General features: G+C 60.5%; 35 protein-coding genes and 3 pseudogenes (2 of these 38 cut by a window edge). 18 read left to right on the forward strand and 20 right to left on the reverse strand.

Features of this window, described 5'->3' with window-relative positions; all coding sequences use genetic code 11:
* From AO388_RS00405 to gloB, 4 genes are all read right to left on the reverse strand, one after another.
* Positions 1-518, reverse strand: partial view of an extracellular solute-binding protein gene (locus AO388_RS00405; RefSeq protein ID WP_003368572.1) — the 5' end (the start) only. The gene continues 1339 nt to the left of window position 1, outside the view; the window shows 518 of its 1857 coding nt (coding positions 1-518); the start codon lies at positions 516-518; the stop codon falls past the left edge of the window.
* The gene (locus tag AO388_RS00410; protein WP_004414028.1) at positions 515-2344 is read right to left on the reverse strand and encodes an extracellular solute-binding protein; all 1830 of its coding nucleotides are present in this window, start codon (positions 2342-2344) and stop codon (positions 515-517) included. The genes AO388_RS00405 and AO388_RS00410 overlap by 4 nt, the downstream gene beginning before the upstream one ends.
* Positions 2345-2480: 136 nt before the next feature.
* Positions 2481-4085, reverse strand: coding sequence for a lytic transglycosylase domain-containing protein (locus tag AO388_RS00415; RefSeq protein WP_003368575.1), 1605 nt, complete (start codon positions 4083-4085; stop codon positions 2481-2483).
* 99 nt (positions 4086-4184) lie between these two features.
* Positions 4185-4964 carry a hydroxyacylglutathione hydrolase gene (gene gloB / locus AO388_RS00420; protein ID WP_058415896.1) on the reverse strand — a complete coding sequence of 260 codons (780 nt, stop codon included), beginning with the start codon at positions 4962-4964 and terminating at the stop codon, positions 4185-4187.
* A gap of 81 nt (positions 4965-5045) precedes the next feature.
* Here gloB and AO388_RS00425 point away from each other — a divergent pair, with 81 nt between their 5' ends.
* The 4 genes from AO388_RS00425 (at position 5046) to AO388_RS00440 (ending at position 7726) form a co-directional block, all read left to right on the forward strand.
* Positions 5046-5807, forward strand: a complete 762-nt coding sequence (locus tag AO388_RS00425) for a methyltransferase domain-containing protein (RefSeq protein WP_004414023.1) — start codon at positions 5046-5048, stop codon at positions 5805-5807.
* A 46-nt stretch (positions 5808-5853) separates the two neighbouring features.
* Positions 5854-6306, forward strand: a complete 453-nt coding sequence (gene rnhA / locus AO388_RS00430; RefSeq protein WP_003368579.1) for a ribonuclease HI — start codon at positions 5854-5856, stop codon at positions 6304-6306.
* A 65-nt stretch (positions 6307-6371) separates the two neighbouring features.
* Positions 6372-7151, forward strand: a complete 780-nt coding sequence (gene dnaQ, locus AO388_RS00435) for a DNA polymerase III subunit epsilon (protein ID WP_003368580.1) — start codon at positions 6372-6374, stop codon at positions 7149-7151.
* 20 nt (positions 7152-7171) lie between these two features.
* Positions 7172-7726, forward strand: a complete 555-nt coding sequence (locus tag AO388_RS00440) for a GNAT family N-acetyltransferase (RefSeq protein ID WP_003368581.1) — start codon at positions 7172-7174, stop codon at positions 7724-7726.
* Between the two features lie 45 nt (positions 7727-7771).
* Here the strand turns inward: AO388_RS00440 and AO388_RS00445 are convergent, their stop codons facing one another.
* Positions 7772-7987: a hypothetical protein gene (locus tag AO388_RS00445; protein ID WP_004414020.1), complete on the reverse strand. Its 216-nt coding sequence runs from the start codon at positions 7985-7987 to the stop codon at positions 7772-7774.
* Positions 7988-8197: 210 nt separating this feature from the next.
* Here AO388_RS00445 and AO388_RS00450 point away from each other — a divergent pair, with 210 nt between their 5' ends.
* Both AO388_RS00450 and AO388_RS00455 read left to right on the forward strand, forming a co-directional pair.
* Positions 8198-8767, forward strand: coding sequence for an NADPH-dependent FMN reductase (locus tag AO388_RS00450; RefSeq protein ID WP_058415959.1), 570 nt, complete (start codon positions 8198-8200; stop codon positions 8765-8767).
* Between the two features lie 138 nt (positions 8768-8905).
* Positions 8906-14119 (forward strand): annotated as a pseudogene (locus AO388_RS00455) (dermonecrotic toxin domain-containing protein).
* Positions 14120-14163: 44 nt separating this feature from the next.
* On the opposite strand, the gene AO388_RS00460 reads toward AO388_RS00455, so the two are convergent.
* Complete coding sequence (locus AO388_RS00460; protein ID WP_044308625.1) at positions 14164-15315, reverse strand: acyl-CoA dehydrogenase family protein; 1152 nt, start codon at positions 15313-15315, stop codon at positions 14164-14166.
* A 3-nt stretch (positions 15316-15318) separates the two neighbouring features.
* Entirely contained in the window at positions 15319-16416 is a 1098-nt protein-coding gene (locus tag AO388_RS00465) for an enoyl-CoA hydratase/isomerase family protein (protein WP_058415897.1), read from the reverse strand.
* 276 nt (positions 16417-16692) lie between these two features.
* Between AO388_RS00465 and AO388_RS00470 the strand changes: the two genes are divergently transcribed.
* Together AO388_RS00470 and AO388_RS00475 are read left to right on the forward strand one after the other, a co-directional pair.
* Positions 16693-18372, forward strand: a complete 1680-nt coding sequence (locus AO388_RS00470) for an MFS transporter (RefSeq protein WP_058415898.1) — start codon at positions 16693-16695, stop codon at positions 18370-18372.
* Entirely contained in the window at positions 18369-19526 is a 1158-nt protein-coding gene (locus AO388_RS00475; RefSeq protein ID WP_058415899.1) for an HlyD family secretion protein, read from the forward strand. Before AO388_RS00470 ends, AO388_RS00475 begins: the two co-directional genes overlap by 4 nt.
* 274 nt (positions 19527-19800) lie before the next feature.
* Here AO388_RS00475 and AO388_RS00480 read toward each other — a convergent pair whose 3' ends face one another.
* The 6 genes from AO388_RS00480 to AO388_RS00505 all read right to left on the reverse strand — a co-directional run bounded on the left by AO388_RS00480 (position 19801) and on the right by AO388_RS00505 (position 29217).
* Positions 19801-21417 (reverse strand): inorganic phosphate transporter, encoded by a 1617-nt coding sequence (locus AO388_RS00480; protein WP_024662568.1) that lies wholly within the window; start codon positions 21415-21417, stop codon positions 19801-19803.
* A 116-nt stretch (positions 21418-21533) separates the two neighbouring features.
* Complete coding sequence (locus tag AO388_RS00485; protein WP_003368594.1) at positions 21534-22553, reverse strand: transporter; 1020 nt, start codon at positions 22551-22553, stop codon at positions 21534-21536.
* Between the two features lie 171 nt (positions 22554-22724).
* Positions 22725-23546 (reverse strand): aldo/keto reductase, encoded by an 822-nt coding sequence (locus tag AO388_RS00490; protein ID WP_003315245.1) that lies wholly within the window; start codon positions 23544-23546, stop codon positions 22725-22727.
* A 106-nt stretch (positions 23547-23652) separates the two neighbouring features.
* Positions 23653-25284, reverse strand: coding sequence for a methyl-accepting chemotaxis protein (locus tag AO388_RS00495; RefSeq protein ID WP_054081193.1), 1632 nt, complete (start codon positions 25282-25284; stop codon positions 23653-23655).
* Between the two features lie 363 nt (positions 25285-25647).
* Positions 25648-26256 (reverse strand): TetR/AcrR family transcriptional regulator, encoded by a 609-nt coding sequence (locus tag AO388_RS00500; RefSeq protein WP_003368596.1) that lies wholly within the window; start codon positions 26254-26256, stop codon positions 25648-25650.
* Positions 26257-26361: 105 nt separating this feature from the next.
* Positions 26362-29217: a PAS domain-containing hybrid sensor histidine kinase/response regulator gene (locus AO388_RS00505; protein ID WP_004414005.1), complete on the reverse strand. Its 2856-nt coding sequence runs from the start codon at positions 29215-29217 to the stop codon at positions 26362-26364.
* Positions 29218-29812: 595 nt separating this feature from the next.
* On the opposite strand from AO388_RS00505, the gene AO388_RS00510 reads away from it, so the two are divergent.
* Complete coding sequence (locus AO388_RS00510) at positions 29813-30466, forward strand: TetR/AcrR family transcriptional regulator (protein WP_058415900.1); 654 nt, start codon at positions 29813-29815, stop codon at positions 30464-30466.
* Positions 30467-30553: 87 nt separating this feature from the next.
* On the opposite strand, the gene AO388_RS00515 is transcribed toward AO388_RS00510, so the two are convergent.
* Positions 30554-33244, reverse strand: coding sequence for a beta-glucosidase (locus AO388_RS00515; protein WP_044308619.1), 2691 nt, complete (start codon positions 33242-33244; stop codon positions 30554-30556).
* Between the two features lie 59 nt (positions 33245-33303).
* A complete protein-coding gene (locus AO388_RS00520) occupies positions 33304-33552 on the reverse strand; it encodes a hypothetical protein (RefSeq protein ID WP_002552767.1) in 249 nt (82 codons plus the stop codon).
* Positions 33553-33981: 429 nt separating this feature from the next.
* Between AO388_RS00520 and AO388_RS00525 the strand changes: the two are divergent.
* Positions 33982-34152: pseudogene (locus AO388_RS00525) on the forward strand (ArsR family transcriptional regulator); the annotation flags it as partial.
* A gap of 50 nt (positions 34153-34202) precedes the next feature.
* On the opposite strand, the gene AO388_RS00530 reads toward AO388_RS00525, so the two are convergent.
* The gene (locus AO388_RS00530) at positions 34203-36356 is read right to left on the reverse strand and encodes a TonB-dependent siderophore receptor (protein WP_003368604.1); all 2154 of its coding nucleotides are present in this window, start codon (positions 36354-36356) and stop codon (positions 34203-34205) included.
* Between the two features lie 234 nt (positions 36357-36590).
* Here AO388_RS00530 and AO388_RS00540 point away from each other — a divergent pair, with 234 nt between their 5' ends.
* From AO388_RS00540 to AO388_RS00555, 5 genes are all read left to right on the forward strand, one after another.
* Positions 36591-38150 carry a cryptochrome/photolyase family protein gene (locus AO388_RS00540; RefSeq protein ID WP_080266360.1) on the forward strand — a complete coding sequence of 520 codons (1560 nt, stop codon included), beginning with the start codon at positions 36591-36593 and terminating at the stop codon, positions 38148-38150.
* Positions 38147-38290, forward strand: coding sequence for a DUF2256 domain-containing protein (locus AO388_RS26850; RefSeq protein WP_003368606.1), 144 nt, complete (start codon positions 38147-38149; stop codon positions 38288-38290). The genes AO388_RS00540 and AO388_RS26850 overlap by 4 nt, the downstream gene beginning before the upstream one ends.
* Before the next feature lie 146 nt (positions 38291-38436).
* Complete coding sequence (locus tag AO388_RS00545) at positions 38437-38865, forward strand: DUF2231 domain-containing protein (protein ID WP_003368607.1); 429 nt, start codon at positions 38437-38439, stop codon at positions 38863-38865.
* Entirely contained in the window at positions 38862-40154 is a 1293-nt protein-coding gene (locus AO388_RS00550; protein WP_058415903.1) for a PQQ-dependent sugar dehydrogenase, read from the forward strand. The genes AO388_RS00545 and AO388_RS00550 overlap by 4 nt, the downstream gene beginning before the upstream one ends.
* 260 nt (positions 40155-40414) lie before the next feature.
* On the forward strand, positions 40415-41614 hold the full coding sequence (locus AO388_RS00555) for an MFS transporter (RefSeq protein ID WP_058415904.1): 1200 nt from the start codon (positions 40415-40417) through the stop codon (positions 41612-41614).
* 62 nt (positions 41615-41676) lie between these two features.
* Here AO388_RS00555 and AO388_RS30140 read toward each other — a convergent pair whose 3' ends face one another.
* From AO388_RS30140 to AO388_RS00565, 3 genes and pseudogenes are all read right to left on the reverse strand, one after another.
* Positions 41677-42735, reverse strand: coding sequence for a methyl-accepting chemotaxis protein (locus AO388_RS30140; protein WP_442963817.1), 1059 nt, complete (start codon positions 42733-42735; stop codon positions 41677-41679).
* Between the two features lie 72 nt (positions 42736-42807).
* Positions 42808-43317: pseudogene (locus AO388_RS30145) on the reverse strand (MCP four helix bundle domain-containing protein); the annotation flags it as partial.
* Positions 43318-43582: 265 nt separating this feature from the next.
* Positions 43583-44578 (reverse strand): aldo/keto reductase, encoded by a 996-nt coding sequence (locus AO388_RS00565; protein WP_004413987.1) that lies wholly within the window; start codon positions 44576-44578, stop codon positions 43583-43585.
* A gap of 156 nt (positions 44579-44734) precedes the next feature.
* Here AO388_RS00565 and AO388_RS00570 point away from each other — a divergent pair, with 156 nt between their 5' ends.
* Positions 44735-45457 (forward strand): haloacid dehalogenase type II, encoded by a 723-nt coding sequence (locus AO388_RS00570; RefSeq protein ID WP_058415906.1) that lies wholly within the window; start codon positions 44735-44737, stop codon positions 45455-45457.
* A 25-nt stretch (positions 45458-45482) separates the two neighbouring features.
* On the opposite strand, the gene AO388_RS00575 is transcribed toward AO388_RS00570, so the two are convergent.
* A complete protein-coding gene (locus tag AO388_RS00575) occupies positions 45483-46001 on the reverse strand; it encodes a GNAT family N-acetyltransferase (RefSeq protein WP_058415907.1) in 519 nt (172 codons plus the stop codon).
* A 624-nt stretch (positions 46002-46625) separates the two neighbouring features.
* Here AO388_RS00575 and AO388_RS00580 point away from each other — a divergent pair.
* Together AO388_RS00580 and AO388_RS00585 are read left to right on the forward strand one after the other, a co-directional pair.
* A complete protein-coding gene (locus AO388_RS00580) occupies positions 46626-55691 on the forward strand; it encodes a non-ribosomal peptide synthetase (RefSeq protein ID WP_058415908.1) in 9066 nt (3021 codons plus the stop codon).
* Positions 55688-57671 carry the start of a non-ribosomal peptide synthetase gene (locus AO388_RS00585; protein ID WP_058415909.1) on the forward strand. It continues 2129 nt past the right edge of the window, so 1984 of the gene's 4113 nt are visible here — the first part of the coding sequence; its start codon is at positions 55688-55690; its stop codon lies beyond the right edge, outside the window. The genes AO388_RS00580 and AO388_RS00585 overlap by 4 nt, the downstream gene beginning before the upstream one ends.

Genomic DNA, 57671 nt, shown 5'->3' on the forward strand with positions numbered 1-57671 from the left:
ACGCGCAGCGGATCTTCGACGATGACCTGATCGACGTCGGCGTAGTAGCCCTTGTACATGGGCGAACCGTGCTCCATCAGGGTCTTGAAGCTGAATTCGACGTCGTCGGCGCGGATCGGGTGGCCGTCATGAAAGCGCGCCTCGGGGCGCAGATAGAAACGCACCCAGCTGTTGTCCGGGGACTTCTCGATCTTGCCCGCGATCAGTCCGTATTCAGTGAATGGCTCATCCAGGCTCGAGCGGGCAAGGGTGTCGTAGATCAGACCGATATCGTCTGCCGGTACGCCTTTGTTGATGAACGGGTTGAAGCTGTCAAAGCCGCCGAAGCCTGCCTGACGCAGCGTGCCGCCCTTGGGGGCATCCGGGTTCACGTAGTCGAAGTGCTTGAAATCAGCCGGGTACTTCGGCGCTTCGTCATACAGCGTCACGCCATGCTGAGGCGCAGCCTGTACTGTGCAGGCGAGGCTGGCCAGCAGCAGGCCTGCTGCCTGCGAGCGCAGGGAGTGCAGAGGGTTCATCGGGGCTTCTCCAGAGTCTTGAGCCACCACGCACGCAGCCCCAGAGTGTAGGGCGGTGTAGTGACCATGGCGAATCGGTTGCGATAGGCAAGCCGATGATTATTCAGATACCAGTTGGGGATGCTGTAGTGCTGAGACAGCAATACGCGGTCCAGCGCCCGCGCCGCGGCGACCTGTTCGTCCCGGGTTTGCGCGGCCAGCAGTTTGTTCAGCAGGGCATCGACCACGGGGTTGGCGATACCCGCGTAGTTCTTGCTGCCGTTGATCGCAGCCTGACTGGAATGGAAATACTGCCACTGCTCCAGACCGGGGCTCAGAGTCTGTTGCAGGGTCATCAGAATCATGTCGAAATCGAAACGGTCCAGACGTTGCTTGTACTGGGCGCGGTCGACGGTGCGCAGCCCTGCATTGATCCCCAGGCGGCGCAGGTCTTCGATGTAGGGTTGCAGAATGCGTTCGAGGTTGGGGTTGACCAGCAGGATCTCGAAGCGCAACGGTTGCTTGTCGGCATTGAGCAAACCCTTGTCCGACAGCGTCCAGCCAGCCTCGGCAAGCAGCTTCAGGGCCTTGCGCAAGGTCTCGCGCGGGATTGCGCCACCATCGGTTTTCGACGGGGCGAACGGCTGGGTGAACAGGCTGGCGGGCAACTGATCGCGGTAGGGCGCCAGGAGCAGCCATTCGGCCCCGGTCGGCAGGCCCGTCGCGGAAAACTCGCTGTTGGGGTAGTAGCTGATCGAGCGGTCATAGGCGTCGCTGAACAGCGTGCGGTTGGTCCATTCGAAATTGAACAGCAGACCCAGGGCTTCGCGCACGCGGATGTCGGCGAAGGCGGCGCGCCGGGTGTTCATGAACAGTCCCTGGGTCTGTGTCGGTATGCGGTGGGGGATCTGCGCCTTGATCACCTGACCATTGGCCACCGCGGGGAAGTCGTAGCCACTGGCCCAGTTCTTGGCCTGATGCTCGATGTAGATGTCGAATTCACCCGCTTTGAACGCTTCGAACGCCACGTCGCTGTCGCGATAGAACTCGACCTCGACCCGGTCGAAATTGTATTTGCCGCGGTTGACCGGCAAGTCCTTGCCCCAGTAATCCTTGACCCGCTCGAACACCAGTTGCCGACCCGGCTGCACGCGAGTGATGCGGTAAGGGCCACTGCCCAGCGGCGGCTCGAAGGTAGTCGCCTTGAAATCCCTGTCCTTCCAGTAATGTTGCGGCAACACCGGCAGTTCGCCCAGGCGCAGGATCAGCAGCGGGTTGCCCGAGCGCTTGAAGACAAACCGGATGCGATGACGGTTGAGAATGTCCACGCGCTGCACTTCCTGCAAGGCGGTGCGGTATTGGGGGTGACCGTCCTTGAGCAGTGTCCGGTAGGAAAACGCCACGTCGTAGGCGGTGATGGGCTTTCCGTCATGGAAGCGCGCCTGCGGGCGCAGGTTGAACACCACCCAGCTGCGGTCCTCGCTGTATTCCACCGACTGGGCGATCAGCCCGTAACTGGAGGTCGGTTCATCGCCGGATGGGTCGTATTGGCCTGTGCCGACCATCAGCGGTTCATTCAGCTCGTTGACACCATACTGCAGGAAGTTGCCAGTCGAGACCGGGCTGCTGCCCTTGAATGTGTAGGGGTTTAACGTGTCGAACGTGCCGAAGGCCATCATTCTCAGGGTGCCACCTTTCGGCGCCTCGGGATTGACCCAGTCGAAATGAGTGAAGCTGGCCGGGTACTTGAGAACACCAAACTGCGCGTAACCATGACTTTCGGTGATGGCTGCGTTGGCGCAGAAGCTCAAGGCCAGGCTGAGGGTCAGCAGGAAGGGACGTATCACGATCCAGACGGCCTGGGCTTTCGGGTCGCTAACAGTAACAGCTTGTTCCAGCTGGAAAAAGACTGCAGGTGATGGCGCTGCCGGGCTGCATCGGACACCCGCCCCAAGGTTATCGAAGGGCAAGTGGCCGTGCGCATCAGTGTGGCAGGTAAACGGTCAGGGTCTGGCCGGGTTTGAGAGCCTGCCCGCTACGTGGATTCCAGCGCTTGAGATGTTGCATCTCGACGTTGAAGCGCTTGGCGACCAGGTACATCGAGTCGCCTTTCTGGATCTTGTACTGCATGGATTTCTTTTCGCTGTCCTTGCCACCGGTGCTGGCGACCGACTTGCTGGCGGCTTTGCCGGCAGGTTTGCTGGTGTCCTGCATGACCAGCGTCTGGCCGACCTTGAGCTTCTTGCCGGTCAGCTTGTTCCAGCGTTGCAGGTCTTCGACATCCACCTTGTTGGCTTGCGCGATGGTGGTCAGGTTGTCACCGCTGCGCACCTTGTAGCTTCGGGTACGTGACGGCTTGTCGTTGCTGGCCAGCGCTTCGAACACGGGTTGTGAATTCTGCATGCCCGGCTTGACCGGTATGCTCAGTGATTGACCGACCTTCAGGCGGTTGCCGGACAGCTTGTTATTGCCCTTGAGCGAGCTGACCGTGACCTGATAACGACTGGCCAGGCTTTCTAGGGTATCGCCCTTGCGCACCCGATAAGGCTGCCAGGCGACCAGTTCTTCCTGTTTCATGGTCAGCAGGCTGGCCGTCAGCAGTTGCGCCTTGGAAGTGGGCACCAGCAGGTGCTGGGGGCCATCGACGGTCAGGCGCTTCTTGTAGGCGGGGTTGAGCTGGATAAGCTCGTCTTCGTCGATATCGGCGGCGCTGGCCACTTTGGACAGGTCGACACGCTTGTTGAGCTCGACGACTTCGAAGTAGGGCTGGTTGGCGATCGGGTTCAGATTGACGCCGTAAGCTTCCGGCGACAACACCACCTGGGACAGGGCCAGCAGCTTGGGCACGTAATCGCGGGTTTCCTGCGGCAGCGGCAGGTTCCAGTAATCGGTCGGCAGGTTGAGTTTGTCATTGCGCTCGATGGCGCGGCTCACCGTGCCTTCGCCGGCGTTGTAGGCTGCCAGGGCCAGCAGCCAGTCGCCGTTGAACATGTCATGCAGGCGGGTCAGGTAATCCAGTGCCGCAACGGTCGAGGCCTGGATGTCGCGACGTCCGTCATAAAAGCTGGTCTGGCGCAGGTTGAAGTAACGCCCGGTCGACGGGATGAACTGCCAGAGGCCGACCGCCTGGCTGCGCGAAACGGCCATCGGGTTGTAGGCGCTTTCGATGACCGGAAGCAGCGCCAGTTCCAGCGGCATGTTGCGTTCTTCAAGGCGCTCGACGATGTAGTGCATGTACAGGCTGCCGCGCTCGCCAGCGTTTTCCAGAAAGGAAGGGTTGTTGGCGAACCACAGGCGCTGTTGATCGATGCGGGGGTTCTGATCATTGCCTTGTTGCAGTTGAAAGCCCTGACGCATGCGCTCCCAGACATCCTGTGGAGGTGCGAGAGGGGTGGCAGGCTTATGCGACAGGAAAATCGGTTTTTGCTTGATGCCGGCGGCCAGGTTAGGCGCGCGATGGCTATTGACCGGGTCGACGCTGGCGGTGCTCTGGCAACCGGCCAGAAGGGCACTCGCGGTGACGGCCATGGCCTGAGCCAACCGAGTCAATGCGTCCGAATGTGAAGGCTTGCTGGTAGATGACGACATTGTTCGGGGGGTACATCCAGACGAAAATGTCGGGCGATTCTAGGAAGCAGCCTGCCGTCGGTCAACCTTTCAGAATTTTATTGCGGTTTTAAGGTCGGGTCAGAACTTATCTTTCCAGGCCCTCAAGCTGGCAAAGACCGCACTCTGCGAGGTGTTTTGCCCGCCGTTCCGTTCGTCCGCTTTTTCTTTAACGGATGTTTCCCCGGTACGCAGGAACGGATTGGTACGTTTTTCCAGGGCCAGATTCGACGGAAGACTGATGCGATTTTCGCTGCGCCAGCGCGTCACTTCGGCCAGGCGTTCGGCGATATCGACATTGTCGGGCTCGACGGCCTGCGCAAAGCGCAGATTGCTCAGCGTGTATTCGTGAGCGCAGTAGATCAGTGTGCTGTCCGGCAGATCGGCCAGGCGGCTGAGAGAAACGTGCATCTGTTGCGGCGTACCCTCGAACAACCGTCCGCAGCCAGCAGCAAACAGCGTGTCGCCGCTGAACAGCAGGGGGGTCGTGGCGTCCTCGTGATAGAACGCGATATGCCCCAGCGTATGACCAGGGACCGCATGCACTACAAATTCAAGGCCCAGCACGGTCAGTCGGTCATTGTCGACCAGCGCGACATCGCGTGCCGGTATGGGTTCGGCTGCAGGGCCCAGCACGCGCGCCGCGGTCGACTGCTTGAGTTCCGCAACGCCGCCCACATGATCATTGTGGTGGTGGGTGATCAGGATATCGGTCAGCCGGTAGTCGGGATTCTGCGCCAGCCAGCCCAGCACCGGCTTCGCGTCGCCCGGATCGACGACAGCGCACTGCTGGCTCGAAAGGTCTTGTAACAACCATATGTAGTTGTCATTGAAAGCAGGAAGGGCGTGGATCTGTATCATGGCGCAGTTCGCATAGCGGCAGACAATGGTGCATCTTAGAGTCTGTTGCCGCTGTATGCGAGCACCTCTGGAGGAGAACTCATGACCGATGAAGCGTTCGCTCAGGCTGATCCTGAGTGGCTTGCATTGATCCGCGCTGCCCGTGAATGGCTTTCCGGGCCGCTCGGGCAGCTTCTGCTCGAAGAGGAACGGCGCATTCTCGACGAAGAGCTGGGGCGGTACTTCGGCGGCTATCTGGTGCATTACGGCCCGTCGGCGGAAAGCCCGCCAGTGGCTCCCCAGGTGCAGCGCAATGTACGCCTTGGTGCGCCGTTGCCGGGTGTCGAGATCGTCTGTGAGGAACAGGCGTGGCCATTGAGTGAGCACGCGGCCGATGTCGTGGTGTTGCAGCACGGCCTGGATTTCTGCCTGTCGCCCCACGGCCTGCTGCGCGAAGCGGCCAGCAGCGTGCGGCCGGGCGGGCACTTGCTGATTATCGGCATCAACCCCTGGAGCACCTGGGGCATACGTCACGTATTCGCGCGGGATGCGTTGCGCAAGGCGCGCTGCATTTCATCCTCGCGGGTCGCTGACTGGCTGAATCTGCTGGGCTTCGCGCTGGAGAAACGGCGCTTCGGATGCTATCGTCCGCCCCTTGCTTCAGCAGCATGGCAGTCGCGTCTTGCAGGGCTCGAACGCCTTGGCGAGGGGCGTCAGAGCCCCGGTGGCGGCTTCTATGTACTGGTGGCGCGCAAACTGGTGGTCGGCCTCAGGCCCTTGCGTCAGGTGCGCCGCGACCCCATCGGCAAGCTGATCCCAATGCCGATGGCCAAGGTCAGCCGCAACACTCAGGACCAGGCTTGAATAACGCCTTGCTGCACATGAAGCCCATCATTCTGGAAAGGTCGTAATGAGCGATAGCGTTGAACTCTTCACCGACGGTGCCTGCAAGGGTAATCCTGGCCCGGGCGGTTGGGGGGCCCTGCTGGTGTGCAAGGGCGTCGAAAAAGAGTTGTGGGGTGGCGAAGCCAATACCACCAACAACCGGATGGAATTGACCGGTGCGATTCGCGGGCTTGAAGAACTCAAGCGCCCTTGCGAAGTGACGCTGGTGACCGACTCTCAGTACGTGATGAAAGGCATTACCGAGTGGATGGTCAACTGGAAGAAGCGCGGCTGGAAAACCGCTGCCAAGGAGCCGGTCAAAAACGCCGATCTGTGGCAGCTTCTGGATGAACAGGTCAGTCGCCACACGGTGAAATGGCAATGGGTGCGCGGGCACATCGGCCACCCTGGCAACGAGCGTGCCGACCAGCTCGCCAACCGTGGCGTCGACGAAGTGCGCGGCATCCGGCACGGCTAGACGCGCACGGGCTTGCAACGGCCGCTGCGTGCTAGAATCGCGGCCTGTACATGAGGCAACAGTCAATGGCATTGCAAAACCTGGATAACAGATCCATCGTCCTCGATACCGAAACCACCGGTATGCCGGTGACGGATGGTCACCGCATCATCGAGATCGGTTGTGTCGAGTTGATCGGTCGCCGCCTGACCGGTCGGCATTTTCACGTTTACCTGCAACCTGATCGCGAAAGTGACGAAGGCGCGATCGGTGTTCACGGTATCACCAATGAATTTCTGGTCGGCAAGCCGCGGTTTGCCGAAGTCGCCGATGAATTCTTCGAGTTCATCAAAGGCGCGCAGCTGATCATTCACAACGCAGCGTTCGACGTTGGCTTCATCAACAACGAATTTGCCTTGATGGGTTCGCAGGACAGGGCTGATATCACCCAGCACTGTTCGATTCTCGACACCCTGATGATGGCGCGAGAGCGTCACCCGGGTCAGCGCAACAGTCTAGATGCACTCTGCAAGCGCTACGGCGTCGATAACTCGGGCCGTGAGCTGCACGGCGCATTGCTCGACTCCGAGATTCTGGCCGACGTCTATCTGGCGATGACCGGCGGTCAGACCAGCCTGTCGCTGGCTGGCAATGCCTCCGATGGCAACGGTTCGGGCGAAGGCTCTGGCAATCGTGGCAGCGAAATTCGCCGCCTGCCTGCCGATCGCAAGCCATGCCGCATCATTCGCGCCTCTGAAAGTGAGCTGGCCGAGCACGAAGTGCGTATGAGCACCATCGCCAAGGCTTGCGGTGCTCCTCCGCTCTGGGTACAGATGCTGGAAGCCGGAGCGCAGGCATCTTCCTGACAGCAAGCGGCAAAGGTGAAATGAGCGTGGCACATCCTGCTTTGAGCATTCGGGTTGCAGACGAATGCTTCGAGGACTACATCCTCAACAGCGAATTCACGTTTACAGTGCTTGGCTATGCGCAGCCGCGTATCGGCGAGCCCGTGGATTCATGGCCGGTCGAGCTGGTCGAGCCGTACAGCAAGAATTATGGCATCGACTCTCAGGAATTTGCCGATCATCGTGAAGCCGCCACCAGTTCGGTGATGGTTGCCTGGCTGGATGACCACGCCGTCGGCCATATCGTGATGAGCACTCACTGGAGTGGATTCGCGTATATCGATGAGCTGGCAGTGGACGAGTCGGCGCGCCGTCATGGCGTCGCACGCTCGTTGCTCGACGCGGCGCAATTCTGGACTCGTAAGCGCAATCTGCCTGGCATCGTTCTGGAAACGCAGAACAATAACCTGGGGGCCTGCAGGCTGTACGAGAGTTGCGGGTACGTGGTAGGCGGGGTGGATCACATGCGCTATCGGGGCATCGATCCGAACACTCGTGAAACGGCGATTTTCTGGTATCTGATCTTTTCGGATTAACAGCTTCCCGCTGGCCATGCAGCCAAGGCGGGAATGCTGCCGTTATTACGTGGGTGTACGGGTAATTTTTATGCCCGATTGCACCAGCTCGAAGTCCTCACCACCCAAATGCTTGACCCGGTCGCCGATTGCCAGCCTGTAGGTGATCACCGGCTGACCGCCCTGCGCCTCATCCGGCTGCGATTCCTGGAACTCATGAACCGGATAAACGCGACCTTCGGCGTCCCTGGCATGAAATTGTCCGACGAGAACTGAAGCCATTTGCTCTGTAACCTCTGAAACTGAATATAACTGCTGGTTTACGAATCCATCGAGGCTAGTAGACCACTGATCTATAGGTGAGTTTGCCTTTGAGGGAAAAAATAATCCCTGCCGTTCAAGCGCGTAGGGAATTGACTGGCGCAAAGGTCGTCTAAACCCGGCTTCTGTTCTATACCTAACCTTCCCTTGAATCAGATGACGGATATTTTCATGAGCCAGGTTCATACCATTGCCGTATTGGTCGGCAGTCTGCGAAAAGAGTCCATCAACCGCAAGATCGCTCTTGCTCTGGCAGAACTGGCACCTGCCAGCCTGAAACTGAATATTGTCGAGATCGGTGATCTGCCGTTGTACAACGAAGACATCGATGGCGACTCACCGCCGCCTGCATACACCACCTTTCGCGAGCAACTGGGCGCTGCCGACGGCGTGCTGTTTGTTACCCCGGAATACAACCGCTCGGTGCCCGGTGCCCTGAAAAACGCCATCGACGTGGGCTCGCGTCCTTACGGCAAAAGTGCCTTCAGCGGCAAGCCGGGCGCCGTGATCAGTGCCTCGCCGGGTGCTGTCGGTGGCTTTGGTGCCAACCATCACCTGCGTCAGTCGCTGGTGTTTCTGGACGTGCTGTGCCTTCAGCAGCCCGAAGCCTACCTGGGCAGCGCCGGGAGCTTTTTCGACGAGTCCGGCGCGTTGTCCGATAAAACCAGGCCCTTCCTGCAGAAGTTCATCGATGCCTTCGCCGCCTGGGTCGAGAAGAACGGCAGGGCTGCTGCCCACTGATTTTTTGACGAAGCGCGTCTGCCGATCGATTGCTTTATGTAACGCAGGCGCGTCGGTCCATCCCCATAAGCTGTTTCCTTTTTCTCTGCCACGCGCCTGGGCGCTGTGCGCAGAGGCGCCCTCCAAAGGAAACAGTACATGTCAGCAGCTCCCTATTTTTTCAGCGACTCTCTGCGCGCGCGCTTCACACAAGACATTCGGGACGCTATCGAACAGTCTCGAATCAGCCATGACGACGGCGCGTGGTTGCAGCTATTGGCTGCCGAAAGTAACGAGCCCACCAGCGATGCGGCTCCCCGAGTCGACCGGCTGCTGATAAGCGACGCGCAGCCCGTTAATGCGGAATTGGCCGCAGCCCTGTTCATCAGTGATGCCGCCAACCCCTCGGCGCGGGTCTTTCTCAGTACCCTGGCCTTCGGCATCGAGCAATTCGAGAGTCGCAGCGCGCTGTTCAACGCCTTGCAGCAGCGATTCGACGATATCACTGCCTTGTCGATCGTCGAGCGCGAACGCATCGAAGGCTCGCTGTTTGACGCCCGCACGCAGGCCGTGCTGCGCCAGCAGGCCGGGCATCTGCAGCGACTGGCGGCCAGGTTGGAGGCGCTGCCTGATTTTCGACAGGCGACAGGCAAGGCCTTTCAGGATGTGCTGGTAGAAAGGGGCATCGACGTCGTTGCCCAGACCGTCCAGCTTGTGCACACGGCGCCCGGTGCTGCTCCGGCAGCGTCAGCAGTCGTCGGAACTCAATACCTTGCCGATGCCGCCATGCAGGCGTTTTCCTACGAATCCCTGCCGCAAGGCCAGACACGTCGCTATCTGGATACCAAGGGGGCGGCGTTGCCCGAGGCACAGGCGATCGTTTTCGATCAGGCGCTGGCAGACTCGGCTGCTTCAGTCGGCACCGCGTATGAGCAGTTGCTGTCTGACTACTGGACGTCTCAGGGGCAGGATGGGCGCACGCGTCGCGACCTCACCGCTGATGCGCTTGCAGAGTGTTTTCGCCAGCATCTGTTATCGGGTCGGGCGCACCGCAACATGACGGAGGCTGAATATCGCTGGCTGCTGACCCTGCTGCCTTCGCAGCCTGGCGGGCCCGCTGCGCCGGTGCCGAGGGTACGCAGGTTATCTGTTGTCGTGGCCGGCCAGGACCCCGTCAAGCTGGTCGGCGTATTCCTCATCGATTTCCCCGGAGAGGCGTCACCGGCGGTATTTCTCTATTCGTCATTGCCGGGCTTCCTGCGCTTCGGCGATCAGGCTCAGGCCATCGAGCATGTGCTGAGGGGCCCTTCACGCGCCGGATTGTTGTTTTACTCATCGTTGAATGATCATTCCGTCATCAGCCTGGAAGGTCAGCTTGAGCTGCGTCACGACACGCTCACCGAGGACTTTTTCAGCGAATTCATTGATGCCCTGATCGCCTTGCAAGAGCGCGACCTGCGCTACGTACTTGACCTGCCGGCCCTTCATTCCGAAAAAAATCCGGCTCGGATTGACGATGCACTGGACATCCGCAAGCTGCTCGATGGTCGGCTCTTGAACACGCACGACGCAGGGCGCTGGCGTCAGGACCGGCTGAGCTTTGACAGCGTCTGGGGGGCGGCTGCCCAGAGCAGTGTCAGTGAACGGCCGAACTTGATTTCAGACCCGTCCTACAACTGGATGGGCAAGTTGAAAAAGCTCGACGCCTTGCTCGGCAGCGTCGATGCCATGCATCCCGGTGCAGATGGCTGCATGCATCGCGCGCTCAACCTCTATCTGGCTTTGATCGGCGGTCCGCCCCTTGATGCCCGCAAGCTTTGGGTGCAGGCGGATGTCGCTGAGGCGACGCCGGTGCCAGTGTTGACGCTGGCGCTTGAACGGGTCTGCGGTTACACAAGCATCCCCCTGGCTGACAGCATCGTTCTCGCCGGGCAGATCACTCCGGTGGCGGATCAACCGGTGCAGCGTCTGTCGCTGGCATTGCTTGAGCAGATATTGATCTGCGTGCAGGCAGATTTTGCCCATCGCTTCGAGGGTCAGATCAGCGAGTTCTACTCACGTACGATTCGCCAACGCGATACCAGCATGCATCCCGACGTGATATCCGCCCTGGTCCGGGAGTACTCGCTGCGTCTTGAGTTGCTGGTCGAACGGCGCACGGCCACGCTGCCTGTCGCTTTCCTCGACAACGTACAGCAGGTCCTCGACAGGCCGTTGCCGGCACTTCGGCAGACGTTGGGCGAGGCGCGCGTCGATGTTTTTAGGGTAACGGTTCAGTACGACCCGCAGGTGCCCGTGGTCAAGGTAACCAATGCGTTTGTGGTCACTGGCAGGCTTCCCGACAGTAAGCCCGTCCTGTGGATCCTGGATCAGGGACTCGTCGGTTTTGAAACCCTGCAGGCGCTGGAAGAGTATGTCGCCGGGCGACTGACAAGCATGGAGCTGAGCTCGCAGGTGTCAGGCGTTATCGCTGAACCTGACCGACGCATGTTACTCGGCCAGCGTGCCCGTCGAGGGACGCTTGAACTCAAGGTCGTCCTGCAACCCATTGAAGAGCATTTCATCGAGGCATTGCAGCGCGACGAGGTCGAGCGCCAGCAGCGTACGGTGGCCGATCTTTATCGGCAGTCCATAGCCTGGCAAGTGCCGTCGGAACTGTTCGCCAACCTGCTGAGTGCCGCAGAGCGGGATGACCGAAATCGCCAGGCCCTCAATTCTCTGGGGGTTGCCATTCAGCTCATCATTTACAAAGCGCTCGTACCTTCATGGGTCAGCGAGGCGTCGAAGCGTGATCAGGTCATTCTGGTCGAGACCCTGCGACGGTTTTATGTGACCTGTGTCGGCGAGAAGGACTTTCTGTTCGATATTCCAAGCCTCTACGATTACTCCCTCAAGCAACTCAAGCGCAGGTTCGACAAGGACTTCGCGAAGCCTCGGCCTGATCCTGAAAACGTGCGTGTTTCGCTGACGCACTACGTCCCCGCCCCGGTGGCGCCGGGCGAGTTGCCCCAGTCGATACCTGCGGCTACCCAGGTCGTAAGCGAAAACCTGGTGGAGTTTGCAATCAATCGCTTTCTGTCCAGGCAGGACGGGGTCATTCTGCTCTCCTCAAAGGATGGCACGCCGCTGGACGTGGCCCTGACACCTGTGTATCTGCGTGAGCTGGTGAGGTCGCTGGACATCGCCTCGGGTTACCGCACGATGCTGAACTCGGTGCTGGCCGAGACGAGGCCGGATTATCTCGAGCGCCGCAAACTGTTCGTCGAGCAGGTTCCTTCGCTGGATATTTTGCGAGCCTTTGCTTCCAAGCTGAAAAACGAGCTGTCCGAGCAGGCGTATCGGATTATCGAAAACGTACTGAGCATGCCTGATGCGGTCGCGCGCCTGCCGGTCAACGGCTGCCAGATGATCCTCAGTCCCTTGAAACTGCTGCCGGCCAAGGAGGGCTGGGAGCCGACCGTCGTGCTCAATACGTACCTGATGGGGCCAAGGTAAAATCAGCCGGGACCGTGGGTGCTTTATGCGCCCCTGCACGACGAGTTCGTATTCAAGGAGTATCCCGACCAGGCTGCGCTGGTGCTTGATATTCACACTTCAGCCTATTTCCAAGCGTACATTCTGGACCGGATCGACCCCGATTTGCGCAAGATTTACGACAAGGGTGGCTTTGTGGAGCCGCACCTGCCTTTCAGCACCGAGTCCTCTTTCGATCTGCCGTTCGAGCGTGCTGCCCCTGTCACCGTGCAAATCGATCCCTATGAGGGCAATTGCCTGTTGCTGATGTTCAAGGGCGCTGTGGATATTCTGAAGTTGCAGGTCAAGCAGTACAGCGTCACCAATGCCGAACACCGCCGCGCGGCGACGCAGTATCTGTTCACGCTGGGCGCAGAGCAATTCATGGCGCTCATGCCCGGACGCCTGGGGGCACTGATCGGCATCATTCAGGGGGAGACATTGTTGAACCTGTCGCTCATCTCGGCAACGGATCAGCAATGGGGCCAGGCGATCTCGGAGTTCATGACGGCGCTGAGCGTGATGATTTCTTCCGGGCAGAACCCTGCGGAAGCCGCATCACTGACGTCTCATGAGACCAGCGCCTTGCTGGATGACCCAACGTCGCCCGACCCGCTTGTGCAATTGATCGATGCCGCTGATACGTTCGAGTTCTCTTGGGGCAACAGCTCTCTGACGCAACAGATACGGGAGCGTTTGCGCGAGTTCGAAGTTCACGACATAGCCTTGTACACGCTGCAACGCGATGAACTGTTAAGCGTCTACCGCGATCCTGTTACCGGCAGAGCGTATGCAGCCATAGGTGGGAAAACCTATGAGGTGCAGTCAGATGAGGACGGTTGGTTCATTGTGTCGGGCGACAGGATCGGTCCCTCGGTGAGTCTGGATGCGGATCAGCAATGGAAGCTGGACATCCAGGGCGGGCTGCGCGGTGGAGGAGGGGCGCTTACCCGTATGGAGGGCAGTCTTGTCGACGATCTGGTTGATGAAATCATGGTTGTCAGCGCTCGAGGCATGCCCGAAATTCGTCATCGCCACCGGGATATGGCTTTGACCATCGAAGATGCCTGCCTGCAGGCGCAGCGCTATCTGGAAAACGCTCTGGACAACCTGACCAGACGCTTGCCGGACAACAAGCTGGATCCGCGTGCGGCGAAAATACTGAGCGATTTTTTTGCGCAGAAAGTGCCTGACGATCGACTCTACGAAGTGACTAAAAAAGCTGTCACCGGTCTGTATCAGGAGTTGATAGACCCTTCGCTGTCGCCCATCGACTCGCCGCGTTATGTGGTCGGAGTCAATCGAATGGGCAACGAATCGGCCAGCGCGTTCATCTTCGAAGCAGACCCGGCGCGGAGGATTTTTCTGACGGAGCAGTTTTTTCGACTGCCGACCTATCGATTGAAGCTCAGCGCGCAACGTGCCGGGGAGTTCAAGTTTCCTCAGCATTACCGGGCCGCGATCCTGATTCATGAGTTATCACATATGGTGCTGAAAGCGGATGACATTGCTTACGTGGACTCACAGGCCCCATTCATCGATTTGCTTGAAGATGCACCGACCTATCGACTGCGGATCAGAAACGAACTGATTTATCAGCAGCAAAAGACGCTGTCCTTTCATACAGACCGCGACAAGTTGTTCAAGCAGCTGGACGAAGATTCGTGGCGCGACCTGAGGCGAATGGATGGTAATGGAAAACAGACGATTCTGCGCATCGCTGGCAAGAGCACGCTCGAAGAGGCGCGTGATGTGTTTTATGAAGACGTCCACAAGCGGGTCGACATCATGCTCAAAAATGCCGACTCGGTAGCCTTGCTGGTGACGTTGCTGGGGCGAGAGCGATTTGTGAAGCCCTGATGCTCTGCCCCGGCGTACCGCATTGAGCGGCCACTGCGCCTGAATCAGACCAGATAATGACGCAGTTCCCGGGCGATCAGCAGGCGCTGGATCTCACTGGAGCCTTCGTAAATCTGGGTGATGCGCGCGTCCCGGTAGAAACGCTCGACAGGGTAGTCCTCCAGGTAGCCATAGCCGCCATGAATCTGGATTGCCTTGGAGCACACCCATTCGGCCATTTCAGAAGCGAACAGCTTGGCCTGAGAGGCTTCCGACAGACACGCTTGCCCGGCGCTGCGCAGCCGCGCAGCGTGCAGGGTCAGCAGGCGGGCGGCGTTGATCCGGGTGTGCATATCGGCCAGCAGATTGGCAATACTTTGATGTTCGATGATCGGTTTGTCGAACTGCACCCGTTCACGCGCATACGCCAGCGCTGCTTCGAAGGCGGCGCGGGCGATTCCCAGTGCCTGTGCGGCGATGCCGATGCGGCCGCCTTCCAGGTTGGAGAGGGCGATAGACAGCCCCTTGCCACGCTCACCCAGCAGGTTGGCGGACGGGATTCGGCAGTTGTTCAAGGTGACCGCGCAGGTGTCCGATGCCCGGATGCCCATCTTGTGCTCGCTGCGATCCACCACGAAACCAGGGTTCTCGGTCGGTACCAGAAAGGCTGACAGGCCCTTTTTGCCGAGCGCCGGGTCGGTCACTGCAAACACGATAGCCAGTTGTGCCCGTTTGCCATTGCTGACGAACTGCTTGGCGCCGTTGATCACCCACTGATCACCCTGCAACTCGGCACGAGTGCGCAGGTTGTGGGCTTCAGAGCCTGCATGCGGTTCGGTAAGGCAGAAACAGCCGATGGCCCGGCCTGTGGCCAGTTTTTCCAGCCAGGCATGTTTCTGCTCATCGGTCCCGTAGTTGAGGACCGGCCCGCAGCCCACGGAACTGTGAACACTCATCAGCGTGCCGGTGGCGGCGTCGGCGGCGGAAATTTCCTCAACCGCCAGTGCATAGGCAACGTAGTCGATGTAAGTGCCACCCCATTGCTCTGGCACCACCATGCCCAGCAGGCCCAACTCACCGAGCTTGGCCACCAGCGCGTCATCGATCCAGCCGGCCTTTTCCCAGGCTTGGGCATGTGGGGCAATTTCGTTGCGGGCAAAGTCGCGCGCCATGTCGCGAATCATTACCTGTTCTTCGGTCAATTCAAGATCGTGCACGGCTCAATTCTCCAGACCGCTGAAGAAACTCTGCACCTGCGCGGCACTGACGTCCTGCGCGCTGGCGTGTTTCCATCGCGGCTTCTTGTCTTTATCGATGATCAGCGCGCGTATGCCTTCAATCAGGTCACCGCGTTCGAACCATTGGCGGTCCAGATGCAACTCCATGGCGAAGCAGGCCTGCAGCGGCAGATGACGACCACGGCGCAGCATTTCCAGAGTCACGGCCATGCCCAGCGGCGAATGAGCGTTCATTCGACTGACGGTATCCAGCGCCCACTCTCTGGTATCGCCGATGACCACTTGCTGAAGCTGTTCGAGCATGCTGGGGACATCCGGCAATCCGAAAAAGTGGTCGATGGCGTGGCGCAGGGCTTCCAGCGGCGGAGAGGGCAGGCGCTGGGTGGCCAGCTTGGCCAGCGCACCCTGCAGGTCCTTGAGTGGGGTCGACTTCCATTTCAGATGGTCGAGCATATGGTCGAGGCGCGGCAGGAGTTCGCTGTTCATCGACCAGTTGGCAAGGCCGCAGTACAGCGCATCGGCGGCACCGATCTGCGACCCCGTCACGCCCAGCCAGGTCCCCACTTCGCCGGGCAGCCGCGACAGAAAATAACTGCCGCCGACGTCAGGGAAATAACCAATGGCGACTTCGGGCATGCCGAGGCGGCTGCGTTCGGTGACCACGCGCAGGTCGGCTCCCTGAACCAGGCCCATGCCGCCGCCCAGCACCAGACCGTCCATCAGGGCCAGTACCGGCTTGCGGTAACGGTGAATGGCCAGGTCCAGCTCGTACTCTTCGGCAAAAAATGTGTGATGCAGATCGTGGCCGTTCTGGTGGCTCTCATACAGTGAACGGATGTCGCCACCGGCGCAGAATGCCTTGCCGCCCGCACCACGCAGGACCACGGCATGAACCGAGGGGTCGTCGGCCCAGCGGTCAAGTTGCTGGCGAAGTGTGCGGACCATGTCCAGATCGATTGCGTTCAGGCCTTCCGGGCGATTGAGGGTCAAGTGACCAATGTGGTTACGCACGTCGACAACGATCGAATCCCGGCTGGCGGATGGTCGAACCGAGCGGGCCGATGAAACCTGTGAACTCATTCTGAACTCCTTGTTCGGTTGCGCTTTTTTCTTATTCGAGCGTTCGAGCGTCGCAGAAGATCCTAGCAGCGCAAATGTGCAAAGCAAAACTGCGTTTAAGCATAGTCTGAAGTTTCAGATATCCACTGTCTGGCGCATTCGCAACTGCTGGAGCGATGCTGTATTGCACTGACCAACGCGAATCATTGCCTGGCGGATGAGTATTATGACTGTCATTAATGTCACAAAAGGGAATTCCTCAGGTGTACCCCATGAAAGTCCCCGTTTCTGTCGTTTATGAGCGATAAGTATGCCCCACGCGAGTGGGCCGCCCACGAGCGTCCGACCATGCCTGGCTCGCCGTCGACGCCGCTGCATTCGACTGCGCGGCGTTCGGCGTTTGCTGTCGTAGGGGTGATCGTCGCGCTGACCGGTGGGCTCGGCAACGCACTGGTGGTCGCCAACCTGCCGTATCTGCAGGGCGCGCTGGGAGCGACGTCGCAGGACATCGCCTGGCTGCCGGCGGCCTACATCATGACGAACGTATCGATGAATCTGCTGCTGGTGAAGTTCCGTCAGCAATTCGGTCTGCGTGCGTTCACCGAGCTGTTTCTGGTGCTGTACGCGCTGGTGACGCTGGCGCATCTGTTCGTCAACGACATCGATTCGGCCATCGCTGTACGTGCGGCACACGGCATGGTTGGCGCTGCACTCAGCACCCTGGGGCTGTATTACATGATCCAGGCTTTCCCGCAGAAGTGGCGGCTCAAGGCGCTGGTACTCGGGCTTGGCACCGCCCAGCTGGCAACGCCGCTGGCGCGGCTGGTGTCGGAAGACTTGCTGCAAATTGCCCAGTGGCGTGGCCTTTATCTGTTCGAGCTGGGCATGGCGCTGCTCTCGCTGGGCTGCGTGCTGATGCTCAAACTGCCGCCTGGCGATCGCTTCAAGGCGTTCGAGAAGCTCGATTTCCTCACCTTCGGCCTGCTGGCCACCGGTTTTGCGCTGCTCTGTGCGGTGCTGTCGCTGGGGCGTATCGAATGGTGGCTGGAAGCGCAGTGGATTGGTATCGCCTCAGCGGCATCGATTGCGCTGATCTGCGCTGGACTGGCCATCGAGCATAACCGCAGCAATCCGTTGCTGATCACTCGCTGGCTGGGCAGTGGAGCGATCCTGCGCCTGGGCTTGGCCGTCATCCTGTTTCGCGTGGTGCTGTCCGAACAGTCGGTCGGCGCTGTCGGGTTTCTTCAGGCGCTGAACATGGGCAGTCAGCAGTTACACACGCTGTACCTGGTGATGCTGCTCGGCAGCGTTTCCGGGCTGGCGGTCAGTGCGCTGACCATCAATCCGGCACATCTGATCAAACCCTTGCTGATCTCCTTGGCGATGATGGCAATCGGTGCCTGGATGGACAGTCACTCCACCAACCTGACCCGCCAATCGAACATGTACCTCAGCCAGTTTCTGCTGGCCTTTGGCGGCACATTTTTTCTTGGGCCTACCCTGGTGCTGGGGATCAGCGGCGTGTTGGCGAACCCGCGTAACATGGTCAGTTTTTCAGTGTTGTTCGGGATTACTCAGAACATCGGCGGGCTGATCGGGTCTGCTGCATTGGGCACCTTTCAAGTGGTGCGCGAGAAGTTTCATTCCAGCCACATCGTTGAACACCTGACCCTCATCGATCCGCTGGTACAGGCGCGACTGCAGAGTTACAGCGCCAGCTACAGCTCGGTGATCGCCGACCCGTCGTTGCGCAACAGTCAGGGCATCCGCACGATGGCCACGGCAGCGACCCGGGAAGCCAATGTGCTGGCTTACAATGATGTGTTCATGCTGATCGCGCTGATTGCCGTGCTGACCATGATCTGGATTTCAGCCCGGGTCCTGTGGCTGAAAATGACCACTCAACCTCTGCCGCTGGCACCCATTGCACCTGCTGCTCCGCCCACCGTATCCAATTCCGGCGTTAAATCTTCATGACCGAATCCAAAACCCCAGATACCGAAGCCCCGCGCAACTCGCCGCCACCGGCTCCGTTGACGTCCCCGGTGACCAGCAAGCCGCGCTCGACCCGCAAGCGTGTCGTGTCTTCGGTGATTTTCGGCGCCGTTGCCCTGGCCGGGGTGCTGGTGGTGCTGTACGCCTGGCAACTTCCGCCGTTTGCCAGCCTGATCGAGAGCACCGAGAATGCGCAGGTCAAGGGCCAGACCACGCTGATCGGGCCGCAGCTGAGCGGGTATGTCTACGAAGTACCGGTGCAGGACTTCCAGTTCGTCAAGGCCGGTGATCTGTTGGTGCGTCTGGATGACCGTATCTATCGTCAGCGCCTGGATCAGGCCATTGCACAACTGGCTGTGCAGAAGGCCTCGCTGGCCAACAATCTGCAACAGCGGCGTAGTGCCGAAGCCACCATCGGCCAGCGCCAGGCCGAACTGCAGAACAGCATCGCCCAGAGCCGCAAGAGCGCTGCCGATCTGCGGCGCAATCAGGCGCTGGTGACCGACGGTTCGGTTTCGAAAAGCGAGCTGGATGTCACGCGTGCCGCCGACGCGCAGGCGAACGCCGCCGTTGCCGAAGCCAAGGCAGTCTTGCAGATCGCCCGTGAGGACCTGCAAACAGTCATCGTCAACCGTGGCTCACTGGAAGCCTCGGTCGCCAATGCGCAAGCGGCTATCGAGCTGGCGCGCATCGACCTGGACAACACGCGTATCGTTGCCCCGCGTGACGGGCAGTTGGGGCAGATCGGCGTGCGTCTTGGTGCCTATGTCAATTCGGGTGCGCAGTTGATGGCACTGGTGCCCGAGCAGCGCTGGATCGTGGCGAACATGAAAGAAACCCAGATGGCCAATGTGCGCCTGGGGCAGCCGGTGAGCTTTACCGTCGATGCGCTCGACGGCCACCAGATGCACGGCCACGTACAACGAATTTCGCCCGCTGCGGGTTCGGAATTCAGCCTGCTGCCTGCCGACAACGCCACCGGCAACTTCGTGAAGATTTCCCAGCGTATCCCGGTACGCATCGTGGTCGATGCCGATCAGCCCATGCTTGAGCACCTGCGGCCTGGGATGTCGGTGGTCGTGAGCATCGACACCAGCGCGGACGGCGATGTGCCGTCTGATCCGGCGGTGCGCTGAACCTCTGGATGATCGCTGATGCTGGACGCGGGCAGGATTCGATCCGATGCAAGTTGACTATCGTGCCGACGCTCCGCGTCGGCATGCAGTCATGACGCTCTGCGCCATCCACCCCTGATGCGAAACAACGTCACGCCTTACTCGCAGCCGCTGCCAACGCAGTGCTTTTCAACCGCGATGGCACAGACGACGCAGAGTGCGACGTAAGTGACGGCTGAGTCCCGGCGCTGATCCGGGGGTTGCCTGGCAGGACGCCAGGCAAACGCAACAAGCATCAGAACAGCTTGCTGAACACCCAATACAAAGAACCTGACAAGAGGATTGCCGCCGGCAGGGTCAGAACCCAGGCCGTGGCCAGATTGCGCAGGGTACGCATTTGCAGCCCCGAGCCATTGGCGACCATCGAACCGGCCACGCCGGACGACAGCACATGGGTCGTCGACACCGGCAGCCCGTACATGTCCGCCGCCCCGATCGTGAACATCGCCACGACCTCTGCCGACGCGCCCTGAGCGTAAGTCATGTGCGTCTTGCCGATGCGCTCGCCCACAGTCACCACGATACGCTTCCAGCCAACCATCGTGCCCAGCCCCAGGGCGATGGCCACGACAATCTTGACCCAGGTCGGAATGAACCGCGTGGCACTGTCGATCTGACCCTTGAACGCTTCAAGCTTGGTCCTGGTATCCGCGTCGAAATCGCCGACCTTGTTTTTCTCCATCAGGCGGATGGTTTCCGAGGTCAGGTACATGTCGTTACGCACGTTGGTCACCGCTTCGGCAGGCACCTTCGAGAGCGAGCCGTAGCTGGCGACCTGATTGCCGATCTTGCCGGTCATGACCGCCAGCGCAGGGATCAGGTCGGGGCCGGCCTGTTTGCTGACCAGATAATCGGACAGGGTCTTGCGCGAATCGGTCGGGGCGGGCAGGGGAACGCTGCGCATCAATGCCTGCTGGGTGACCTCTGCAATCGCACCGAACTGAGTGGCCTGATCGGCGGGCATGGTGCGGTTCAGCGCATAAGCCATCGGCAGGGTGCCAACCAGAATCAACATGATCAGGCCCATGCCTTTCTGCCCGTCGTTGGAGCCATGCGCGAACGAAACGCCCGTGCAGGTCACAATCAGCATGGCGCGAATCCACAACGGTGGCGGCGCATTGCCTTCCGGAGCCTTGTACAGCGCGCGGTTCTTGATGAACATGCGCATGGCCAGCAACAGCAACGCGGCACAGCCGAAACCCACCAGTGGCGAGAGCAGCAGTGAGTAACCGATCTTGGTGGCCTGCGACCAGTCCACACCGCTGGTGCCGTCGCGGCCGTGCATCAGGGCGTTGGCGATACCGACCCCGATGATCGAACCGATCAGCGTGTGTGACGAGGACGCCGGCAGACCCAGCCACCAGGTGCCGAGGTTCCAGATGATCGCCGCGATCAACAGCGCGAAGATCATCGCGAAGCCTGCCGATGAGCCGGTCTGCAGAATCAGTTCCACCGGCAGCAGGGCAATGATGCCGAATGCCACCGCGCCGCTGGAAAGCATCACGCCGAGAAAATTGAAAAAGCCCGACCAGACCACGGCAAAGCCCGGCGGGAGGGAGTGGGTGTAGATCACGGTGGCGACGGCGTTGGCCGTGTCATGAAAGCCGTTGACGAATTCGAATCCCAGCGCGATCAACAACGCTACACCCAACAGCACGAACGGGGTCCAGGTGGTGACCACCGTGCCCATGTCGTCAACGTCCTGTTTGAGGCTGTAGCCGGTGAACAGCAAGCCTGCGATAAGTATCGTGAAGAAAAGTATCATGGTCATTCGGCTGGGCTTGCGACCGAATTGACTCGCTGACAGGCTCGCCTTGCCGAGAGCGTCTGGAGACAGTGCGTTTGTAGCCATGTTCGCAATCCTGGATTGAAAGAATATTGACATGGTCATTGCAAAATGTGACAGAGATGCGACATGCCACCAATCAGTGCGCTTTTGCGCCAGATTTCTGACAACCGGCAGGCCGGTCAGTAGTCTCCGCGTTTGCGGAACGCCCAGCGCCCGGCAACCAGGGTGAAGGTCGCCACCAGCGCCACCAGAATCCAGAATCCCTCAGGGTCGGACGCCAGCGGTACGCCCCCCACGTTCATGCCGAAAAAGCCGGCGACAATGTTGATCGGCAAGGCCAGAACAGTCACCACGGTCAGGGTAAACAGGGTTCTGCTGCTTTGCTCGTTGAGGTTGGCGGCAATTTCTTCCTGCAGCAGTTTGATGCGCTCGCCCAGCGCCGTGAGGTCGTTGATCACCAGCGAGGACTCTTCGATGGACTGACGCAATGCCTGGACATCCTGTTCGCGCAACCATTGCGGAGGTTTGTGCAACAGGCGCATCAACGAACCGGGCTCCAGCGCCAGCAGGCGTTGCAGACGTACCAGCACCCGGCGCATGGCGCCGAGTTCGGAGCGATTGTTGCTCAGTCGCTGCGAAAGCAACTGGTCTTCGATGCGGTCGACGTTGACGCTGGTCTTGCGCAGAAACTGCGTCAGCACTTCGCCCTGATCGCTCAGCAAATGGGCGAGGAGTTCCAGCGGTGAGTCGAATTGCTCGCCGCGTTTGACTGCCGAGCGCAGCTTGTCCACCGAACGCAGCGGCTGCAGCCGGGCGGTGATCAGCAGACGCTGGCGGGCACAGACCCACAAGGTGGAAATATCCGTTGAGAGCCTGTTGAAGTCGAACACCACGTCGTTGACGACCGCCAGCAGCGTGGTATCCACGTGCTCGATCCGGGTCGAGCGCGAGCCCTCGTGCAATGCCTCGAAAAACTCTTCCGGAAGATCCAGCTGGGTTTTCATCCAGCGCTCGCAGGCCGCATGCGAGAGGTTCAGGTGCAGCCAGATGAAGTCGTTCTCTTCGGGAGGGTTTTGCAGGTAATCCAGCGCGGCAGCCGAACCGATTTCCTGGCCACTTTCACCGTGGCGAAACCGGAAGCCGTAGAGCAGACCGAAAAGGTCGGAGTCCTGATGATGGTGCGCGATACTGTGGTTCATGGCTGTCCACGTGCGGCCTGGCCCGGGCAGGGAGGCGAAGGCCGCATGATGACAAGGCGTTATTTCATATTTGTGACAGCTTGTTGCCGGGTGTGTCATCTGTCATACCGGCAAGCGGCTGGGTGGGCAGCCGTTCAGTCAATCGACAGCTCGCTGTCGCATTGACAGCGGTCAGACCATCGCCAGCGGCACCTTGCGAGTGGGTGCAGGCCATGCCAGATCGATATCGGCCAGATCACGCTCGGTCAGACGAATCTGCTCGGCTGCGATGTTCAGACGAATGTGTTCCGGGTTGGTCGCCTTGGGAATGGCGATCATGTTGTCCTGACGCAGCACCCAGGCCAAGGAAATCTGTGCCGGTGTTGCATCGTGGCGTTTGGCGATTTCGTGCAGGGCAGGGTGGTAGAGCAGATCGCCAGCCTGACCGATCGGGCAGTACGCCATCAACGGCAGATGACGGTCCGCGCTCCACAGCATCAGGTCGAACTCGATGCCGCGTTGCTCCGGGTTGTAGAGCACCTGATTGGTGGCACAACGCGGGTTGTTGAGCTCGATCATGTCCGGCACATCAAAGTTGGAAACACCCCAGGCACCGATTTTGCCCGCTTCACGCAGACGCTCGAATGCCTCGACCGTCTCGGTCAGCGGGTACTGGCCAGGCCAGTGCAGCAAGTACAGGTCGATGTAGTCGGTGTTCATTCGTCGCAGGCTGGCCTCGCACGCGGTCGGGATACCGGCGCGGCTGGCGTTGTGCGGGTAGACCTTGCTGACCACGAATACCTTGTCCCGCTGTCCGGCAATGGCTTGACCGACGATTTCCTCGGCTGCGCCATCGGCGTACATCTCGGCGGTGTCGATCAGGGTCAGGCCCTGTTCGATACCGAGGCACAGGCCCGCGATCTCTGCCGAGCGCTGATGCCCTTTTTCACCCATGTGCCAGGTGCCCTGACCCAGCACTGGTACGGTTCTGCCTGCCAGCTCCAGTGTGCGCATGTGACCCCCTGCAATTAAATAAGCAGCTAATGAGCGGTTGAATAAGCAGGTCTCAGGCAACAAGAGGCGCACGAGGTTCCGTACGCCCGCCAATCACCATGCAGATTTAAACCCGGAACTGCTTCAGCAAGGTGTTCAATTCTTCGCTCAACCCGCGCAGGTGCAGACTGGCCGAAGTCGACTGTTCGGCGGCCAGTGCCGTGCTCTGGGACAATTGTGCGGCCTGGGTGACGTTCTGGTTGATGTCATCCACCACGTGCGTCTGCTGCAGGGTGGCACTGGCGATGGAGGCGTTCAGGCTGTTGAGGTTGCGCAGCGCCTGACTGATTGAGGTCAGGCTCTGACCGGCCTGATTGGCCTGCTCGATGGTCAGTTGCGAGGAACGGCTGCTGTCGCCGATCACCTTGACCGCTGCATCGGAATGCTTTTGCAGGCGTTCGATCATTGACTGGATTTCTGCGGTCGACTTCTGCGTGCGCTGGGCCAGCAGGCGCACTTCATCGGCCACCACGGCAAAGCCGCGGCCCTGTTCGCCGGCGCGCGCCGCTTCGATGGCTGCGTTCAGCGCCAGCAGGTTGGTCTGCTCGGCAATCGAACTGATCACTTCCAGCACGCTGCCGATCTGTGTGCTCTCGCTGGCCAGACTCTGCATCACTTGCACGGCCTGACCAATGGTGCTGGAGAGGTGTTCGATCTGGCGCAGGCTGTTATCGATATTGATTTGGCCCTGCTGTGCCTGCGACTCGGCATCGCGCATTTCGCTGGCGGCATGTTCAGCGTTCTTGGCCACGTCCTGCACGCCGTAGGTCACCTCGTTGACCGCCGTGGCAACCAGATCCATTTGCTGCGATTGTTTTTCGCTGCGGCCTTGCGCCTGTTCGGCGTCGCTGCCCAGATCGGTCGAGGCCTGGCCCAGCGCCACGGCAGAGTGCTGCAACTGACCGACGACATTGCGCAGCTTGGCGACAAAGGCATTGAAGTGCGTACCCAGTTCAGTGATTTCATCCTTGCCGTGGGTTTCCAGCGTGCGGGTCAGATCGCTTTCGCCACTGGCAATATCGGCCATCGCATCAACCGCCGCTCTGAGAGGGCGCACGATGCTGCGTACGATCATCACCAGCAGCAAGACCATGATCAGCACGATGCCGGCGATGAACATCCCGGCGTTCCACAGCTGTGTCTTGAACTCTGCCGCCACGTCGTCGACGTACACGCCGGAACCCAGAATCCAGCCCCATGGCTGAAACAGCTGCACGTAGGAGGTCTTTTTCACCGGCTCGCTGGCGCCGGGCTTGGGCCAACGGTAATTCACCATCCCGGCACCCTGGGCTTTGACCAGCGTGACCATTTCGTTGAACACCGCAAAGCCGTCCGGGTCCTTGATGGTCGACAGATCCTGGCCTTCAAGTTTGGGGTTGGTGGGGTGCATGATCATCACCGGGCGCAGGTCGTTGATCCAGAAGTAGTCGCTCTGGCTGTAACGCAGGCTCTTTATCTCTTTCAAGGCCTGCTGTTGCGCAGCCTCGCGTGTCATGCCGCCTGCAGCTTCAAGCCCCTGATAAAACGAGAGGATGCCGCTGGCAGTCTGCACCACATGCATGGTTTTCTCGGCCTTGGCCTGATACAGATCGTTATGCAGCTGCCTGAGCAGCGTCGCCGACAGGACGAAGAGCATCAGCACTGAAACGACAAGAATCAGCCACAGACGGCGACTGATGGACAAACTGCGCATACTCATGATTAGCATCCCATGCATTATTTTTTTTCTTCTGATGACTCCGATCCGCGCAACGCGCGATTCAGAGTCTTTCAAGCATCTCGGCGCATCCTGACCAAACATGAGCGGCCGGTCACACTTTTTAACGGCGTACACCGCTATGGCGAAAGGCTTACAGCAACAGACGCGATTGGCTCTATCGACGGACCCTCAGTGAATTCAGTGAATGTAGGATCCAATTCAACAGCTGCAGCGAAGGAACGCCGCAGTGATCAGGGAGGATCGACCATTGCCAGGAGGCTACTGACAGGATGTCGGAATGGTCATGTTGCAAAACCACCCGCTTCGGCGGGTTTTTTGCGTCTGCAGGAAAGCAGGGCGGGTTCAGCGGTCCGGCTCGCAACCCTTGAGCACCAGCCTGAGGATGGTCCGGGTTGCCGCCTCGTAATCGGCGTCCTGCAGTTTTGCCTTGCCGGTGACTGTTGCGATCTGCCAGTCGAAATCGGCATAGGTCTGGGTCGCGGCCCAGATGGTGAACATCAGGTGGTGAGGATCGAGCGGGGCGATCTGTCCGCTGTCGATCCAGGCCTGGATGCATTCGATGTTGTGCCGTGCCTGGCCATTGAGCTGTTCAATCTGCTGCGCTGTCAGGTGCGGGGCGCCATGCATGATCTCGCTGGCGAACACTTTCGAGGCGAAGGGCAGGTCGCGGGAAATCTGTATTTTCGAACGGATATAGCGGCTGAGGACTTCGGCAGGTATGCCTTCGGGATTGAAGGGTGTCGAGGCACGCAGAATGGGCTCGATGATGCTTTCCAGCACCTCGCGATAGAGGTTTTCCTTGGATTTGAAGTAGTAGTAGACGTTGGGCTTGGGGACACCGGCCTTGGCTGCGATGTCGCTGGTCTTGCTGGCGGCGAAGCCCTTGTCGGCAAATTCCTCGCTGGCAGCGCGCAGGATGAGTTCTTTGTTGCGCTCGCGGATACTGCTCATGACCCGGTTATTCCCTTGCCTGCATGGCGGTCGCGCATGTTAGCACCGGGTTTGCGCAGCGCTCAATGTTGACGGCCCGGGGCAGGGTTGCACCGGGCCGTCTACTCAGGCGCTCATCAGTTCCTGGACTCTGGCGGCCAACGCGTCAATCGCAAATGGCTTGGTCAGTACGCGCATTCCTGGCCCGAGCTGTTCGTCACCGATGGCGGCGTTTTCCGCGTAGCCGGTGATGAACAGTGTCTTCAGATGCGGGCGGACCTCGCGTCCGGCATCGGCCATTTGTCGTCCGTTCATGCCGCCCGGCAAGCCCACGTCAGTGATAAGCAGGTCGATATGCACATCCGAGCGCAGCAGCTTGAGGCCGGCCAGGCTGTCGGCGGCTTCGATCAACGTATAGCCCAGGTCACCGAGGGCATCGGTGAGCAGCATGCGCACCGTGGGTTCGTCGTCCACGATCAGGATGGTTTCCCCGGACTGGGTAAACTCGAATGGCGCCTTGTGCACATCGCCTTCGTCCCTGGCCGCAGTACCTTCGTAGCGGGGCAGGTACAGCGATATCGCGGTTCCCTTGCCAACCTCAGACTGAATGCGCACGCGTCCGCCGGACTGGTTGGCAAACCCGTAAATCATCGACAGGCCCAGCCCGGTGCCCTGACCAATGGGCTTGGTGGTGAAGAAGGGGTCGAATGCCTTGGCGATGACATCAGGCGTCATGCCGGTGCCGGTATCGGTCACGCACAGCGAAAGATAGTGGCCCTCAGGCATATCGTGTGCGCGTGCCACATCGCCGTCTATCCAGCGGTTGCTCGCCTCAATGGAGATGCGTCCGCCGTCCGGCATCGCATCGCGGGCGTTGATGCACAGATTCAACAGCGCGTTTTCCAGCTGGCTGGCATCGACCAGTGTCGGCCATAAACCCATGGCACCTATGGTCTCGACCACGATGCTGGGGCCGACCGTGCGCTGGATCAGATCGGTCATGCCTTTCATCAGCCTGTTCACGTCGGTCGGCTGCGGGTCCAGGGTCTGGCGTCGAGAGAAGGCCAGCAGCCGGTGCGTCAGGGCCGCTGCACGTTTGGCCGCGCCCTGGGCCGTCACGATGTACTTGTCAACCTCGCCCCAGCGGCCTTGCTCGATCCGCGAGCCCATCAGTTCCAGGGCGCCGGAAATGCCTGCCAGCAGGTTGTTGAAGTCGTGGGCGAGGCCACCGGTCAGTTGCCCGACCGCTTCCATTTTCTGTGACTGGCGCAGCTTCTCTTCGGCCTGCATGAGCTCGGTGGTGCGCGCTGCCACGCGTTGCTCAAGCGTGTCGTTGAGTGCCCGAAGCGCGGCAGTGGCACGGTCGCGTTCGGCTGCCACGGCGCGTCGTTCGTCAACGTTGATGAGCACACCGGGGAAGCTCAGTGGCGTCCCATCCTCTGCTCGGTCGACCCGGCCGTTGGCTTCGATCCAGTAGTAGACCCCGTCAGTACGACGAACGCGGTACTGGTGGGCGTAAACACGTCCGTTGGTGATGACCGCATTGATCGCATGGATCAGGCATTGCTTGTCTTCCGGGTGAACAGTGGCAATGACTTGCTCCAGACTCAGGCCTTCACGGCCCAGCCCGGGGTCCAGACCGAAGGCCTTGGCGAAGGCTTCGTCGACGGTAAAGCGATCGGTCGGCAAGTCCCAGTGCCAGGTGCCGATGATTGCACCGGCGGCCAGGGCGAGCTGAACGCGGTCGATGTTTTCGCGTGCGACGGCCTCACTGGTGCGCAAGCGCTCCTCGGCATCGCGTCGCGCCGTCACATCGCTGAAGATCACCGCAATCTGCCGGTCAGCCGGCTCACCGACACGAACCGCCTTGACTTCGAACCAGCGCTCGAAAGCCTTGGCATAGTTCTCGAAGCTGGCAGGCTCGCCGGTTTTTGCGACGTGCCCATAGGCTTCGAACCAGAACCGCTCCAGGTCCGGCGCGAACTCGGTCACCCACTTGCCGCGCAGATCGACGCCGGCCTGACGTTCAAAAGCGGGGTTGGCTTCGATGAAGCGGTAGTCCACGGGGCTGTCATCGGCATCGAACTTGACCTGAATGATGGCGAATGCAGCTTCGATGGTCTCCAGCATGGCCCTGGAGCGCTCTTCGCTCTGGCGCAGCGCCGTCTCGGCCTTGCGCATCTGTGACATGTCGAGCATTGCACCGATCATGCGCACCGCCTGGCCGTCGGTATTGCGTATTACATGGCCGCGGTCCAGTACATCGGCATAGGACCCGTCCAGCCGACGAAAGCGGTATTCATCCGTCCAGGCAGTGCCATTGCCGTCGATCACGGCGTGAATGGAGTTGTACACGCGGCTACGGTCGTCGGGATGGATCTGGCTGATCCACCAGTCACCAGAGTTGTCCAGGGTTGCCAGCGGGTGGCCGTAAGCCTCCTCAAGCGCGTCGTTCCAGAGCACCAGATTGGCTGCAAAGTCCCAGTCCCAGATCGCGTCGTTGGTCGCCTTGGCGGCCAGCCGATAACGTTCCTGGGCTTCCTCGGTCGCGCGGCGCGCCAAGTGCTCGCGGGTGCGATCGCGCAGGATCTTCACGAAACCGAGGTGCGTATTCCTTTCGTCGTAGAGCGGCATCATCTCGCCCGATGCCCAGAACAGCTCACCGTCCTTGCGCAGGTGCCAGCGCTCGTCCGACGCCCGGCCTACGCTCAGCGCCAGCTGCATTTCATGCTCTATCCGGTCGTTGGCCAGGTCTTCGGGCGTAAAGAAACGCTCGGCGCTCTGACCGACCATCTCATCCTGGGTCCAGCCCAGAACCTGTTCTGCGCCCGGGTTCCAGTCGGTAATGATGCCGTTGCCATCGGTCAGGATCATGGCGAAATCCATCGCGCTTTCAAAGACTGCGCGCTGGCGTGCCTCCTGGCCAACGGCTACGTGTCGAGGGGTATTCGTTGCGGCGTCGATGCCGGCTTCTTCAAGCATTCTGCGCAGGTCCACGATCTGCGCTTCAAGCTCTTCTCTTGTCAGGTCTTTCAGAGCGCCTCCCGCTCACACGTTATATTCGGCATGGGCGGGCACTTGCCGGTGGCCTGCTTTGCACGTTGAATCCGGTCGTTATTGATATCTGCATTTGCCTGTGTGCGTCCCGGGCGCGAGTATCAGCGAATAGACCACTTTCTCTCGGCAGGCTGCACCTGATGTGCCTCTTTCTATGGCGACCACCATACAGTCATTGTCGCGCTTGAATTCACGTCCTGTCGTGACCGCAGCGCAGTGGCCGTGTCAGTGGACATCTGCCGACGAATCGGGTTTCGACGGATCAGGAATTTAAAGCAGCCATCGTGTCCTGAGCCGATTCAGGCGAGATGGTCAAGGCGCGGCGATTTGTCCGGGTATTCATCGGCCTGTGGAGGGCTTTCTTTATAGGGCGTCAGGTCAGGGGAACAACTTTGTTTGCAGGCTGCGCACATTGCTCATGACCTGATGCGAATTGTGCTTGCGGGTCAGCCTTTTTTCAGGGGTTCTGCGGAGCGCATGCTAGGATTTACCCTTTCGTTATGCGAAACGTGCCCTTCGTATGTCCATCGATGCAAACAGTTCCGGTACACCCTCTGCAGCCAAGCAGCCCGCAGCCAAGCGTCGCCTGCCCAAGGGCGAGGTACGCAAGGCCGAAATCATCAAGGCGGCCATGACCCTCTTCGCTCGGGATGGGTATGCCGGCGCCTCGCTGACCAACATTGCCAAGGTGGCAGGTCTCTCCCAGGTCGGCCTGCTGCACCACTTCCCGACCAAACTGGTGCTGCTGCAAGCCGTTCTCGAACATCGCGACCAGTACATTGCCGCCAGGCTGCAGGATGCCGATCAGGTCGCTTCTCTGGATGGGTTCCTGTCGTTTCTGAAGCAGGTCCTGAGTTTCAGTATCGAAGACGCCGCGGTCAGCCAGGCGCTGATGATCATCAACACTGAAAGTCTCTCGGTGACGCATCCTGCACACCGCTGGTTCAGCGAGCGTTTCGCGATCGTGCACGGCCATCTTCAGGCGCACCTGAAGTTGCTGGTCGAGGCAGGCGAAATTCGAGCGGATGTTGACGCAAGGCAGATCAGCCTGGAGATAGCCGCCATGATGGATGGCATGCAGATTCAATGGCTTCGATCGCCAGGGGATGTGCAGATAGAGGCGGGGTTTGCCAGGTTTCTCGAACGACTCGCGAGGGATCTGGCTGCACGCTGAGTTGCGGGCATTTGCCAGGCAGGCATCGGTGGTCCTGTCGACCACCGATGCCTTTGGCATGTGAATGTTGCCTGGGATGAATGTGGCTTAGTAAGCCTGTTCTGCCTTGACCTGTACGGCCTTGCGCAGGGGGATCGGCAGCGGGTTGGAGTCGCGAGTGGTCAATTGCTCCGGGTACAGCGCTACAACCGTGCGGTCGAGCGTCAGGTTTTCCGAGTCCTTGCCCACCAGCACCTTGAACTTGCCAGGGTCAACGTTCCAGCTCACCGAGTTGGCTGAGTAGTAAGCGAACGAGCGCGAGTCCAGGGCAATGGTCACGGTCTTGCTTTCGCCAGGCTTCAGGTAAACCTTGGAAAAGCCCTTCAGCTCTTTTTCTGGACGATCAACCAACGGCTTGGAAGGCTGCACGTACAACTGAGCCACTTCAAAACCAGCCTTGTCACCCGTGTTGGTAACCTTGAACGACGCTTGAATGGTCGCACCCGGTGCCAGCACGTTGCTCGACAGCTTCAGATCGCTGTACGCGTAAGTGGTATACGAAAGCCCGAAGCCGAATGGGTAGAGCGGTTTGGTGTGCTTCTTGTCGTAACCGCGATAGCCCAGGTACAGGCCTTCGCTGTAGCTCATCTCGACAGGCGGGTTAGGGCTGCTGAAATAGTACGGCACCGGGTTCGAGTACGACGCATAGCTCGGATTGTCCTGCGCCTTCTTGTCCAGCGTGATCGGCAGCTTGCCCGATGGATTGACCTTGCCGAACAGGATTTCAGCAAGTGCCTGGCCGCCCTGTTGCCCTGGATACCAGGCATGCAGAGACGCCGCTACCTTGTCAGCCCACGGTTGCATGTCCATGCCACCGCCACCGTGCAGCACCACGATGGTTTTCGGGTTGGCTTTCTGAATGAAACCGATCAGCTCGGACTGAAATTGCGGCAGTTCGAACGGACGATCAAGCGACTCACCCTCGTACTCGAAGTTATTGCCGGCGGCTACCACGACAGCGTCGTAATCCCCCAGGTTCTTCGGTGGACGCAACGCTGCCCAGCTCATCTGCACGCCGTTCATGCCGCCCAGTACCGGGGTGAAGTTGCCCTTGAGCCGGCGGTATTCGAGGCGCACGTTGTATTCGCTGCCAGCCTTGAGGTTCACGGTTTTAACCGTCCGCGGAACCACTGGAATCAGGTCGAACGAGACTTGCGAGCCCTCGTCCTCGAGCACCAGTTCATCATTGATCCAGAGTTTATAGGCACCGTCCGCGCGGACCTTGAACACCTGGGGACCGGTGATCGTCGGTTTGATCTTGCCAGTGAAACGGGCCGAGAACGAGCCGGCTGAAGGGCTGTAGCCATTGACCGCGCTGCTGCCGTAATCAGTGACGTTGGTATTGGTAATCCAGTCCAGGTTGACGCCCGGTTCTATGCGGGTTGCCACCGGGTCGCCGGACAGCGAGGTGTTGGCGTAATACTCGGCTTTTACGCCGGTATTGCTGATCGCCTGTTGGTCACTGCCTGGCTGATACCAGACCGACGATTTGGGGTTGAGGCTCATCTGTGGCAGGTAGTCCACATTGGACGGGTCAGACGCCAGTTGCTTGAGTCCGCTCACTTCGGTGACATAGCTGGCCGGTGCCGAATAGGCAGTACCGAACGGCGCGGTCGGCGGCTGCATGGCCATGTCGCCAATCACGGCAATCCTTGCGTTTCTCGGCAATGGCAATAGAGGTTTTTGACCGTCCACGGGCTCGTTGCGCAGCAGGACGATCGATTCTCGGGCCACGTTCAAGGCCGCCAGTTGCCCGTATTCACGATGCTCCAGTGGCTGCGCCTTGTTGATCCCCTTGTCAAAGCCGTAGCTGACCAGCGCTCTCAGGTTCCTGCGCACCTTGTCGTCGATCACGCTCTGGTGCAACTGACCATTCCAGACATAAGGCAGCAGTTTCGCTTCAGTAAACTGAAGGCCGCTGGGCATGTCGATATCGGTGCCTGCCCAGGCACCCTTGAAGGCGTCCTGAACCGAGTTGAAATCGCTCATGACGTTACCTTGAAAGCCCCACTGGCCTTTCAGGATATCGGTGATGAGGTGATGGTTTTCACACGCGTATTCGCCGTTGATCTTGTTGTAGCCACACATGACCGAGGCAATATTGGCGTTCTTGACCAGCGACTCGAAGCCCGGCAGGTACAGCTCCTGCATCGCTCGTTCGTCAATCTTCACATCCAGATAATGACGGTTCGCTTCCTGCTCGTTCATCAGGTAATGCTTGGCGGCCGCCTGGATGCCTTGAACCTGGATACCGTTGGTGACTGCCGGTGCCAGTACTGCGCCGAGAAACGGATCTTCGCCGCTCATGTACTCAGCCGCCCGGCCGTTGAACGGCGTGCGGTACAGGTTGATGGCTGGTGACAGCATCTGCTGCCCACCCGCGATGCGGGTTTCGTAGCCGATGGCCAGACCGAATTCCTTGGCGCGATTGATGCTCCAGGTGGCCGCAAGTGCTGACGGGGAAGGGTACTGCGCGCCGAACGTCTTGCCGCCGACCAGTACACCCATGGCCGAGTCATAGGCGACCGTGCCCTGCAGGTTGAACTTGTCCAGCTTGGGAATCATGCGGCCGTCGTCAACGCGCGAAAAATTGATTTTTTCCGATTGCGTCATGTTGTCCAGCATCGCGCCTACGCGCGCTTCCACTTCATTGCCGGTCATCGGCGTGACAGCGAATACGCTGCCTGCCTGGGCGATACCGAGCGCCAACAGGCTCAGGCCCAGGCCTTGTTTGATCATGGACACGGAGTTATTCCTTACGTCATTCATAGGTTGATCGGTTGCAGTCAGTGGGTCACTCAGTGGTCTTCATTGCCGGCAGGGGCGTCAGCAGTGTCGATCGGCGCATCCACCACCGTTTGCGCGCCATTGGGCGTTTTCTGTACGGCAGCGTCGGCACCGGTGATCTGCTCACGCTGAGCATCGACCTCTGCGCGGCGCTCGCTCGACGTGGATGGCAGCGGGTTCTGCCTGTCAGCGGCAGATACCGGCAGGGCGGCAAGGGACATCAGTAAAGTGGCAACAACAGGCAGCAGGGGGCTGGCCATCGGGAGAATCTCCAAACAGAAATATGAAACAGGCAGACAGGCAAGTCGGCAGCTCAGGGCCGCTGACAGTTCATTCAAAGCGTGCGTGAAAAACAGAAAATTGCTGAAAGGTAAAATACACGAATTAAATTTTATATAGTTGATAAGTGCTAAATTATAGTATCGTATATTTGGTATTTATTTTGTTTTAATTCCATATTAATAGCTTTTACGACAATATAATCTGGTATTTTTTGATTTTTTAGGGATTAATCATCTTTTTAAAAAGCAGAGTGATCGCTCTGTTTTTTGGTTTTCTCTGGCTTTTCATGCGGTGGCGTGCTGATAAGCGCAAGTAGTGCTGACGCCTGAATATTGGCAGTGAGTGCCAGTATCATCACGTCGCTGTCAGGCCCGTTGAATAAAGTCCGGACGCTGTCGAAGAGCGTCTATATCTGCCTGGACTGGAGTGAACGCACCCCGCACATTGGTGGCGCTCTGGGGGCGGCGCTGCTGGAACTGATGCTCAAGGGTGGCTGGGTAAGCCGCCATCTGGATTCCAGAGCGTTGAAGCTGACGCCCAAAGGGGCGGGCGGGATGGCGAAGGCGTTTGGGGTGTAAGGCGTAACCACGCCGCTACCGAGCATGCCCGGTAGCAGCGTAGCTCAGGTTCAGAAGCTGTACTTGGCCGTCAACGCATAGCTGCGCGGGTTGCCGTACACGTCGGTGGAGCCCCATACCGAGCTTGCGCCAATTGCCGTGTAGTAGGTACGGTCGAAGATGTTGTTGGCGTTCAGTTGCAGGTCGAGGTTCTTGCTCACCTGATACCCCGCCATCAGGTCGGCGACGGCGTAGCTGCCCTGTTCCAGGCGATAGCTGCCATCGGTGAGTGCGATGTCGTTATACATGCGGCTCTGCCAGTAGACGTTGCCGCCGACACGCATTTTCTCCAGTGCGCCCTGCAGGCGATAGACCGTCGACACCTTGAACAGATGCTCGGGCGTGTCGGTGTCGAAACGCTGGTTCTTTTTCGTCGGATCGGCGTCCTTGAGGTAGTGGGTGCGGGCGTAGGTGTAGCCTGCGCCGACTTGCCAGTTCTCGGTCAGCGCGCCTTGCACTTCCATCTCGACGCCCTGACTGCGTACCAGACCGGCAGCGTCGTAACAGGTCAGGACCGCGCAGCCCGCCTGGGTCGGTGACTGGGTCTTGAGGTTTTTCTGGTCGATCTGGAACACCGCCAGGGAGGTATTGAGGGCGCCGTTGAAGTATTCACCCTTGATACCGACTTCATAGTTTTCGCCGACCACCGGCTTGAGCACCTTGCCGGACAGGTCCTGTGCGCTCTGCGGCTGAAAGACATCGGTGTAGCTGGTGTACAGCGAGTGGTGTTCATCCAGCTTATAGATCAGCCCTGCGTAGCGCGTCAGGTTACGGGTGACTTTGTAGTCTTCATCGCCGGCGCGGTCATCGTAGTCGTACCAGTCCAGACGGCCGCCGAGGATCAGGGTCAGCGGATCGGCCAGGCTCAGGCGTGTGGTGAGATAGACTGCGTCCTGAGTGGCGATGCTGTGCGTCTTGCCATCGCGGACGAAGTCCGGCTTTGGCGCGCCGATGGGCAGACCAGTGTCGTAAGGGCTGTACTCCTTGCTGGTCTGGTCGTATACGCGCCGGCTGGTGCCGACCACCACTTCATGAGTGCGGCCGAAGGCTTCGACCGGTCCACTGGCATAGACATCGAAGGCGGTCTGCTTCTCTTCCGGCCTCGACTGGTAGGCCGTGGTTTCCAGCGGGCCGTTGTAGCGAGACAGATAGGTGCCCGAAAACAGGCCCTCCAGCGACGAACTCGAGCCTGCTACGCGCAGTTTCCAGTCATTGTCGAAACGGTGCTCCAGCTCACCGAACACGGTGTCTATCTGGATTTTCTTGTTTTCCCAATCCGAGCCGGAATAGGTGGAGCGCGGCAGGTTCAGGTGGTGACCATCGACGCCGAGGGGCAGGCCGCCCCAGAAGTAGTTGGTCTGATCTTCCTGACGAGACAGGCCCAGGGTGGCGGTCGTCGCGTCACTCAGATCGGCTTCGACCACCCCGTAGAACACGCCGTGATCGCTCTTTTCCTTATCGCGGAAGCTGTTGGCATCCTGGTAGGAACCGACTATCCGGCCGCGAACCGTGCGGCTGTCGTTCAGTGGGCCGGACGCGTCAAACACGCCACGGTAATCGTCCCAGCTCCCGACCGTGCCGGTGAGGGTGACCTGTGGCACGGCGGTAGGGCGCTTGCGCACCATATTGATCGCTGCCGAAGGATTGCCAGACCCTGTCGCCAGGCCAGTCGCACCCCTGATCACCTCGACATGATCGAACATGGCCAGATTGGGTTGAACGCCTGCCGTGTAGCCCGAGTACGAGGCGGGCAGGCCGTCGTACATGATGTTGTCGATGTCGAAGCCGCGCGACGTGTAGGTTTGCCGACCGGGGCCGCTGGACTGATCAAGGAACAGACCGGGCGTGTACCTGACCACATCATTGATGCTGGTCATGGCCTGATCGTCCATGCGCTGACGGGTGACGACCGTCACGGCCTGCGGCGTTTCACGAATGGTCAGCGGCAACTTGGTCGCGGTCTGCATCGGGCCGGTGGTGTAGGACTGACTGCCTTCGGTGGTGGAGCCAAGTTGATCACTGCTGATCTGCGTGGCGCCCAGTTCCATAGTCGTGGCGGGCTGTTCCTCAGCGGCAAAGGCTGCCTGCGTGGTGGCAGCCCAGATGCCCATGGCCAGCAGACCCGGTGTGAAACGATTACTGCGTTGTGATTGTTGCCCCGACATGGACCCGACACTCCCTCGATGCCCTCCATGGCAGGATGATAATAGTGTTGATAATGGTTCGCATTAGTGTGACAGGTTGTTTCCCACAGAAAAAGACACTGCGAACAAATAGTTAACAAAATTTTCACATTCCACATTGAGGTCGGGCGTGTGTCGTCTTAAGGGGCTGATGGGTATTCCATCGAGAAGCGCTATGAAAATCTTGTACATGAAATTACATTGGTACAAGTTTTTATGACTGCGGAGCCTCTTCCATTGACCCAAGCCCCTCGTCTCCACCTGATCCTCGGCGATCAGCTTTCCTTCGATCTCGCATCCTTGGCGGGGCTGATCCCCGAGCGCGACACGGTCCTGATGGTCGAGGTCATGGAAGAGGCGAGTCATGTGCCGCATCATCCGCAGAAGATTGTGCTGATCTTCAGCGCCATGCGTCATTTTGCCGAGGCGCTGCGTGAGCGTGGTGTTCGGGTGCAGTACGTCATGCTCGATGATCCGCAGAACACAGGCTCGGTGCCGGGGGAGTTACAGCGCTGGCAGGCCCTGTTGCGAGCAGAAGAGCTGCACATCACCGAGTGCGGCGACTGGCGTCTGGAGCAGTCGATCAAGGACTGCGGGTTGCCCATCCAGTGGCACGCCGATACGCGCTTTCTCTGTTCCCGTGACGAGTTCTCGTCGTGGGCGCACGGCAAGAAGCAGTTGCGCATGGAGTTCTTCTATAGGGAGATGCGCCGCAAAAGCAGGCTGCTGTTGAACGGCGACGGTACGCCGGTCGGTGGTGCCTGGAACTTTGATGCCGAGAACCGCAAGGCGCTGCCCAAGGGCGTGGCAGCGCCATATCCGCTGCGCTTTTCCGCCGACACCATCACCTGCCAGGTACTGGAGCTGGTAGGTGAGCGCTTTGCCAGCCATTATGGCTCGCTGGATGATTTCGACTATCCGGTTACGCACGTCGATGCTCAAGCGCTATGGGAATACTTTCTTGATTACGGCCTGGCCGGTTTCGGCGATTATCAGGACGCCATGGCCACTGGTGAGCCTTTTCTGTTTCATGCCCGGATCAGCGCGGCGCTGAACATCGGGCTGCTGGATTTACGCCAGGTGTGCAGTGACGTTGAATCCGCGTACTGGTCGGGCAGGGTGGGGCTGAATGCCGCCGAAGGTTTCATTCGCCAACTGATCGGCTGGCGTGAGTATGTGCGTGGCGTCTATTGGTTGAAAATGCCCGATTACGCGGGCGGCAATCTGTTCGGTAACAGCCGGCCGCTGCCCGAGTTTTACTGGACCGGCGAAACGAAGATGAATTGCATGAGTCAGGCCATTGGCCAGAGCCTGAAGCATGCCTACGCCCACCATATTCAGCGTCTGATGGTGACCGGCAACTTTGCCCTGCTTGCCGGCATCGTGCCGGAGCAGATCTGCGAGTGGTACCTGGCGATCTACATGGACGCCTTCGACTGGGTCGAGCTGCCCAATACGCTGGGCATGGTCATGCATGCGGATGGCGGCTATCTGGGCTCCAAACCTTATTGCGCCAGCGGTCAGTACATAAAACGCATGTCTGACTATTGCCGCGGCTGTGCGTACAAGGTCACTGAAAGCACCACTGAGGATGCCTGCCCGTTCAATGCGCTCTACTGGCATTTCCTGATGCGTCATGGCGACCTTTTACGTCGCAATCAGCGCATGGCGATTATCTATAAAAACCTTGATCGCATGGCTGAGCCCAAGCAAAAGGCGCTCTGGGAGCGCGGCGAGCACTTGCTGGCCAGACTGGATGCCGGAGAGGCGCTTTGAAAAAGAGTGAGTTGCCGGTCAAAACCTGTGCGGTCTGCGGGCTGCCGTTTACCTGGCGCAAGAAGTGGGCGCGTTGCTGGGATGAGGTGCTTTATTGCTCTGAGCGTTGCCGGCGAAACAAGCGCACTGCAAGCCAATAGCGTTTTCAAAATATTTCGAAATGAAAAGCGCTGAACTATCGCTTGGTCAGCACGATCATTCCTTATGCGCATTCAGCGCGACCCCGACCTGCCAGCGCATCCGCGCTGAGTTTTGATCCTGGGTCGCCGAACGAAAAGGAGCCGTCATGACCGTAACCACCCATCCCGTCTACCGCTACACGCCAGGCCCGCTACATGCGACCTTGCTTGCCGGAACCGTGCCTTTGTTTCTCGGCGGCTTGCTGAGTGATATTGCCTATTACCAGACCTTTCAGGTTCAGTGGAGCAACTTTGCCGCCTGGCTGATCGCCGGAGGCCTGTTGTTCTGCGGGCTGGCGTTGCTGTTTGCGCTGGTTAATCTGGTTCGCGCCGATCACAAGGCCGGTCGTCCCGTGGTGTACTTCCTGTTGTTGCTGGTTACCTGGGTGCTGGGTCTGGTCAATGCCTTCGAGCATGCGAAAGACGCCTGGGCGGTCATGCCGTCTGGCTTGATCCTGTCGGTCATTGTTACTGTTCTGGCCTGCGTTGCGACGTGGACCGGGCTCACCAGCCTGCGTTCCGGAGGTGCAGAATGAGAAATATCCACGCATTGACTGCATTGAGCATGGCGCTGCTGCTGAGCGCCTGCGGTGGTGAAGCCGACAGCACTCAGGCGCGCGGACCGGACCCGAAGTTGCCGGACCCGCAACGTGGCCTGTTGCCGAGCATGAAGATTGCCGAGCCGACGGCTTGGGGCGATCAGAAGCCTGCCGTGCCTGAGGGTTTCAGTATCACGGCGATTGCCAGTGATCTGAATATTCCACGTCAGTCCATCGTTTTGCCCAATGGCGACATTATCGTTGCCGAAGGGCGCGGCGGCAGCGCTGCCAAGCTCAAACCCAAAGACGTGATTGCCAGCGTCATCAAGGCCCAGGGCAACACCAAGGTCAAGAGCGGTAATCGTCTGACACTGTTGCGGGACGCGGACGGCGACGGCAAGTATGAGCTGAAAACGGTCTTTGCCGAGAACCTGAATGCGCCCTATGGCCTGGCCTTCGCGAACGGCAAGCTGTACGTGGCCAACCAGGATGCGCTGGTCAGCTTCGATTATCAGGAAGGTCAGACCAAGGCCAGCGGTGAGCCGACCAAGGTCACCGATTTGCCTGCGGCGATCAACCACCACTGGACCAAGTCGCTGACGGCAAGCGCTGATGGCCGCTACCTGTATGTCGGTATCGGCTCGAACAGCAACGTGACCGAGCGCGGCATGGAGGTCGAGATCGATCGGGCGATGGTCTGGCAGATCGACGCCGCCACTGGTGCGCACAAGCCTTATGCGACCGGTCTGCGCAACCCGACGGCACTGGCGATTCAACCGGGCACCGGGCAGTTGTGGACGGTGGTCAACGAGCGTGACGAGCTGGGGCCTGATCTGGTTCCGGATTACCTGACCTCGGTGAAGGAGGGCGCGTTCTACGGCTGGCCTTACAGCTATTGGGGCCAGAATGTCGACACGCGTGCCCAGCCGCAGAATCCGGCCAAAGTCGCTGCGGCGATCAAGCCTGATTACAGCCTTGGTTCGCATGTCGCCGCACTGGGCGTGTCGTTCTCGATCCCGGCCATGGGCGACAAGTTTGCCGACGGCGTGTTCGTTGGCGAGCACGGCAGTTGGAACCGCGATAACCCAGTGGGTTACAAGGTGATCTTTGTGCCGTTCAGCAAAGGACGTCCTGCCGGCGAGCCTGTGGATTTCGCAACCGGTTTCCGCGGAGCTGACGGCAAGACTCGTGGCCGGCCAGTGGGCGTGACAGTTGATCCGAAAGGCGCACTCATCATCGCCGACGACCTGGCAAACACCGTCTGGAGAGTGACCCGCAACAAGTAGGTCACATGGCCTGGGGTCGTTGTTGAGTGATCGTTCCCAAGCTCTGCTTGGGAACGCCGTTCGTGAAGCTCTGCGTCAACCATGCAACCTCGACGCAGAGCATCGGCCTGATGGCCAGTCCTGGCTGAGCTTACCTCGCGTCATCCACACAAAATTCTTTCGCAAGGTGGCTTCGATACGGGCTTACACGTTAGGGTTGGCCGCATCCACGCGCTGGCCTGAGTGGCTGGTCGCTGACATTCCCGAATTCTGGAACCGCTGTGAGTCGCTTTGAAACCGCTGGAAATGTAGATACAAAACCCGCTTCATGGTGGGCCGTTGGTAGCGTATCGCTTGGGTCGTTCGCCACCGTCACCACTGAATTTCTGCCGGTCGGGCTGCTGCCCGATATCGCTCACGACCTGGGAACCAGCATCAGCCAGACAGGCTTGATGATGGCCGTTCCCGGCGTCCTCGCGGCCATTTCGGCACCGTCCTGTATTGCCCTGTTCAGTCATGTCGACCGCAAGCGCCTGTTGCTCGGACTGTTGTCGATATTGCTGGCATCCAACCTGATCGTCGCGCTGTCCACGCACTTCTGGCTGACCCTTGCGGGCAGGGTCCTGCTCGGCTTCGCGCTGGGCGGATTCTGGACGATTGCCGGTTCGCTCGGGCCTCGTTTGAGGCCGGGCAAGGAGGGCGTCAAGGCTACCGCCTATGTGCTGGCCGGCGTCTCGATCGGCACCGTCGCCGGGATTCCGGCCGGTACGTTGATCGGTGAAGCCTTCGGCTGGCGGGCGGCATTTGAAGCAGCGGCAGTGGTCACGGTGGCAGTGGGGTTGTTGATCGCATTCTTCCTGCCTGCGTTGCCGGGCGAGCGTTCTGCCGGCATCAGCCAGATGCTGTCATTGGCTGGCGAGCAGCGCATTCGTCGAATGTTCGCTGCCGCACTGTTGATCTATGTGGGGCACTTCGCGGCGTACACTTACCTTGCGCCCTTCGTGCAGGAATTCGCGCATATTCAGGGCCAGGCCCTGGGGGCATTGCTTTTCGCGTTCGGCCTGGCGGCGGTTGCAGGCAATCTGGCCGGTGGAGCCCTGGCGGCCAGAAGTGCGCCGTCCTCGGTGCTGATCATGACTCTGCTGATGCTGGGTTCGCTGACTGCGCTGCTGATGTTCGTCGGCAACCCGTGGCTGCTCTGGCCGGTGATTCTGGTCTGGGGGTTCGCTTTCGGGATGATCCCCATCACCACGCAGATCTGGTGTTTCGAAGCCTCCAATGATCGCGTGGAAGGTGTTCAGGCGCTGCTGGTTTGTGTGGTGAATCTGTCGATTGGCGGCGGGGCGTTCATTGGCGGCGTGGCGTCCGGTCGGGCCGGCTTCACCGCTGCCATCGTGATCGGCGCGGTGTGTGCCGCGCTGTCCATGCTCACCGTGATGCTGGCGATGCGCAGCTCAAGACCGGTCAGTTGCACAGACTGATCTGCCGATAGCGGAATACCGCGGCGATGCCGAATGCATCGTCGCGATACCTCATTGCACCCTCAGCCTGCCTTGAAAAACGCGACCTTGCGGGTCAGGCGATCCGCAAGCTGTGCCAGCTCCTCGCTGGCGGCAGCCACCTGCTGCGATCCATTGGCGGATTTGAGTGTCGAGTCGTGGATGCTGGTGATGTTCATCGCAACGTCTTCTGCCACTGAACTCTGTTGAACCGAAGCGCTGGCTATCTGCGCGTTCATGTGATTGATCGCACTCACTTCCTGATTGATTCTCGACAGGGCGCTTTGGGCATTGCGTGTCTGCTCCACGGCGCGATTGACCAGTTCACAGCTGTCGCGCATGTTTTGTGCCGCGGTTTTAGTACCACCCTGCAGCGTGCTGATCATGTTTTGAATCTCCTGGGTCGACAGCTGGGTGCGATTGGCCAGCGAACGAACCTCATCGGCCACGACTGCAAAACCTCTGCCATGCTCGCCCGCGCGGGCGGCCTCAATGGCTGCGTTGAGCGCCAGCAGGTTGGTTTGCGAGGCAATCGAGTTGATCACCTCGATCACCGTTTCGATCTGCTCGCCGTGCCGTGACACCTGCTCCACGGTGCTGGTGGTTTCAGTCAGCGTGGCCGCCAGTTGTTCGATGGCGGTGGTCGTACCTTCGACGAGGCTGTTGCCGTTCGCCACCTCACTGTCAGCCAGGCGCGCAGCATCTGCGGCCTGTGCTGCGTAGCCCGAGACTTCACTGACCGTCGCGGCCATTTCACTGATCGCAGTGGCCACCTGTTCGGCTTCACGGGTCTGCACCATGATCTGGGTGTTGTTGGCGGAGGAGGCTGCCGACAGCACGGTAGAGGACTGGCTGACCTCCTGAGCGGCCATTCGCACTTCGGTGATGGTTTCCGAAAGACGGCTCAGCGCCGTTTTCAGCACACCCATGACGCTGTCGGGATACGCTGTGGTGATGGTTTGCTGCAGATCGCCCGCAGCCAGTCGGCGAATGGCCTCGGCAACGTCGACAGGCTCCGCGCCCAGCGTCTTTTTCACGAAGCGAATGATGAACGCCGACAGCGCAATGCTGAGCAGTACAGCGAACGCAGTGGCCAGCAGCATCAGGCCACGGAACTGGCTGGCGGTCGCCTGCACATTATCCAGCTGAACCCTGATCGAGGCTTCCTCATGGTCGATGAGCGCGTTGATACGCTTCAGCCATTCGCTGTAGTCGCCGGAGGTCTGGCTCAGCAAAAGGGCCTGGGCACCGGCGATGTCTCCGGCACGGCGCAAGGCAATCACGCTCTTGGTAGAGCCGAGCGTTTGCTGTTCGATTTCCTTGATGCCACGCAGCAATTGGCGTTCCTCGGCACTTATATTCTGCTTGGCGAACAACTGCTCCATCGGTACAGCCGAGTCGACATAGTCCTTTTCAAGACGGGTCATCTCTGCCAGATGCAGCGCCAGGTCCTGATCGTTGTTGACCAGCACGGCATCGCGCAAAGCGATTGCACGGTTGTGCACGCTGCCCCGGAAGTTGATCGCATAGCGCTGTACCTTGGCGGCATTTTCGCCTACGTCTTCCAGGGTGCTGTCGATGAACCCGACCCGCTGAATGCCAACGGCTGTGATCAAGATGAGCAGCGATACGACAGCGGCAAATCCCAAGCCGATGCGCGTAGCCAGAGAAACCTGATTTTTCATGAAATGAACCCGAAAGAGGCAAGAGAAAAAGTCGAATTAAATAATGGCAAAGAGCCTTTATTCAGAATGGCCTGACGATACCGCCCAGTCGACTGACTGACTAATAGATATTTGCGTACAGTGACATAGACAGGTGTTATTTCAGAACGGTGTGACAGTTACGAAAGCTGCGGTGCGTTCTTTACGGGTATTCGTGGTCGCAGTCTCCAACAGGTAACCGGCGAGGCTCACGCCATTCGCCGGTCCCGGGGTTATGCAGCGCCGGTCAGACGAAACCGGTCACTGCATGGGGCACGTACGGTGCCTCGAGGCGTTTGATGTCCTCATCACTGAGCACCAGTTGCAGTGCTGCGATGGCATCGTCCAGCTGCGTCGCCTTGGAAGCACCGACGATGGGCGCTGATACACCGCGTTTGGCCAACACCCAAGCCAGTGCGATTTGCGCCATCGGTACCCCGCGCTCTGCGGCAAGCTGTTCCACGGCATCGATCACTCGACCGTCTTCCTTTTCCGTCGCCTCGTAAAACGACTGGCCGGAAACGTCGGTTCTGGTCCGCTCGGTCTGCTGACCATGGGGCCTGGTCAGCCTGCCGCGTGCCATCGGGCTCCACGGCATCAGGCCGACACCCTGATCGATACACAGCGGGATCATCTCGCGCTCTTCTTCGCGATACACCAGGTTCAGGTAGTTCTGCATCGAGACGAACCTGCTCCAGCCATGCGCGGTTGCGACCTGCTGGGCTTTGGCGAACTGCCATGCGTACATGGAGGACGCGCCGATGTACCTGGCCTTGCCGGCCTTGACCACATCGTGCAGGGCTTCCATGGTTTCTTCGATGGGCGTGTCATAGTCCCAGCGATGGATCTGGTACAGGTCAACGTAGTCAGTGCCGAGTCGCGTCAGGCTCGCGTCGATACTGGACATGATGGCCTTGCGCGAGAGGCCCTTTTCGTTAGGGCGGGTCGAGCCTTCCCACATGTTCGCCGGAAAGAACACCTTCGTTGCGATCACGGTCTCGTCGCGACGCGTGAACTCTTTGAGCAATTTACCAACGATGGTTTCCGAGGTGCCTGCCGAGTAGCTGTTGGCCGTGTCAAAAAAATTGATGCCTTGCTCGACGGCGTGTTTGATGATCGGCCTGCTTGCTTCTTCGCCCAGTGTCCAAGGGTGCGTTCCGGCATCGGGCTCGCCGAATGTCATGCATCCAAGGCACAGTCTGGAAATATCCAGTCCTGTGTTGCCAAGCTTTACGTAGTCCATGAATCCTCCATCTACCGTTGATTGATCAGTCGCCGAGCAGTTTTGCGTTTACAGATGGGGCAATGCCTGCCCGAAACAACTCTCTTTGGCGCGATTGGTTCTATAGTTCTAATTCTGTAGAACTATAAGCGACTGTGCACGATTCGGGAGAGCAATATGGCCAGGTTGGAACAGATAGGGTTTCTCGGTTTCGATGTATTCGGCACTGTTGTCGACTGGCGAAACGGCGTGGCGCGGGCCGCGGCGCCCTTTCTGCAGCGGCATGGCGTGGACATCGATCCCCTTGATTTTGCCGATCAGTGGCGGAGCCTGTATCAACCTTCCATGCAGCGCGTGCGTGCGGGTGAGCGCCCCTACGTGACACTCGATGTGCTCAACCGTGAGAGTCTCGAAACCGTGCTGGCGCGCCACGAGGTGGATTTCGGCAGCATCCCCGGGGCCGAGCTCGCCAAGCTGAACAAGGCCTGGGAGCGGCTCGATCCATGGCCTGACTCGGTCGCAGGCCTGACCCGATTAAAGCGCAGATTCTCGATCGGTACGCTATCGAACGGACACATCGCCGGAATGCTCAACCTGGCTAAATTCGGCGGACTGCCCTGGGACGTCATCGTCGGCGCGGAGATCGCCGGCACCTACAAACCGATGCCCCAGACCTACCTGAAGTCTGCAAAAGCAGTGGGCCTGGCGCCGCATTGCGTCGCCATGGTGGCTGCGCATAACGCCGACCTGACTGCCGCACGTGCGAATGGCTTCAAGACCGTTTTCGTCCGACGTCCCGCCGAGCATGGGCCAGGTCAGACATCTGACCTGACCGCCGAACAGGACTGGGACGTGATCGTCGATTCCCTGACCGAAGCGGCTGACGCGTTCGATTGCTGAAGCGCCTGTTACCTGGGTGGACCGGTTACCCGCGCAAGTCTTTCCACATATGCACCTTGGCGACGAATCCGGTGCCTACAGCGACTGCAAGGGGTTCGATGCCAAAGGTCACGAAGCCCATGCGCTCGTACAGCCCGACTGCTTCGGCGTTGCCCTGCGTGACAGTGAGCTGGACGACCAGAAGCTTGGGCCGGGTTCGGGCATGGTCGAGCACGCTGCGTACCAATCGAGAGCCGATGCCTCTGTTCCTGTGCGCCAGTGGCACATACATGCCGAACAGGGTCGATTTGTGTCGGGCCTTCTTTCGGGTTTCGACGCAAAGGCCGGCTACACCCAGCAAGAGACCGTCTTCAACGGCGGCAAACACTACTTCGGTTGCGTCAGCGCTGTCATCGAGCCTCTTCTCCCACCACTGGGCAGGCAGCACTTCGCGCTCCTTCACGTCGGAGGTAAAGGCGTCTGGATGACGTTCATAGGCCTTGAGCATCAAGGCGCGATAGGCAGGTGCATCAGCCGGAGTCAGTCGTCGGTAGGTGAGGGTCATGGAGGCCGGGCTCGCGTGAGTCAGTTTTCGAGTATTGCATTGCGTGCGGGGAAAAGTCGCCGCCGGACGCTGAAATTTCAAACCGCTCTCCCGCCTGGACAGCAGTGCCGTTTGACGGACACTTTCGCGGTTTGTAACTTTTTGTTTGCCTTATCGCCGAAAATCGTGGTTATTATCCCCGGCGCTCAGGGCCAAAAACCCAGCGCCAATGACTGTCACGGGTTCACAGACTCCGCAGTCACAGCCGATCGGGTCCACCCTGGCGCTGACACCCCGGCGCAGGCCGTTCCCCGTCGTTGACCCTCAAACGGAAGATGAGGTTTCAATTGGTCACGCGGTATGCAAACGTCAGTTCCAAGGGCAGAGCGATCAGTCTCGTCAACGAGCCAGCCACCCCCCTTTCTGTAGGCGAGTCGCGCCTTGCCGCGTTCGTCTGTCATCCCTCTGCGATCCCCCCGAGCGCTTGCATGTCAGGTCATGACATGAGCCCGAGAGCCCGCGCTGCACCTTCTCCCTGAGTCTCGATGTTCATCCGGCATTTCTCATGCCGTGCCTGACGGGCTTGCTGCTCTGCGCTCCCGTCTGCTCATAAAAAAATAATCTGCTCACGGACGGTGATTTCTGATGGTCGACCAATCTTCCTCGCGCGGGACGGGCTTCGCTCATCCTGATACAGAGCAACCATTTGACCAAAACCAGTGTGTGCATGGCCTTTTCGAGGCACAGGTGCAGCGCAAGCCTGACGCCATCGCGGCACGCTTCGAGCTGGACACGCTTGACTATGCGACGCTCAATACCCGTGCCAACCGTTTGGCCCACTACCTGCGCAGCCTCGGTGTCGGGCCGGATGTGCGTGTCGGGATTTGCCTGGAGCGCTCGCTGGACATGCTGGTCGGCGTGCTTGCGGTACTCAAGGCGGGCGGTGCCTACGTGCCGCTGGACCCCGCGTACCCGAAAGCCCGTCTGGCACACATGCTGGCAGACAGCGCGCCACGCGTGCTGCTGAGCCACGCTCCGGCGCGCGCGGCGTTGTTGGCGGCGCTGGAGAAGGTTGGAGTCGCAACGCAGGTGCTCGATCTGGCCGATAGCCGGCTGTGGGCAGCGCAGCCGACGCACAACCCTGAGCCGCACGCGGTTGGTCTGACGCCCCACCATCTGGCGTACGTGATCTACACCTCGGGCTCCACCGGGACGCCCAAGGGGGTCATGGTCGAGCACCGTGGGCTGATCGCGGTCAGCGCCGCCTGGGAGCCGTTGTACGCGCTGCACAAGCCCCTCAATCACCTGCAAATGGCCGGGTTTTCCTTCGATGTGTTCAGCGCCGACCTGATCCGCGCACTGGGTTTTGGCGGCACGCTCGTGCTCTGTCCGCGAGACACGTTGATGGACCCACCTGCGCTGTATCGCCTGTTGAGCGAGGCGCGCATCGATTTCGCGGACTTCGTGCCTGCGGTGCTCAACCTGTTGCTGACCTGGACGCAGGAGGCAGGGCGCGACCTGTCGTTCATGAACACGGTGGTTTGCGGCTCGGACATCTGGACAGCGCACAGCGCGCGCCAACTGCGTGGGCTGTGTGGCGAGCATGTACAAATCGTCCAGGCCTACGGTGTTACCGAAGCGAGCATCGACAGCACCTGTTTCGAGTTCGAGCCCGACAGCCACGTCGATGCGGTGCTGCCCATCGGACGGGCGTTGGCCAACACGCGGATTTACCTGCTCGATACCGCTGGCGAGCGTGTTCCCCAGGGCGTGACCGGCGAACTGTACATCGGCGGCGCGGGGGTAGCGCGCGGCTACCTGAATTTGCCGGAACTGACCCGCGAGCGCTTCATCGACAGCCCGTTCGTGGCCGGTGAGCGGTTGTACCGTACTGGCGACCTGGCCCGCTATCGGGCTGACGGCCATCTGGAGTTTCTCGGGCGCAACGACTCGCAGGCCAAGCTGCGCGGCCTGCGCCTGGAACTGGGTGAAATCGAGGCGCGTCTGGCCGAGGTTGCCGGTGTGCGTGACAACGTGGTTGTGCTGCGCGAGGACAACGCGGGCGTGCCCAGGCTGATTGCCTACTTTCGCGAACAGACCGGCGCAGCGCTGACGCCCAAAAGCCTCCGCCAGCATCTGCAGCTCAGCCTGCCGGACTACATGATTCCTGCCGCGTTCGTGCGTATGGACGCGCTGCCGCTGACCGCCAATGGCAAGCTGGACCGCATCGCACTGCCCGAGCCGGGGGATGACGCGTTCGATCGGCATGTTTTCGAAGCCGCGCAAGGCGCGCTGGAAATGGATATTGCGGCCATCTGGGCCGAGGTGCTGGGCGTCGAGCGAGTCGGTCGCCAGGATCACTTTTTTGCACTCGGCGGCCACTCGCTGCTGGTGATGCGCGTATTGGCCAAGGTTCGACAGACGCTGCATCTTGAGGTGTCACCCTCAGCCCTGTTTACCGTCCCCGTGCTGCAGCAGTTCGCCGAACGACTGAGCACTGCTCAGCAGGGCGACGCTCGTCCACCGATCATGGCTGTAGAACGTAGCGGGGCACACATGTTGTCGTCTGCTCAGCAGCGTCTGTGGTTTCTGGCGCAGATGGAAGGCGGCAACGCGGCCTACCACATGCCCTTGAACCTGCGCCTGCGCGGGCCGTTGCAAGTGGCCGCGCTGGAGCGCAGTTTCAATCAACTGGTGGCCCGCCACGAGGCGTTACGCACCACGTTTTTCGCGGTCGAGGGCGAGGGGCGGCAGCGCGTTGCGGCGGCGGGAGCGATCATTCCGTTGCCAGTCATCGATCTGCGCGGCGAGCACGATGCCCAGGCGCGTCTGCTGGCGTTGATCGACGCAGAGGGCAGCAAGCCGTTCGACCTGGCGGTGGGGCCGTTGATGCGCGTCCGCCTGGTCAAACTGGCCGATGATGATCATGTGTTGTTACTGACCCAGCACCACATTGTTTCGGATGGCTGGTCGATGGGCGTGCTGACCCGCGAGTTGGGGCTGCTCTACGCAGCGGCTATTCAGCAACCGGCCGCGCTCGGGCAGTCCCTGGCACTGCCGCCGTTGCCTGTCCAGTATGTGGATTACGCGGCCTGGCAACGCCAGTGGCTGTCCGGTGAGGTGCTGGACGCGCAGCGGCGCTACTGGCATGAAACCCTGAGCGGTGCACCGCTATTGCTGGAGTTGCCCACCGATCATAAACGTCCGGCGGCCCAGGATTACCGCGGCGGCTTCGTGCCGCTGGTCTTTGACCGCGCGCTGACAGCACGGCTGCGAGTGTTGGCTACGCAGCAGGGCACCACGTTGTTCATGAACCTGCTGGCGGCCTGGTCGCTGCTGCTGATGCGCCTGTCGGGGCAGGATGACGTGGTCATCGGTGTGCCCTCGGCGAACCGCAACCAGCAGGAGCTGGAAGGGTTGATCGGGTTCTTCGTCAATACCCTGGCCCTGCGCATGACCCGCTCCGGCAGCCCGACGGTGGCCAACTGGCTGCAACAGGCGCGCAACGTAGCGCTTGCCGCTCAGGAACATCAGGACTTGCCGTTCGATCAAGTGGTGGAGTTGCTCAACCCGCCGCGCAGTCTGGCTTACAGCCCGGTGTTTCAGGTGCTGTTCGCCTGGGAGCAGCATCAGGATTCGGATCTGGAGTTGTCCGGGCTCGACGTCAGCGTGCTGCAAAGCGTCCAGCCAGTGGCCAAATTCGACCTGCAACTGGCACTCAGCGAACGTGACGGACAAATCGTCGGTGGCCTGGAATACGCGTCGGGGCTGTTCGAGCCGGAGACCGTGGTGCAGATGGGCGACTACCTGCGCCGCCTCCTCATGCAGATGGTCGAGGACAGCGAACAGCCGCTGGCGACGCTCGACCTGCTCAACGCCGAGCAGCACCGACGGATCGTCCACGACTGGAACCGCACCGAGCGCGATACCTCGGCACAGCCCGATTGCGTCAAGCGCTTCGAAGCCGTTGCGCAGCACACACCCGACGCCGTGGCGTTGCTGGCCGATGAGCGAGCGCTGACTTACGCTGCGCTCAATCTGTCTGCCAACCGCCTGGCGAATTACCTGATCGAGCAGGGCGTGGGTCCCGAGCAGCGCGTGGGGCTGTGTCTGGAGCGCTCGCCGCAGATGATCATCGGCCTGCTGGCCATTCTCAAGACCGGCGCCGCTTACGTGCCGTTCGATCCGGCATATCCGGCCGAGCGGCTGGCGTTCATGTTCGCGGATGCCGCTCCAAGCCTGCTGCTGACCCAGACTGCACTGCGTGCCGGTCTGCCGCCATTGCCCGACACGCTGCCGATCTGCTGCCTCGACGTGGAGGCGCAGCGCTGGTCTGGGTATTCCGAGGCCAACCCGCAAGTCCCCGTCAGCCCCGGCAACCTGGCTTACGTGCTCTACACCTCCGGCTCGACCGGGCGGCCCAAGGGCGTGGCGCACAGTCGTGCCGCCCTGGATAACCTGATCGCCTGGCAACTGGAGCAAACGCCTGCGTCACAACGCGTGCTGCAATTCGCATCGTTGAATTTCGACGTGTCGTTTCAGGAGATCTGCAGCACGTTGTGCCAGGGTGGCAGCCTGGTGCTGATGAGCGAAGCCGGCCGCAAGGACCTCGCTGCGCTGCGTCCGACGCTGGTGGCCGAGGGCGTACAACGGGCGTTTCTGCCGTTCGCCGTGCTTCAGCAACTGGCCAGTTTCACTGAAACCGGCGCGTCGGTGCCGATGCCCTTGCCAAAGGGCGGCTGCGAAATCATCACCGCTGGCGAGGCGTTGCTCGTCAACGACGAACTGCGTGCCTTTGTCTGCGGCCTTGGCGGTGCACAACTGCACAACCAGTACGGCCCGACCGAAACCCACGTGGTCAGCCAGTTCAGCCTGAACTGTGACGACGCCACGCAGTGGCCGGACGCACCGCCGATTGGCCGGCCCATCGCCAATGCGCGTTTGTATGTGCTGGACGGCGACCTGAACCCGGTGCCGGTCGGCGTGGCAGGCGAGCTGTATATCGCCGGTGCGTGCCTGGCCCGGGGTTATCTGAATCGTCCGGACCTGAGCGCTGAACGCTTCCTGCCTGACCCGTTCAACCCACTGCCTGGTGCGCGCATGTACCGAAGCGGGGATCTGGCGCGGTTCCAGGCCGACGGCAATGTGCAGTACCTGGGGCGCATCGACCAGCAGGTCAAGTTGCGCGGTTTTCGCGTCGAGCTGGGCGAGATCGACAGCCTTCTGCACCAGCAACCCGGTGTGCAGGAAGCGGTGGTGCTGCTGCGCGAAGACGTGCCGGGCGACAAGCGTCTGGTGGCCTACGTGGTGGGGCCTGCAACCGCCGAAACGCTGCGTGCCGAGCTGCACCGCCACCTGCCGGAACACATGGTGCCGACGGCCTGGGTGGCGCTGGCGCAATTGCCGCTGACCCGCAACGGCAAGCTCGACCGTCAGGCGCTGCCGGTGCCAGAGCGGCAGGCCGCCAGTGCCTATGTGGCACCGCGCGACGAGACCGAGCGGCAGATGGTGTGCATCTGGGCCGAGGTGCTCAAGTGCCAGCAGGTTGGTATTCACGACAACTTTTTCGAGCTGGGCGGGCATTCGCTGCTGGCCACACGGATGATCTACATGATCAACCAGCGCATGGGCGCGCAACTGTCCCTGAGCAGCCTGTTCAAGACGCCGGTGCTGATGGACCTGGCCGAGCAGGTGCGGCTCGGGCGGGGTGACGGGCCTTCGCTCGACACACCCTTTGCCCCGATTGAAGCTGATCGCAGCGCACGTTTCGCGCCGTTTCCGTTGACCGACATCCAGCAGGCGTACTGGTTTGGCCGCGAAGCGTCGGTCAGCCTCGGCGGGGTCAGTGCCCACGGTTATGAAGAGCTGCGCATCCCCGGCCTCGACGTGCCACGTTTCGAGCAGGCGCTGAACCGCATGATCCAGCGGCATGACATGCTGCGCGTGGTGTTCCTCGGCGACGGCACGCAGCAGGTTCTCGACAGCGTGCCGACCTACCACATGCCACGCAACGATCTGCGCGGCCTGTCCGCCGACGCCGCGCAGCAGGCCCTGCAAGACACCCGCGAACGTCAGTCCCATCAGGTCCTGGACGCCGGTCGCTGGCCGTTGTTCGAGTTCAGTCTGTCGTTGCTCGATGAGGGCATCAGCCATCTGCACATCAGCCTTGATGCCCTGATCGTCGACGCCGCGAGTACGCAGATTCTGGCGCGCGAACTGATGGCATTTTATGCCGACCCGCAGTTGCAATTGCCCGAACCGGGTCTGACCTTTCGCGATTACGTGCTGGCCGAGCAGCGCTTGCGCAATGACAGCCGCTACGCACAGGCGCTGGACTACTGGCGCGAGAAGGTTGCCACGCTGGCTCCTGCGCCGGACCTGCCGCTGGTGTGCCAGCCGGAAAGTATCAGCCAGCCGCACTTTACCCGCCGCGACCGCGAGCTTTCAGCGCTGCAGTGGTCACGGCTCAAGGAACTCGCCAGGCAATTTGCCGTGACGCCGTCGGTGATGCTGCTGACCGCGTTCAGCGAAGTGCTGGCGCTGTGGAGTCGGCAGCCGCGCTTCACGTTGAGCCTGCCGCTGTTCAACCGCATGCCGCTGCACCCGGATGTTGATGAAATCATCGGTGACTTCACCTCGCTGGTCTTGCTTGAGGTCAATCTCGACGGGGCCGCGAGCTTCATCGACAAGGCGCGTGCCGTGCAGGCACGGCTGTGGCAAGACATCGACCATTCGGTGGTCAGCGGGGTGCGCGTGCTGCGTGAATTGTCCCAGGCCCGTGGCGTGCAGCAGACCGCCATGCCGATCGTGTTCAACAGCACCCTGTCGGAAGCCGCGCCTGAGCTGGCCGAATTCAATCTTGCCGACGCCCTGAATGCCGAGCACATACACAGCATCACCCAGACCCCGCAGGTCTGGCTTGACCACACGTTGCTGGAGCTGGAAGGGCGCCTGCTGTTCAACTGGGACAGCATCGACGAGTTGTTTCCGCAAGGCCTGATCGAACAGATGTTTGTCGCCTACAACGCGCTGCTGGATCGCCTGCTGCAGGCCGATGCCTGGAGCGCCGGCACGGTGGACCTGATACCGCTGGCACGCTTGCCGGTGCCCGAGGCCGGGCCCTTTGACTCGGCGCTGATGCACGAACTGTTCGATCGCCAGGCACTCGCTGCGCCGGATGCGCTGGCGGTCATCGGCACCCAGCGGCAGTTGAGTTATCGCCAGCTGCGAGCCGAAGCGCGGCAACTGGCGGCGCTGCTTCAGCGTCGCGGCGTGGTGCCCAATCAACTGGTCGCGGTGGTCATGGAACGGGGCTGGGAACAGGTCGTCGCGACGCTGGCGATCCAGTACGCTGGCGGGGCCTACCTGCCGCTCGACCCGGCACTGCCGACCGAGCGTCTGGAGCACATCCTGCAACGCGCCGAAGCCAGCCTGGCGCTGACTCAGCCGGCACTGCTGCAACGTGTCGAGTGGCCGGCGCAGGTCCAGGTGATCAGCGTGAGCGACCCGATCATTGCCGACGCTGGCCTTTGCGATCAGTCCGAATTACACGCCGTGCATCTCACGCCGGACGATCTGGCCTATGTGATTTACACCTCGGGTTCGACCGGTCTGCCCAAGGGCGTGGTCATCGATCATCGCGGTGCGGTGAATACGCTGCTCGACATCAACCGGCGCTTTGCCGTCGGCGCTGCGGACCGGGTGCTGGCGGTTTCGTCGCTGAGTTTCGACCTGTCGGTCTATGACTTCTTCGGCACGCTGGCCGCTGGCGCGGCGGTGGTGTTGCTCGAACCGCAGCAGGCCCTCGACCCGGCGCACTGGCTGAAGCTGATCGAGCGGCATCAGGTCAGCCTGTGGAATTCGGTGCCAGCCTTGTTCGGCATGTTGCTGGAGTATGTGCAAGGCGAGCGCAGCGCGTTGCCGTCGTGCCTGCGCGTGGCGATGCTGTCAGGCGACTGGATTCCCCTGACGCTGCCAGAGCGTGCCTGGGCGCTGCAGCCGGCGTTGCAACTGATCAGCCTTGGCGGGGCGACCGAAGCGTCCATCTGGTCGATCCAGTATCCGCTGCAGCAGGTCGACCCCGCGTGGCGCAGTATTCCCTATGGCAAGGCGCTGGATCACCAGCGCTTCTATGTGCTGGATGACGCCTTGCAGGTTCGCCCGACCTGGGTGGCGGGTCAGTTGTATATCGGCGGTATTGGTCTGGCCAAGGGCTATTGGCGTGATGAAGCCCTGAGCGCCGGCAGTTTCTTCGCCCACCCGCTGACCGGCGAACGTCTGTATCGGACCGGCGATCTGGGGCGCTGGCTGCCCGACGGCAATATCGAGTTTCTCGGGCGGGAAGACACCCAGGTCAAGGTCCAGGGGCACCGCATCGAGCTGGGCGAGATCGAAGCGGCGCTCAATCGCCATCCCGGCGTGCAGAGCGCCGTGGTGCGGGTGCTCGGCGAAGCGCTGGGCGAGAAGCGGCTTGCGGGTTATGTACTCAAGGCCGATCCCTCGTTGCAGGCCCTTGATTTTGCCCAGTACCTGGCAGACAAACTGCCGGCCTACATGGTGCCGACTTCGTTTACCTTCGTGCAGGAGTGGCCGCTGTCGGCCAATGGCAAGGTCGACAAGAAGCGCCTGCCGCAGCCAGCGCAGATTCAGGATGCCGGCCCCGCGCTGGAAGTGGAGGGGCCACAGGAGCAACAACTGGTGATGATCGTGCAGGGCGTGCTCAAGCGTGCTTCGATCGCTGCCGACGCCAATTTGCTCAACCTGGGCGCCACCTCGATCGACATTGTCAGGATCAGCAATGCGCTGTCCGGCGAACTGCAGTTCCGTCCCAACGTTGCGCAATTGCTGGCACAGCCGACCTTGCTCAACCTGCTCGGCATGTACCGCCGGAATCTGGCCAACGGCAGTGTGGTCGACAGCGTTCGGCAGCGCGCGGGTTCGTCCGAGCAGGTGATCGAGGATCCGCAGCAGCGGGCGCGCTTCAAGGCTGACCAGCGCGGTCGGCGGACGTTCACCCCAGAGGTTGCGGCGCTGAATCTTGCGCGTCCGGATGATCCGGCGTTCGCGCGGCGCTTCAGCGATTACCGCTCGGTACGCCAATTCGCTGACCGACCCATTCCGACCGAGGCGTTTGCCGGGTTACTGGCCAGCCTGGCGCAGGGGCAATTGCACGGCGAGGTCAAATACCAGTTCCCGTCCGCAGGCGGCCTGTACCCGATCCAGTGCTACCTGTACGTCAAACCGCAGCGGGTAAACGGCGTCGCTGCCGGCGCCTATTACTACGACCCGGTTCAACACCGCCTGCTGATGCTCGACAGCGAGCCGCTCGACCCTGACACCTACGATTATTTCGTCAACCGCCCGGTGTATGAAAACGCCGCGTTCTCGCTGTTCTTCATCGCCGACATGGCCGCGATCCGGCCGCTGTATGGCGAGCGCAGTCGCGACTTCTGTCATATCGAAGCCGGGGGCATGGCGCAATTGTTGACCATGACGGCGGTGGAGCAGGGCCTTGGCCTGTGTGGCATGGGCTCGCTCGAAGAGCAGCAATTGTCGGCCCTGTTCGACCTTGGACCGAATCATCAGTTGATCTACTCGATGGTGGGCGGCCTGCGCACTGCCGACGAACAACGCCGCGCGCAGGTCGAGGCGTTCGCCTCTTCCGCGGATCAAACGGACGACGCCAGCGACATGGAGGAGATAGAGATATGAATGCCTATCAATTGCTGGAGTTGTTCGGTCGCCACGCCGTGGTGCTTGAAGTGGACGGCGAGAAACTGCGTTGCAAGGCGCCGCGCGGCTTTCTGAATGACGAGATGTTGCAGGCGCTCAAGCAGCACAAGGCAGAGCTGATTGCCTTGCTGAGCGGCACCGACCCGGCCGCGATTCCTCGGCGTGCCGCCGGGCAAACGGCTGTTCCGCTGTCGTTTTCACAACGCCAGCTGTGGTTTCTCGATCAGATGGAACCGGGCAATGCGTTCTATAACGTGCCCACTGCGGTGCGGCTGAAAGGCGTGCTGGATGTATCGGCGCTGGAGCGGGCGCTGAACGAATTGATCACGCGCCATGAAATATTGCGCACCACGTTTGCCAGCGTGGACGGCGAGCCACGGCAGATCGTGCACCCGGCTATGCCGCTGGTGATGCCACGTGTCGACCTGCGTAACCTGTCGCCGACGGCGCGCCAAGCGCAGGTCAGCATGGCGGTGGAGCAGGAGGCCAAAGCGCCGTTTGACCTGGCCGGCGGCCCGTTGCTGCGGGCCTCGCTGCTGCGTTTGGCGGATGAGGAATATCTCTGGTTGTACAGCGTGCACCACATCATTGCCGATGGCTGGTCGATGGGCGTGATCCTTCAGGAAGTGACTACCGTGTATGGCGATTTTCTGCGCGGTCAGGCGTCCAGTCTGGCGCCGCTGGCGGTGCAGTACGCTGATTACGCCTGCTGGCAGCAACAGCGTCTGGGCGACGAGGCGCTGGCCGGGCAGCTGGAGTTTTGGCAGCGCACGCTGGCCGATGCGCCGCCGCTGCTCGACATGCCTGCCGACCGGCCGCGTCCGACCGTGCAGCGCTACGTCGGGGCGACCTTCAGCTCGACGGTCGACGGCACCACCTTGCGTGCGCTCAATGCGCTGGCCAGACAGACCCAAGGCACGCTGTTCAACGTGCTGATCGGCGCGCTGTCGGTTTTGCTCTGGCGCCACAGCGGTCAGCGGGACCTGTGCATAGGTACGCCATTCGCCAACCGCAGCCGTCCCGAAATCGAGCCGCTGATCGGCCATTTCGTCAACACTCAGGTGATTCGCCAGCGTCTCGATCCGCAGCAGACCTTTGCCGAGCTGTTGCGCGAAGTACGCGCCACGCTGCTGGATATCCATGCGCATCAGGATGTGCCTTTCGACCGCGTGGTGGAAGCCGTCAACCCGCAACGCGATACCGCGTATTCGCCTCTGTTTCAGGTGATGATGGTGTTGCAGAACACCCCGGGCAACGCCGCACAGATGCCGGGCCTGAGCATGACGCCATACGGCACCGGGAGCGCCACGGCCAAGTTCGACCTGGCGTTCGAATGGGTCGAGCGCGACGGTGTGCTGAGCCTGCTGGTGGAATACAACACCGACCTGTTCGACCAGACCAGCATTGAGCGCCTGAGCGGGCATTATCGTCAGCTGCTGGAACAGGTGGCGCTGAACCCCAAGCAGCCTGTCGGCGCACTGACGCTGATCAGCGATGCCGAACGCGAACAGATTCTGAATGAGTGGAACAGCCCGGCACCGCTGGCCCAGCCCGCCGATTGCGTGCATCGTCTGATCGAAGCTCAGGTCACGCGTTGGCAGGCCGAGTGTGCGGTCATCTTCGAAGGTCGATCGCTGAGCTACAGCCAGCTCAACAGTCAGGCCAACCGCCTGGCGCATCACTTGCTCACCCTCGGCGTCGGCCCGGACGTGCGCGTGGCGGTGTGTATCGAACGTTCGCTGGAACTGCCGGTGGCCTTGCTGGCGGTGCTCAAGGCCGGGGGCGCCTATGTGCCGCTGGACCCGGATTATCCGTCAGGGCGCCTGCGGCATATTCTCGATGACACGTCCCCGGTAGTACTGCTTGCCCAAGGGCCGACGCGCAAGATCCTGCGCGAGGCCCTGCAAGGTGCGGATTTCGAGGTGCCGATCCTCGACGTGCAGGCCGATGCCGTGCTCT

This window comes from Pseudomonas sp. ICMP 10191 (assembly GCF_001467335.1).
Lineage (GTDB): Bacteria > Pseudomonadota > Gammaproteobacteria > Pseudomonadales > Pseudomonadaceae > Aquipseudomonas > Aquipseudomonas cerasi.

Coding starts and splice junctions, on each gene's coding strand:
- AO388_RS00570 (WP_058415906.1), top strand. CDS start 44,735: ATGGCCAGGTTGGAACAGATAGGGTTTCTCGGTTTCGATGTATTCGGC.
- AO388_RS00495 (WP_054081193.1), bottom strand. CDS start 25,284: ATGAGTATGCGCAGTTTGTCCATCAGTCGCCGTCTGTGGCTGATTCTT.
- AO388_RS00450 (WP_058415959.1), top strand. CDS start 8,198: ATGAGCCAGGTTCATACCATTGCCGTATTGGTCGGCAGTCTGCGAAAA.
- dnaQ (WP_003368580.1), top strand. CDS start 6,372: ATGGCATTGCAAAACCTGGATAACAGATCCATCGTCCTCGATACCGAA.
- AO388_RS00480 (WP_024662568.1), bottom strand. CDS start 21,417: ATGGCTACAAACGCACTGTCTCCAGACGCTCTCGGCAAGGCGAGCCTG.
- AO388_RS00545 (WP_003368607.1), top strand. CDS start 38,437: ATGACCGTAACCACCCATCCCGTCTACCGCTACACGCCAGGCCCGCTA.
- AO388_RS00415 (WP_003368575.1), bottom strand. CDS start 4,085: ATGTCGTCATCTACCAGCAAGCCTTCACATTCGGACGCATTGACTCGG.
- gloB (WP_058415896.1), bottom strand. CDS start 4,964: ATGATACAGATCCACGCCCTTCCTGCTTTCAATGACAACTACATATGG.
- AO388_RS00470 (WP_058415898.1), top strand. CDS start 16,693: ATGAGCGATAAGTATGCCCCACGCGAGTGGGCCGCCCACGAGCGTCCG.
- AO388_RS00515 (WP_044308619.1), bottom strand. CDS start 33,244: ATGATCAAACAAGGCCTGGGCCTGAGCCTGTTGGCGCTCGGTATCGCC.
- AO388_RS00575 (WP_058415907.1), bottom strand. CDS start 46,001: ATGACCCTCACCTACCGACGACTGACTCCGGCTGATGCACCTGCCTAT.
- AO388_RS00475 (WP_058415899.1), top strand. CDS start 18,369: ATGACCGAATCCAAAACCCCAGATACCGAAGCCCCGCGCAACTCGCCG.
- AO388_RS00425 (WP_004414023.1), top strand. CDS start 5,046: ATGACCGATGAAGCGTTCGCTCAGGCTGATCCTGAGTGGCTTGCATTG.
- AO388_RS00580 (WP_058415908.1), top strand. CDS start 46,626: ATGGTCGACCAATCTTCCTCGCGCGGGACGGGCTTCGCTCATCCTGAT.
- AO388_RS00540 (WP_080266360.1), top strand. CDS start 36,591: ATGACTGCGGAGCCTCTTCCATTGACCCAAGCCCCTCGTCTCCACCTG.
- AO388_RS00500 (WP_003368596.1), bottom strand. CDS start 26,256: ATGAGCAGTATCCGCGAGCGCAACAAAGAACTCATCCTGCGCGCTGCC.
- AO388_RS00565 (WP_004413987.1), bottom strand. CDS start 44,578: ATGGACTACGTAAAGCTTGGCAACACAGGACTGGATATTTCCAGACTG.
- AO388_RS00440 (WP_003368581.1), top strand. CDS start 7,172: ATGAGCGTGGCACATCCTGCTTTGAGCATTCGGGTTGCAGACGAATGC.
- AO388_RS00520 (WP_002552767.1), bottom strand. CDS start 33,552: ATGGCCAGCCCCCTGCTGCCTGTTGTTGCCACTTTACTGATGTCCCTT.
- rnhA (WP_003368579.1), top strand. CDS start 5,854: ATGAGCGATAGCGTTGAACTCTTCACCGACGGTGCCTGCAAGGGTAAT.
- AO388_RS00550 (WP_058415903.1), top strand. CDS start 38,862: ATGAGAAATATCCACGCATTGACTGCATTGAGCATGGCGCTGCTGCTG.
- AO388_RS00445 (WP_004414020.1), bottom strand. CDS start 7,987: ATGGCTTCAGTTCTCGTCGGACAATTTCATGCCAGGGACGCCGAAGGT.
- AO388_RS00485 (WP_003368594.1), bottom strand. CDS start 22,553: ATGAACCACAGTATCGCGCACCATCATCAGGACTCCGACCTTTTCGGT.
- AO388_RS30140 (WP_442963817.1), bottom strand. CDS start 42,735: ATGCTGCTGGCCACTGCGTTCGCTGTACTGCTCAGCATTGCGCTGTCG.
- AO388_RS00505 (WP_004414005.1), bottom strand. CDS start 29,217: ATGCTTGAAGAAGCCGGCATCGACGCCGCAACGAATACCCCTCGACAC.
- AO388_RS00530 (WP_003368604.1), bottom strand. CDS start 36,356: ATGTCGGGGCAACAATCACAACGCAGTAATCGTTTCACACCGGGTCTG.
- AO388_RS00510 (WP_058415900.1), top strand. CDS start 29,813: ATGTCCATCGATGCAAACAGTTCCGGTACACCCTCTGCAGCCAAGCAG.
- AO388_RS00490 (WP_003315245.1), bottom strand. CDS start 23,546: ATGCGCACACTGGAGCTGGCAGGCAGAACCGTACCAGTGCTGGGTCAG.
- AO388_RS00465 (WP_058415897.1), bottom strand. CDS start 16,416: ATGAGTTCACAGGTTTCATCGGCCCGCTCGGTTCGACCATCCGCCAGC.